This is a genomic window from Paractinoplanes brasiliensis (assembly GCF_004362215.1).
Classification (GTDB): domain Bacteria; phylum Actinomycetota; class Actinomycetes; order Mycobacteriales; family Micromonosporaceae; genus Actinoplanes; species Actinoplanes brasiliensis.
In genome coordinates, this window is sequence record NZ_SNWR01000001.1 from 3,501,282 (window position 1) to 3,558,952 (window position 57,671).

The window sequence follows — 57,671 nt, forward strand, 5'->3', positions numbered from 1 at the left end:
CACTCACCGCCACCGGATCGCCGACTACGTTCGTGCACCATCAGTACACGGCCGTCCCGGACGATCACGGCAGCGGCCCGTTTTCGTTCGCTCACGTGACGCAGGCTAACCGGCCCCGCACCCGTTCCGCATGACTACCCGAACGCCTGTGGCTAACGTCCGATTCGTTCCAGGGCAACGGATGCGGCACCGGACAGTGAGGACGGTCCGAAACAGATCAGACGGCGTAGTCACTCCGCGTAGGTTGCATGTCACTCGCTCCGTCACGGTGATCCTTCACGGCGAGCACCTGATTGATCCCGATGCGCGACTGTTCGAACGCCAGCGCCGAGGCCGCCATGTACAACCGCCACACGCGAGCGCGTCCGGGTGAGGTCAGCCGTACGGCCGTCGACCAGTCCGCCTCCAGGTTGGCGACCCAGGCCCGCAGCGTACGGGCGTAATGCTCCCGCAACGCGTGCACGTCGCGTACTTCGAAACCGGCTTGTTCGAGGAGGGTGATCGTCGTGCCGACCGGCGACAGCTCCCCGTCCGGGAACACGTACGCGTCGATGAAGCTGCGCGGCTGGTGCGGCTGTCTCGCCGGCAGGTGCACGCGTGAGATCTGGTGGTTGAGCAGCCGCCCGCCCGGCTTGAGCTGTGAATACAGGATGGCCGCGTACTCCGCGTACGGCTCGGCGCCGACGTGCTCGGCCATGCCCACGCTGGAGATCGCGTCGTACGGCCCGTCCTCGAGATCGCGATAGTCCTCGATCCGGATCTCCACCTGCCCGGTCAGCCCCGCCTCGGCGACCTGCTTGCGGGCGTACTCGGCCTGTTCGGCCGAGAGTGTGATCGCGACGACTTGCACCCCGTACTCGCGGGCGGCGTGGATGGCCAGGCTGCCCCAGCCACAACCCACATCGAGCAGGCGTTGCCCGGGGCGAAGGCCGAGCTTGCGGCAGATCAGGTCGAGTTTGTCGCGCTGCGCGTCGGCGAGCCCGTACCCGGGTGCGTCGGAGGTCCAGTACGCGCAGGAATACACCATGCTCGATCCGAGCACGAGCTGGTAGAAGCTGTTGCCGACGTCGTAGTGGTGGCTGACGGCCTCCCGGTCGCGGCGCTTGCTGTGCCGGGCGCCGGTGACGACCGCCTCTTCCGGCGGGGGCTTGGGCTGGGTGCCGAGCACACCGAGACGTACGAGGTCGCCGGCAATGGCTCTGATCGGGACGTCCTTGACGTCGGGCGGGCGCCAGACCAGCGCGGCCAGCCGGTTGAGCGCGTCGTACAGATCGCCTTCGACGTCGATCTCGCCGGCCACGTACGCGCGCGCGAGCCCGAGTTCGTTGGGCTGCCACATCAGCCGGCGCAACGCACGGCGGTGACGGATGACCAAGACGGGGGCTTCGGTGGGACCGGCCGTCGAACCGTCCCACGTCCGAAGCCGTACGGGCAGTGGGGTTTGCAGCATCGCCTCGAGGACATGCCGGACTTTTGCCGCAGTCGTAGTGGGGTGGGGGATCGTGGTTGCCATGGGAACCTCCCGGGCGCAGCTCGCGCGACCGAATCACGGAACCGATTCACTATCCGCCCGGCGCGACGAATTGCATAAGGACATTTTTTAGTTTTGTGATGGAGGGAACACGACGCGCACTCATGCGCGTCAGACCGCTCTCATGACCCGCTCGAGTCTCGCCAGGGGCAGGGGCCGGGCCTGGTCATGACGGCTTTCGGCCAGCGCGTCGAGCACAGCGCGACGTTCCCTTTCGGACAGTACGCCGGCAAATGGTGACGCGGCTCGCAACCGGACCGCGTATTGCGCCGGCGAGGTTAGCGCGTCCAGCACCGCGGCGGGTTCTCCGGCCAGCAGCACCTCCCACCGGTCGAGCCACTCCCACGCGCTGCCGCCGTGGTGCAGGCGGCGGAGGCGACGAATGTTGATCTCGGCCGTGGCCAGCACCGCGGCGGGGTGCGCGGTGAGTCGTGCGGCGATCGCCTGGTGCAGCCACAACTGTTCGAGTTCCTCGCGCGACAGCACCGGGTGGATCAGCGCCTCCACGTCGGCCCGCCGCACCCGCCGTTGCGAGCCGATGCTCACGTACGGGAGCAGTCCGCGCGCGCAAAGGTCCAGCACTCGCCGCCGCGAGAACCTCAGCAGGATCGCGGCCTCACCGATGGTGAGCAGATCGCCCGTGCGCATCGTCACACGTGGATGTTGGCGCGACCGCGGTGACCGTGCAACAACCGAACGGCTATTGACTCTTTCGCTGACCGGTCGGGACCTCGCTGAACAAGTACGTCCGTTCTTCCAACATCCCCAGATCAACCCGTACGCCGGTGATCCGCTCGGCCAGCGCGAGAGCCCCCGCCGCGGGGTCCCCACCGGCCCCGATCCCGGCCGCCGCGACAGCGCCCGCCAGCTCAGCAGCCCTTTTCCCGGTACGCCGTTCGGGCGCCCACGGGTCGAAGTCGAGTCCCGTTTGCTGGTCCTCCAGCACCAGAAACCGCCCGCCCTCACCGGCCGCTTTGTAAACGCAGACCACCGTCGTCCCCGCCGACAAGGCCCGCAGCAGTTCGCCGACGCGCCCCAACGTCCCGTTGTCCTCGATCACCAACGTCCAGGAGTCATCGAGCCGCGAAATCCCGACGTAGAGCTTCTCGACCACCCCGCGCTGCCCGTCCCCCGCCCCCACAAGCTGCCGCCACCCAATGCGCTCAAGCTCTTTCGCCCCCATCCGCTCAAGCACCTGAGCCGGCCGCACTTCCCGAACCCACACGAAGCTGAACCCTTTACGCAGATCGGCCAGCTCGGCGAACCAGGCGTAGTCGGCAGCCACGGCCTCCCTGGCCGCCGCCACTTCCGACGGCCACGCCGACGCCGAAGGCGACGCACCGCGAGACGGGGTGTCCCGAGACCCACACCCCGCCACCAGCCCACCAACCACCAACGTCAACATTCCCCGCCGTCGCACCGCGCCAGTAGATCAAACCCCGGCCACCCGCGCGCCCCCCGCCCGCTCACGAGCCTTTCCTGCGCGGCGGTCCCACCGCAGAAACACAAAAATCCCCCCGGCCACCCGGAGGGATTTCAACGCTTCGGTGGAGCCCAGGGGACTTGAACCCCTAACCCCCGCCTTGCAAAGGCGGTGCTCTGCCAGTTGAGCTAGGGCCCCCAACACCCCAACCGCTTACCGCAGGTCAGGCGCCGTGGTCGCCTCATGCCACAACGCCCGCTCATCACTGGACGCCTTGACCTTCTTGAAGATAAGCGCAGCGGCCCCCACTACACCAGCCACAATCAGGAGCTTCTTAATCATCAGACGCCTCCATGAAGTGGCCGCCAGGCCACGATTTACGGCCGTGAGAAGAGCCGAAAGAGTGGGCACCGTAACGTGGGGTTTCAGGGGGCTCGGCCCCCTGAGCCAGCATGACGAGCGTCCCCGGTCTGCGCTTTCCGCAGACAGGGGACGCCGACGCTCGTGGGGCTAGCTGGAATCGAACCAGCGACCTCAGAGTTATCAGCTCTGCGCTCTAACCGACTGAGCTATAGCCCCTCAAGTGCGACACCGAAGGTTACCGCACAGGGTTGGGAGCCACCAAAACGGGGTGGCTCCCTGACCCGTACGCGTTGCTCAGTCCCGCTCGGCCAGGGTCAGCTCGACCCCGCCCACCAGGTCGGCGCAAACGTTGTAGATGAACGCGCCCAGGGTGGCAAGCGCGGTGAACAGCACCACGTTGACCGCCCCGATCAGCATCGACGTGCCGATCACGCCCCACGCGGTGATCTGGAAGCCACCGCTGGAGGACGAGCCTTCGCTTCCGGTGGCCGTCACCAGTTCCTTGAGGCTCGTGTTGACCTCTGTCCAGACACCCATGGCGTCGAGGGCGAGGTAGAGCACCGACGTGGCCACGACCACGACGATGAACAGCACCACAGACACAGCGAACGAGAACTTCATCACGGACCAGGGGTCGATCCGCTTGAGGTTGAGCCGGGCCCGCCGGGGTCCGCGCGCGGCCGCCGACGTGACCGTGGACCGTGCCGACCGGACCGCCTCGGTGACCCGGGCCGCACCGACCGCGGCGGAGCCGGTGGCGCCGGCCGGACCGCCGGTGGTGGGACGCGCCGGCGGTTTGCCGGTGTCGCCGCCGGGCCGCTGCTGCGGGCCGGCGGGGGCGCCGGGTTTGTTCCCGGCCGGCGGCACACTGACCCGGCCCGACGTGCTGCCCGGGGCAGCACCTTTGCCTTTCGTGACGGTTGGCACACTGGCCGAGCCCTTCACGGCCCCACCGGGCCGCTTCGAGTCGGGACCGTCATGGTCGGCGGCCGGCTCACCCGGCGGCGGGGCCATGCCCGGCGCACGGGTGAACTTGGGCGTGGCCGGGGCATCGGCGGGGGCGGCCGCGCGACCTGCGGCGTCACGTCCGTTCGGGGCGGCGCCGTCCTTCTTGGCCGCCTCGTTCGGAGTCGCTGAGCCTCCCGTGGCCCCCGACTTCGCCTGTGTCTCCGGCATCAACTAGTCCTGTTCGTCAGGCTCGTCGGCATTGCGAGCAAGCGCCACGATGGTTACACCTTCTGGGAGGTCCATCAGCTTGACCCCCATTGTGTTCCGATCCCGCGTGCGCCGTACAGGCTTCACGGGAGTCCGGATGACACCACCATTGCTGGTGATGGCAAATAGTTCATCCTCCGGGTCGATCACGAGAGCCCCCACCAGTCCACCACGGCGTTCCGTGATCTTCGCGGTGAGGACGCCCTTGCCGCCCCGGCCCTGCACGGGATACTCCTCGATCGGCGTCCGTTTCGCATACCCACCATCGGTGGCGACCAACACATCCATGCCCTCGCGGACCACTTCCATGGCCAGGAGTTCGTCGCTTCCGCTGAAGCGCATGCCGATGACACCCGAGGTGGCCCTACCCATAGGACGCAGCGCCTCGTCGGTTGCGTTGAATCGGATCGCCTGGGCGTTCTTGGAGACGAGCAGAAGATCGTTCTCCGGTGCCGCCAGCGTCGCGCCCACCAACTCGTCGTCCTCCCGCAGGTTGATGGCGATGATGCCACCGCTGCGGTTGGAGTCAAATTCCTCGAGCCGGGTCTTCTTCACGAGCCCATTCTTGGTGGCGAGCACAAGGTACGGCTCCACCTGGTAATTCGGGATCTGGATGACCTGGGCGATGTGCTCGTCGGGCTGGAACGCGAGCAGGTTCGCGACGTGCTGCCCCTTGGCCACCCGGGCCGCCTCGGGCAGCTCGTACGCCTTGGCCCGATAGACCCGGCCCTTGTTGGTGAAGAACAGGATCCAGTCGTGGGTCGAGATCACGAAGAAGTGCGAGACGATGTCGTCCTGCCGCAGCGTGGCACCGCTGACACCCTTGCCGCCGCGCTTCTGCGAGCGGTACAGATCGACCTTCGTACGCTTGGCATATCCCGTACGTGTGATCGTCACCACAACGTCCTCGCGCGTGATGAGGTCCTCCATCGAGACCTCGCCATCGAACGGGATGATTTGAGTGCGTCGCTCGTCGCCGTACTTCTGGACGATCTCGCCGAGCTCCTCGGAGACGATCGCGCGCTGCCGCTCCGGCTTGGCCAGGATGTCCTTGAGGTCCGCGATCTCGATCTCGATCTTCGCCAGCTCGTCGATGATGCGCTGACGTTCGAGGGCGGCCAGCCGGCGCAGCTGCATGTCGAGGATCGCGGTGGCCTGCACCTCGTCGACGTCGAGCAGCTGCATCAGGCCCTGACGCGAGTCCTCGACCGTGGGCGAGCGCCGGATCAGGGCGATCACCTCGTCGAGCATGTCGAGCGCCTTGACCAGACCGCGCAGGATGTGGGCGCGCTCCTCGGCCTTGCGCAGGCGATAGGCCGTACGCCGGCGGATGACCTCGATCTGGTGGTCGACGTAGTAACGGATGAACTGCGCGAGGTTGAGCGTGCGCGGCACCCCGTCCACCAGCGCCAGCATGTTGGCGCCGAACGTCTCCTGCAGCTGGGTGTGCTTGTAGAGGTTGTTCAGCACCACCTTGGCGACCGCGTCCCGCTTGAGGACGAGGATCAGCCGCATTCCCGTACGCCCGGACGACTCGTCCCGGATGTCGGCGATGCCGGTGAGCTTGCCCTCCTTGACCAGCTCGGCCACTCGCTCGGCCAGGTTGTCCGGGTTGACCTGGTAGGGCAGCTCGGTGACGACCAGCTGCGGCCGGCCGCGCGGGTCCTCCTCCACCTCGACCACCGCGCGCATGCGGATGGAGCCGCGACCCGTCCGGTACGCGTCCTGGATCGCCTGCTTGCCCACGATGAGGCCGTAGGTCGGGAAGTCGGGGCCCTTGACGATGTCGAGCAGCGCCTCGAGCGTCTCGGGCTCGTCGGCCTCGGGGTGGTCGAGCACCCACTGCACGGCGGCGGCGATCTCGCGCAGGTTGTGCGGCGGGATCTTGGTGGCCATGCCGACGGCGATGCCCTCGGAGCCGTTGACCAGCAGGTTCGGGAAACGCGCGGGCAGGATCGTCGGCTCCTGCGTACGCCCGTCGTAGTTGTCCTGCATGTCGACGGTGTCCTCGTCGATGTCCCGCAGCATCTCCATGGCGAGCGGCGAGAGCTTCGACTCGGTGTACCGCATGGCGGCCGGCGGGTCGTTGCCCGGCGAGCCGAAGTTGCCGTTGCCGTCGATCAGGGGGTAGCGCAGCGACCACGGCTGGCCCATGCGCACCAGGGCGTCGTAGATCGACGAGTCGCCGTGGGGGTGGTAGTTGCCCATCACGTCGCCGACGACACGGGCGCACTTGACGTAGCCGCGGTCGGGCCGGAAGCCGGAGTCGTACATCGCGTAGAGAATCTTGCGGTGCACGGGCTTGAGACCGTCGCGGACGTCGGGCAGCGCGCGGCCCACGATCACGCTCATCGCGTAGTCGAGGTAGGAGCGCTGCATCTCGACCTCGAGGCCGACGGGCTCGACCCGCTGGGCCACGGCGCCGGTGTCCGGGGCCTCGTCGCCGTCGGGCGTCTCGGGAGTGTCAGTCACTGTTAACCCTTACTCAAGGTGAAACCAGACATGTACGGCGAAAACTACGCATCCTGCTGTGGATAACGTTGTGGAAAGCGCCGGGACGCTGTGGATACAGCGCCCCGGCAGCCATCTAGATATCGAGGAACCGCACGTCCTTGGCGTTGCGCTGGATGAACGAGCGCCGCGCCTCGACGTCCTCGCCCATCAGCACGCTGAAGAGCTCGTCAGCCACCGCGGCGTCGTCGAGCGTCACCTGGCGTAGCGTCCGGGTGGCCGGGTCCATCGTCGTGTCCCACAGCTCGTGGAAGTTCATCTCGCCCAGACCCTTGAACCGCTGGATGTCGTCGGGCTTGGCGTTCGGCTTCTTCTGCTGGCGCAGAGCGATCAGACCGTCACGCTCACGGTCGGAGTACGCGTACTGCGCGTCGTCGCCGCGCTTGTTCCACTTGATCTTGTAGAGAGGCGGGGCGGCCAGGTAGACGTGGCCCATCTCGACCAGCGGCCGCATGAAGCGGAACAGCAGGGTGAGCAGCAGCGTCTGGATGTGCTGGCCGTCGACGTCGGCGTCGGCCATCAGCACGATCTTGTGATAGCGCAGCTTGGCGACGTCGAAGTCCTCGTGGATGCCGGTGCCCAGCGCGGTGATCAGCGACTGGACCTCGTTGTTCTTGAGCACCCTGTCGATGCGGGCCTTCTCCACGTTCAGGATCTTGCCGCGGATCGGCAGGATGGCCTGAATGCGGCTGTTGCGGCCCTGCTTGGCCGAGCCACCGGCCGAGTCGCCCTCGACGATGAACAGCTCCGACTCGCGCGGGTCGGTCGACTGGCAGTCGGCCAGCTTGCCCGGCATCGAGCCCGACTCCAGCAGCGACTTGCGGCGGGCCAGCTTGCGGGCCTGCTGCGCGGCGATCCGGGCCCGGGCCGCCTGGTCGGCCTTCGTGATGATCGACTTCGCCTCGGCCGGATTGCGGTCGAACCAGTCGGCCAGCTGCTCGTTGGCGACCTTCTGCACGAAGCTCTTCATGTCGGTGTTGCCGAGCTTGGTCTTGGTCTGGCCCTCGAACTGCGGGTTGGCCAGGGTGACCGAGATGATCGCGGCAAGCCCCTCGCGGATGTCCTCACCGGAGAGGTTCTGATCGCCCTTGAGCAGCTTCTTGTCCTTGCCGTACCGGTTGACGACACCGGTCAGCGCGGCCCGGAAGCCTTCCTCATGGGTGCCACCCTCGTGGGTGTTGATGCGGTTGGCGAACGTGTAGACCGATTCGCCGTACGACTCGTTCCACTGCATCGCGATCTCGACCGCCATGCGGGCCTCGTTGTCCTCGGCCTGGAACTCGACGACGGTCTTGTGGATGGCGCTCTTGGTGGCGTTCAGGTGCCGTACGAAGTCGGCGATGCCGCCCGCGTACATGAAAGTGACCTTGCGCGGCTCGCCGTTGTCGTCGGCCGACTCGGCCCGCTCGTCGGTGAGGTTGATGGTCAGGCCCCGGTTGAGGAACGCCATCTCCTGCAGGCGGCGGTAGATCGTCTGCCAGTCGAACTCGACCGTCTCGAAGACCGTCGGGTCGGGCCAGAACTGCACCATCGAGCCGGTGGTGCTCGTGGTCTCGCCCTTCTCGAGCGGACCCGGCTTGGACGCCGTGTAGTGCTGGCGCCACACGTTGCCCGACTTGTGGATCTCCACGAACATCTTGCTGGAGAGCGCGTTCACGACCGACACGCCGACGCCGTGCAGACCGCCGGAGACCGCGTACGCCTTGCCGTCGAACTTGCCACCGGCGTGCAGCACGGTCAGCGCGACCTCGACGCCCGGCTTCTTGAGCTTGGGGTGCAGGTCGACCGGGAAGCCGCGGCCGTTGTCGGTGACCGAGACACCGCCGTCGGCCAGCAGAACCACGTCGATGGTGTCGCAGTAGCCGGCCAGCGCCTCGTCGACCGCGTTGTCGACGACCTCCCAGACCAGGTGGTGCAGACCGCGTTCGCCGGTGGAGCCGATGTACATGCCCGGACGCTTGCGTACCGCCTCCAGGCCCTCCAGCACGGTGATCGAATCAGCACCGTATTTCTCGTTCTCTGCCACCCTCGGCCACTTTCTCGTGAGAGGGCCCTGACGAGCCCCGCACGGGGTCGGCGGGCGCGCGGCGGGCGGCGGCAGGCAGGGTTAGCCACAGGCGACAACCCGCGGGGAGGAGCGAGCGGACCACCGGTGGAACCGTGCACGCCGGTCGCCGCGGCAGGCCCGCGGATCGTGATCGGCTGGAAAAACCGCGTAGCGTGACGGCACGAGTCCGTTTCGTCCTTGACGGGACCGAACCGTGACCGTCGCGCAGAGGTTTTCCCGGTCTTCGTCGATTCTACTCCGCCGAATCGAGTTCGCGAGGGTGCGGCACCCCTTCCGGGTGCCTGAGATTGCCACAGACGCGTTGAGGGCCGCTCCCAAGTCTCCCCCTACACGGAACGGGGGGCCCACGCAACGGCAAGTGATCCGGCGGTCGATCGCTGGGGCGCGCCTTCCGCGGGCCGCCGCCACGCACTGCGACACTGCCTCCCGGCGGCAGGGGTTCGTGTCGTAACCTCTGCCCGCGCGGGCCGGTGATGGCCGGAAGGTCGCGACGCAGGTCGAGGAGGGGTGGCCCCCACATGGCGCACGACAAGGGGCTGGACAACGTAGCGGTGCACTGGCCGCGAACGAATCAGTACTACGACCCGGTGGCTCCCGCCGAGTTCGTCGACTTCGGGGCGATCGCCGACGCGCCCGAGATCGCCGCGCCCACCGGAGCCTTGGCGCTGCACATCGCCAAGACCGGCACGGTGCGCGCCACGGCGTACACGGAACTGGTCGATCTCCTGCTCGGGCTCGACGGTGTGCTCTACGCCACCGACGCCGCCGCCGAGGACGAGGACCCGGTGATCGACCCGGACGGCTGCGCCTGGATCGCGGGCGGGCTGGAGCGCTTCGTCGAGGGCCACGAGAAGCACGGCGACCTGGTCACCTTCGACACGGTGGCCCAGGTCATGCGCGACGCGGTCGCCTCCGGCCGGCTCGCCGAGCAGCAGCTGCGGTGGCTCGACCAGCGCCTGTCCGCCCTGCGCGACGACGCCGGCAACGCTCCTCACTGGAGTTTCGCCCGCTCCGAGCTGGCGATCCTGGCCGGCTTCTACCGCCGCTGCGCCGAACGGGGCTACGCCGTTTTCGCGGACTACTGACGCGTCAGCCGTACGTGTCGCGGGGGCCGCGGCCCTGCACACGGCGGGGTCCCTTGCTCCACGAGGGGGCGGCCGGGCCGTGGATGTTGAGCTTGGTGACGACGTTGTGACCGACCTCGGTGGCGATGCTGCGCAGCAGTTTGGCGGCGAGCAGGCGCAGCTGTGTGGCCCAGGCGGTGGACTCGGCCTCGACGGTCAGCACGCCGGCGTCCAGCTTGATCGGGCGGCTGTGCTTGGCGATGTCCGGGCCGACGACCTTTTCCCAGGCGCCGAAGACCGTGGCCTCGGCCTTGGGGCGTTCCCAGCCGCGCGCCTTCATCAGCCGTTGCAGCACGTCGCCGAAGAGGGCCGGGTCACGCGGGTCCGGTCCGGGGCCGGAGTAGCCGCGCAGTCGTCTGCCCTGGCCCTCCCCCGTGGCGCCGGCGCGTCGCCGGGGGTTGCGCGCGGCCTCGCGGCGCTTGGCGAGGGCGGCGTCGAGGACGGCCCGAGCCAGCTGCGGCCCGGAAGCACCCTCAACGCCCTCCTGAGGCGCGGAACCACCCTCACCCTGCCCGTGACCTCGGTCCGGTGGGGCTGAGGGCGCTGCGGGCCTCTCATCGCGATCACGGGCGCCCTCGGCGGCGTACCAGCCGTCGTCGGTCGCGCCCAGCTCCTCTCGCGCCACGCCGTCGGGGTCAGCCTGTGGATAAAACCGTTCCGCTGTGGACGGGGCGTCCGGCCGGTCGCCGCGGGCCCGCGGCGGGCGTTGCTCGCGGGCCAGGTCGTCACGCAGGCCGCGGGACAGGTCGGCGCTGCGTTCGCGGGCCAGGCCCTGATGGCGCTCACGCACCAGCTCGTCGTGGCGCTCCCGGTCGTTGTCGCTAGGCACGGCTCACCGATCCCGTCGTCACGTCGAAGCGGGCGCCGCGCAGGGCCGCCGGCACGTCCTCGGGAACCGCGCAGGTCACCAGCAGCTGGGCGGCGTCCGAGACCAGCGCGGCCAGGCGTTCACGGCGGCCCCCGTCCAGCTCGGCGAACACGTCGTCGAGCACCAGCACCGGCTCGATGCCGTCCGAGCGCAGCAGATCGTAAGCGGCCAGCCGCAGGGCCAGCGCGAACGACCAGGACTCGCCGTGGCTGGCGTACCCCTTCGCCGGCAGGTCGCCCAGTTGCAGGGCCAGATCGTCGCGGTGCGGGCCGACCAGGGTGGTTCCCCGCTCGATCTCGGCCGGGCGCCGTTCCTGCAGCGAGGCCAGCAGGGACTGCTCGAGCGCCGGGCGGTCGGGAGTGAGCTTGTCGCCGAGCCGGGACGCGTACGCGATGGAAGCCGCTGCCCGACCGGCCGCGACCGCGTCGTACGCCTTGGTCAGGTGCGGCCCGAGGGCGGCGGCCAGCTCGATCCGGCCGGCCAGCAGCTCGGCACCGTGATACGCGAGGTGCTGATCCCAGACGGCGAGCGTGGAGAGATCCTGGCCACGGTTCCCGCCGACCTTGCGGGTCAGGTACGCCGTCCGGAGCAGGGCGTTGCGTTGCTTGACGACGCGGTCGTAGTCGGAGCGCACCCCGGCGAAGCGGGGCTGCCGGGCGACCAGCAGATCGTCGAGGTAACGACGACGTTCCGACGGGTCACCACGTACAAGCTCAAGATCCTCGGGCGCGAAGAGCACCATGCGCAGAGCGCCCAGCACCTCGCGGGGACGCCGCACCGGCGAGCGGTTGAGCCGGGCACGGTTCGCCTTGCCGGGCACGATCTCCAGCTCGACCAGGAGCTCACGTCCCTCATGGACGATCGCACACCGGATCACCGCCGAGGCCGCGCCCGCCCGTACGAGGGGAGCGTCGGTGGCCACGCGGTGACTGTCCAGAGTGGCCACGTAACCCAGAGCCTCGATCAGGTTGGTCTTGCCCCTGCCGTTCTGGCCGACCAGCACGGACACGCCGGGTTCGAGGTCGACCGCCACCCGCTCGTACGAACGGAAGTCGGTCAGCTCGACCCGGCGTACGTACACGTGGGCCTCAGCGCTTGACGGCGTGGCCGCCGAACTGCTGACGGAGCGCCGCCACAGCCTTCATCGCGGGCGAGTCGTCCTGACGCGACTCGAACCGGTTGAAGATCGAGGCCGCCAGGACGTGGGCGGGCACGGCGAGGCGGATGGCCTCGTCGACCGTCCAGCGGCCCTCGCCGGTGTCGTCGACGTAACCCTTGAGACCGGAGAGCGTCGGGTCCTCGTCGAGCGCCCGGTCGAGCAGGTCGAGCAGCCACGACTTGACGACGGAGCCCTCGCGCCAGCTCTTGATCACGGCGGGCACGTTGTGGACGAGCTCGGACGCGATGAGGATCTCGTAACCCTCGCCGTACGCCTGCATCATCCCGTACTCGATGCCGTTGTGGATCATCTTGGCGTAGTGGCCGGCGCCGTGCGTGCCGGCGTGCGCGAAGCCGAACTCGCCGGCCGGCTTGAGCGCGTCGAAGATCGGCTGGACCTTGGCCACGTCCTCCGCGTCGCCGCCGACCATCAGGGCGTACCCGTTGTCCCGGCCCCAGATGCCGCCGGAGACGCCGACGTCGAGGTACTTGATGCCCTTGGGCCTGAGGCGCTCGGCCCGCGGGGCGTCGTCGGTGAACTTGGAGTTGCCGCCGTCCACGATGATGTCGCCCGGCTCGAGCAGCCCGGCGAGCTCGGTGATGGCGTCCTCGGTGATCTTGCCGGCCGGGACCATGGTCCAGACGACTCGCGGAGCGGTGAGTTTCGAGACCAGCTCGGCCACGTTGGCCACGTCGCTGTTCTCCGGGTGATGGTCGTAGCCGACCACCTCGTGGCCCGCCGCACGGATCCGGTCGCGCATGTTCCCACCCATTCGGCCGAGACCGATGAGGCCGAGCTGCATGGTGTCCCCCTAGTAAGCGTTTGCTTCTGATCGTTCAGGGCGGTGGAGACCGAAGCGGGTGGGCTACGGCCGATCGCCGGTCAAGGTCGGCCCTGAACAACCTTCAGTATCAGCGGGTTACCCGGATCGGCATGATCAGATAGCGGTATCCGGGCACGATTTCGCCGTTTTCGGATGCGGGGGAGATCACAGCTGGCTTGAATGCGTCGACGAACGAGAAGAGCGCGTTCGGAGCACCCAGGTTCTGCAGACCGTCGATCAGGTACTGCGGGTTGAAGCCGATCGTGAGCGGCTCCCCGGTGAACGTGGCCTCCATGGCCTCACTGGCCCGCGCCTCCTCGGTCCCACCGGCCTCGACGACCAGACCGTCCTCGCTGAAGCTCAGCAGCACCGGCGTGGTGCGCTCGGCGACCAGCGCGACACGGCGAACGACCTCGACGAGCGCGGCCACACCGATCTGGGCCTGCGCGTTGCTGCTGGCCGGGAAGAGCGAGCGGACCGGCGGGTAGTTCGCGCCGTCGAGCAGGCGGCTGGTCGTACGGCGGGTGCCGCCGGCAAAACCGATCATGCCCTCGCCGGCGTTGCCCTGCGCGAGAGCGAGCACGACGGAGCCGCCGAGCGGGCCGAGCGTCTTCGCGGTGTCGTTCAGCGTCTTGGCCGGGACGAGCGCGTTGAGGCTGATCTCGGGGTCGTCCGGGTTCCACTCCATCTCGCGCATGGCGAGGCGGTATCGGTCGGTGGCCAGCATGGCCATGCTCGAACCGTTCAGCTCGATGCGCACACCGGTCATCATCGGCAGCGTCTCGTCACGACCGGCGGCGACGGCAACCTGGGCGACGGCCGCGGCGAAGGCGGCCGCGTCGACCGTGCCGGCGCTCGAGGGCATCTCGGGCAGGCTCGGATAATCCTCGACGGGCATCGTCGGCAGGGTGAAGCGCGCGCTGCCGCAGACCAGTTCGAGGTGCGCGCCGACGGCCGCGATGTCGACCGGCTTGGCCGGCAGAGCCTTGGTGATCTCGGCCAGCAGACGCCCGGAGACGAGCGCGGCGCCGTCCGCGTCGGCCTGCACGTCGACGGTGACCTGGCTGGAGACCTCGTAGTCGAAGCCGGAAACCTGAAGCCGGCTGTCGGTGACACGCAGCATGACACCGGCGAGGACCGGCACCGACGGCCGGCTGGGCAGGCTTTTCGCCGTCCACGCCACGGCGTCGGCGAGTGCGTCTCGCTCCACCCGGAACTTCATGCTGTCCTCCGCGTCGCTTCCTGTCGGGGCGTCGTCGACCCCTACGAACCTTATTCGCCGAGCCGATCAGGGCCTAATCAGTCTCGTCCACCATGGTGACCGCCTGCGACCCGCCCCGGTGGGTCCGGAGCGTGCCAGCCGTCGTGTCCGATGTTCCCGTACGCCGAGCGTGTCGCTCAGCGGGTGTTCCGCCGGTGCCGGCTCGGGTCTTCGTCCCTCGTTGTCTCTTCGTCCCTCATTGTCAACGAGCGCTCAACGACGAAGGCCGGCCGTCCCGCCATGCGGCTCTCCCGGCTCACTGCTCGTCCGGTGTGACTCGAGGTTCGCGTATCTGGCGTCCGAACTCTGTCCCGCGCCTGCCGTCACGTCTCCGCCGCGACGCTCGCCCACCCGCTGCCGTCCGTGTCTGCCGGGACGCCTGCCCACGTTCCCGCCGTCCGGCTCTTCGGTTCAACGGAACTTCGAGGGCCTCTGGTCCTCGGTGAGATCTTCGAGAGCCGGAGCACCGACAAGCCGTCAGGCAAGCAATCCACAACTTCCACAACGCCGTTGATTGCTTTTTGTTGTCCTAGAGAGATAACTAGTCGTCTTCATCGGTCCTGTGCAAAGTGTGGAAAACTCAAGTTTCCGCAGCTCATAGGGTTATCCACCGGTGGTTCGCATGTGGGAAACCAGGGTATAAACCCGGGTCTGGATCCACAGGCGACGCGTCCTCAGCAGGTTGTCCACCGCTGTCCACCGGTTATCCACGGGATATCCACGGGTTTTATACCCAGGTCTGTGGACAGCGTCGGTACGCCATCGACCCGTTGTCCCCAGAACCTTCAACAGGAAATCCACACGCTTCCACAGGCGGTGGAAATCTAGGTGACTCTCCGTGTCTGTCCACATCGATTTCCCCAGGAGTTGTCCACATCTGTGGGTAACGGTCGGCTCGGTTGTCCACCGCTGGGGATAAACCCCTGTGAACGCCTGTGGATTAGTGTGCATAACGTTGGCACGAACCCGTTCGGTCACAGCATTGACAAACTCGCCCTGGGGATGAGTTGCCGCTTGCGCTCTCTTACTCGGTGACCCCGGACTGTCGACGGCCACCCCTGTGGAGAACTACGTCCGCTGAGCGTCACGGCCGTCCACAACCTGTGGACAAATGCTGAGGAATACGGATAATTACGCCGTACGAGCGACAAGCAGCCTGTGGATAACTGCCGCTTTCTGGGGACAACGCTCGGCTCGTCCTCGGTCACGCGGAGCGAGACACCCAGCCCGAGGCCTTGATTCCCGAGTTGTCCACATCCCCGTCCGGCTACGGGCGCGAAGACGACAACGACCCGGCGCAGTCGGCCGTAGCCGCTTCCCGCCCATCCCGAGGCGCTGTGGACAACTCGGCCCAGCTGGACTTTCCCCCCGACCTGCTCGCCCCGGGCGACCAGCGCCTGGCCGTGATCTGCAACTGGCCGCCGGGGACGAGGGCGGCGCTCGCTGGCACGCAGCCCCGGGCCGTCGGGTGCCCTGTTCTGCCCAGATGCTCCAACGGCCTGTGCATAACCTCGTGGCCAGCGCAAAGTCGCTCTATCCACAGGCGTCGACACCTGCCCGAGAACATCGAGCGGTCAGGGTCGTCGGCCCTCACCCGGCTATCGTCCGCTCACCTGGCGCCGTGATCGGTCGGACTGGTCGGCCCGGCTGCGCCGTCGCGTACCCGTTCGTCGGCACCCACTGCCCGAGCGCTCGACACGCCACGACCTCATGTCTGCGGCGGCGGCCCCGTTCGACGCGCAGACGATCCCCGCGGTGGCCCAGGGCTTCACACCCCGCAGGTAGGTGAGCGGCGTGGTCGGCTGCCGCGGGCGACAAGCCCGCAGACGCCAGGCTTCACATCCCGCCGGGTCGACCGGGGTGGGCATTACCAGGCGGGCGACACAAGCCCTCGCTCCAGGCTGGGGCCGGCGCGGGTATGGGGCCGGGCCCCCGCCGGTAGCGGGCGACGGCCCGAAGCCCGACGGCCCGAAGCCCGACGGCCCGAAGCCCGACGGCCCGAAGCCCGACGGCCTGAAGCCCCACGGCGTGGGAGCCGCGTCTGCGTTTGTCAGCCTCGCACCCGCGTACTGGAAAAGGTTGGGGGTGTTCTGTTTGATGCGTGGATTCAGGTGTTCTGTTTGATGCGGTTGGTCAGCTCGGCGATCTGGTTGTAGAGGGAACGCCGCTCGGCCATGTGCTGGCGGATCTTGCGGTCGGCGTGCATGACCGTGGTGTGGTCGCGTCCGCCGAAGGCCTGGCCGATTCGTGGGAGGGAGAGTTCCGTCAGTTCGCGGCAGAGGTACATGGCGACCTGGCGTGCGTTCACCAGCACGCGGGAGCGGGAGTGACCGCGCAGGTCCTCCAGGCTGACGCCGAAGTAGTCGGCCGTGGAGACCATGATCTGATCGGCGGTGATCTCGGGGCCGGCGCCGTCGGGCATGAAATCGCGCAGCACCTCTTCGGCCAGCGAGAGCTGGACCGGCGAGCGGGTGAGGCTGGCGAAGGCGGTGACCCGGATGAGGGCGCCCTCGAGTTCGCGGATGGAGTTGGAGACGCGCGACGCGATGAACTCGAGAACATCGTCGGGCGCGTACATGCGCTCCTGCGCGGCCTTTTTCTGAAGGATCGCGATACGCGTCTCGAGGTCGGGCGGCTGGATGTCGGCCAGCAGGCCCCACTCGAACCGGGTGCGCATGCGGTCCTCGAGCGTCGCGAGCTGGCGCGGCGACCGGTCCGAGCTGATGACGATCTGCTTGTTCGCGTTGTGCAGCGTGTTGAAGGTGTGGAAGAACTCCTCCTGCGTGCGCTCGCGATTTTCCAGGAACTGGATGTCGTCGATCAGCAGGATGTCGACGTCGCGATAGCGCCGCTGGAACGCCTGGGTCTTGTCGTCGCGCAGGCTGTTGATGAAGTCGTTGGTGAATTCCTCGGTGGACACATAACGGACGCTGCGGGCGTGACCGAGGGTGGTCGCATAGTGTCCGATCGCGTGCAGCAGGTGGGTTTTGCCCAGACCGGAGCTGCCGTAGATGAACAGCGGGTTGTACGCCTTGGCGGGCGACTCGGCGACGGCGACGGCGGCCGCGTGCGCGAAACGGTTGGACGAGCCGATGACGAACGTCTCGAACATGTACTTCGGGTTGAGGCGGTTGCCGTCGTTGGTGCCGCGCGGGTTGCTCGACGGGCGGATGTCGTGCTGCGAGCGGCCGGGGCCGTTGTCGCCGCCGCGCATCTGCAACGTGTCGTCGCGCGGGTCGCTGCCGCCGCCGAACGAGGGTTGATGGTCGTCGGGCCGGCGCTGGCTGTCGCGCATCGGGGACGAATCGGACCCCATCCGGTGCCCGGTCGGGTTGTTCGATTCAGTCGATTCAGTGACATCCGCCACTGGGGGGCCGCCGCGTGTCGGCGGGGGCTGCAGCGGCATGGGGTCGCCGAAAAGGGCCTCCTGGCCACCGCGAGCGGCGGGAACCCCGCGGGGGTACTGGGGGCGCTGGGCCGAGCCGGGCGGGAACGAGTCGTAGTCCGAGGGCTCGGGCTGGCGGGGCGCCTCCGCGTAGTGCCGTGGTTGCGGCTCGCCGGCTTCCTCGGGAGCGGGCTCGACCGGCGTGCCGTACACCGTGCCGGGCAGACCGGTGCCGTCCTCCGGAGGCTTGACCGTGACCGCGACCTGTATCGGACGGTTCAGCCGGCGGCTCAGCGTCTCGGTGATCGCGGGCCGCAGCCGCGACTCGATGACATCGCGGGTGAAGGCGTCGGGCACGGCGAGCAGGGCCGTGTCCTCGACGATGGCGCGCAACTGGGTCAGCTGCAGGTAGGCGCGCTGCTGACGCGACGAGATCTCGTCGGCCAGTTCATCCAGCGTCGCCTTCCATACCCCGCCCAGGTCGACCTGATCGGCCACCGCCGCGCCACCCCCATCGCCACCGACCCCCGGTGGACCTTTGTCCGGCTCATCGCCTTGCCCGTCGTCGCCCTCCCGGCGTTCGACAGCTCCCCCAACTCAGCACCACATTTAACGTGCTGAAGACGCTCGGCGCCACCGGCTGTCCACAGGTTATCCACAACCTGTGCACCGCTGGGCAGACGCTCCCCGGCCGGATGGTCGGCAGACGGTTCCGGAGCCTGAAACGGCGCGGTTGAAACAGGCTCACCGCCTCCTCGGCCTCGTCACGGCCGCACGGGTGCGGACCCCACCGAGAAATCTTCCGAGGCTCCCCGAGGCGAACGATTTACCTGCTTGTCTGGTTTTGGCCGACTCGTCGTGGTATGCGTACAGCGCTGATGACCAGCAATCGGGCACGCTAACAGCGACCTCGTCGAAGCATCAACTCTGCAGCCGGCCCGCAAGCGCCCGACCGCAGGAAAAGATTCATTACCTGAGTAGAAGGACGACTCAACCAACCTCGTGATCGCCGTAACGGCGTGCCGCGACAGGATATGGTTGACCGGCGTGGCCGCCCTGCGTAGGGTCGAGCGGTTGCTCCGCCGCGCTCTGCTAAAGTGGCGTCTTGCAGCTTTGATGCCCCCTGGATGTTGTACGAAGACGGAGTTTTGACGTGAGCAAGCGCACCTACCAGCCGAACAACCGCCGGCGTGCCAAGACCCACGGCTTCCGGCTGCGCATGCGCACCCGCGCCGGCCGCGCCATCCTGGCGTCCCGCCGTTCCAAGGGCCGCGACAAGCTGTCGGCCTGAGCCGACCGCTGTCGGGCCGGAATGCCCAGGTAGTCGTGCTGCCCGCGGCACAGCGCGTGCGGCGTAGTGCTGACTTCGCCGCTGCGATTCGCGGTGGCCGCCGAGTTGGCCGAGGCACGGTTGTCGTTCATCTGCTTCTCGAGGAGCCGGCGCAAGCCTCCACGGCACGCGCCGGCTTCGTCGTATCCAAAGCCGTCGGCAACGCGGTGATCCGCAACGAGGTCAAGCGTCGTCTGCGGCATCTGGTGCGTCCGATGCTCGACGAGTTGCCGGGCGGCTCGATGCTGATCGTCCGCGCTCTCCCGGCCGCGGCCGGCGCCTCGTACGCCGCTCTCGGCACCGACCTGGCGGCCGCGGTGGCGGCAGCCCGTAAGCCACGGCGGCCCCGATGAGCCTGCTTGCCCGCGTGCTGACCGCGATGGTGGTCGCGTACCGTCGTTATGTGAGTCCGGTGCTGCCGGCCCGCTGTCGGTTCTATCCCTCGTGCAGCGCGTACGCCCAGGAGGCCCTGTCGCGTCATGGCGCTGTGAAGGGGACGGGGCTGACGGTCTGGCGGCTCCTGCGCTGCCACCCCTTCCACCCTGGCGGGTACGACCCGGTACCTGACGCGATCCGTCACCGTCCTGCCGATGTGACTGGAGCCTGAATTGAGTCTCGACTGGATCTACTACGCCATTTCGTGGATCCTCCTGCGCTGGCACGCCCTCTGGGATTTCATCGGTGTGCCCGAGGGCCGGTTCATCGGCTCGAACTGGTCCTGGATCCTGGCGATCGTCTTCCTCGTGGTGACGGTCCGGGTCATCCTGTTCCCCGTCTTCGTCAAGCAGATCAAGAGCCAGCGGGCCATGCAGGCGCTGCAGCCCAAGGTCAAGGAGCTGCAGGACAAGCACAAGGGTGACCGGGAGACGCTCCAGAAAGAAATGATGGAGCTGTACCGGACGGAGAAGGCGAACCCGCTCATGGGCTGCCTTCCGATGTTCCTGCAGATCCCCGTCTTCCTGGGCCTCTTCCACGTGCTCCGGCGCCTCAACCCCGACAACCAGGGCAAGACCCTGTACGGGTGGACCGTCGAGCAGTTCGAGAGCGCCACCCACGCGTCGCTGTTCACCGCGCCGCTCGCGGGCAAGTTCGGTTCCAGCGCCCAGGAGCTCAACGCGCTGCAGGCGAACGGCGGCACGGTCAAGGTCATCGCCGGCATCCTGGTGCTGATCATGATGGCGACCACGTACCTGACCAGCCGCCAGATGATCCTCAAGACCGGTTGGGCCGAGGACCCGCAGCAAAAGATGATCCAGCGCCTGATGCTCTACGGCATCCCGGCCTCGCTGCTCATCTCCGGTGCGCTCTTCCCCATCGGTGTGATCATCTACTGGGTCACGAACAACCTGTTCACCCTGGCCCAGCAGCAGTGGGTGCTTCGCAAGTTCCCGCCGCCGCCGATGGCCGGCAAGAGCGGCTCGTCGCCCGCTCGCCCCTCCGGCCCGCCGGCCAAGAAGCCCGCCGGTGGCAAGGCGCCGCAGAGTCCGGTGCAGCCCGGTCGCAGCGGTGGTCTGTTCGGCCGTAACAAGCCGGCCCCCGAGCCGGAGACGCCCGTGGTCGACACCAAGGCGCTCGCCCCCAAGCCCGGCGCCAAACCGGTGAATCCCAAGCGGGGCGGACGACCGGCCAGCAAACCCAAGGGATGATCGCGGCTCGGGCGTCTGTTTCCTTCGGCGCCCGAGCGCTCCCCTTCCGATACCTCCCCGCGGCCCGCCCACACCGCGAACGGCGCCGAGGGAAACAGCGGACCGAGCAGGTCCGGCCCGATTAGTACGGAGATGAGACCGTGACCGACACCAGTACGCCCGAATCGTCAGTCTCCGCCGAGGACACGTCCACGGCCTCGTCCGCGCCGTCCTCTGCTTCTGAAGAGACGAAGGCGTCCGAGAGCGTCGCATCCGACGGCGACCTGTTCCGCCAGAGCGAGATCGCCGCAGACTACGTCGAGGGCCTGCTCGACATCCTCGACTACGACGGCGACATCGACGAGCTCGTTTCGGCGGGTCGGCCCATGGTCGAGGTGGTCGGTGGCCGGCTGCAGCCGCTCGTCGGCCAGCGGGGCGCCACGCTGGAGGCTCTGCAGGAACTGACCCGCCTGGCGATCTTCCGGCAGACCGGGTCGCCGTCGCGTCTGCTCCTCGACATCGGCGGTTACCGGGCCTCGCGTCGCAAGGAGCTGGCGGCCGTCGCCCGCAACGCGGTCGAGAAGGTCAAGGAGCACGGCGACCCCGTACGCCTGGAGCCGATGTCGGCGTTCGAACGTAAGTGCGTGCACGACGTGGTCAACGCGATCTCGGGCGTGCAGAGCGAGTCCGAGGGCGTCGAGCCCAACCGTCGCATCGTGGTGCGCGCGGCGGACTGACATGAGCAACCCACGCTTCGGCGGGGAGCCTTCCGGCCCGGGTGAGGAATCGCCCGGGCCGCAGTCTTTCCCCAACCGTCGGCCCGTACGTCGTCCGATCGCGTTTCCCGGCAAAGCCCGCTCGAAGGGCACGCCGTCGTCATCTTCCGCGCGTATGCCGTCTTCTTCCGCAGCCGCCGCTTCCGTCACGCCGCCTACGTCTCCGGTGTCCCCTTCCGACTCCACCTCGCCGCCTTCCGGTTCCCGTACGGCGGCTCGCGCGGAGTCTGCACTTTCTGACCCCGGGGTTGCCTCAACGGCCGGCGGCCCTGCGGGGGACGCGGAACCGCCGGCGGAGATCGCGGAGGTGGCGGCTTCGGTGTTCGGCGATCGGTTCGGCCTCGCCGTCGACTACGCGCGGCTGCTGATCACCGACGGCGTGGTGCGGGGCCTGATCGGACCACGTGAGGCCCCGCGCATCTGGGAGCGCCACCTGGTGAATTGTGCCGTGGTGTCGCAGATGATCCCTATCGGCGCTTCTGTGGTTGACGTCGGGTCTGGCGCGGGTTTGCCCGGTATCGTGCTGGCAGTGGCTCGACCAGATCTACGTATCACCCTGGTCGAACCACTGGCACGACGCACCGCGTTCCTGTCGGAAGCGGTGACCGCCTTGGGTCTCGACACGACCGTCACGGTCGTCCGGGGCCGTGCCGAGGACGTTGTCGACGGACCCCCCGCCGGCGCCGACGTCGTCACGGCGCGCGCGGTCGCCCCGCTCGACCGGTTGGCCGGGTGGTGCCTCCCGCTGGCCCGTGTCGGCGGCAGGCTCCTGGCGCTCAAGGGCGCCTCGGCCGCCTCGGAAGCGGCGGAGCATCGCGAGGCGGTAGCTGCCCTGGGCGGCGCCGACCCGGTGGTCCGGCTGTGTGGCGAGGGCTTGATCGACCCGCCTACCACAGTGCTCGAGGTCGTCGTGCTGTCGAGGCCGAAGCCGTCCACCGGGGCGGCCGGCTCGGGGCGCGGCACGGCCGGACGGTCCGGCAAGCGCGCCTCCGAGCGAGGGAGATCGCGGAGGGGCTAGATGTCACGGCGGGGTGCGCGAAAGCGGAACGCAAAACAACGGCGTCCCGACCAGGGCACCCCCGACACTTCCCCTCGTACGGGGTCCACGTCCGCCACCCCGGCCGTCCCAGCTGATGCCGGCCGGGTCGGGTCGCCTCACCCTCAACCCACTGGCGAGGTCGGGTGGCCCGTACGGGAGGATTCGACTCCGGCGCTTGGACCACGGGGGTCGTCGCCGCCGTCCACCCGTGATCGGGCTAGCACGTCGCCCGGTCCCGGTTCGTCTGCGCGTATCTCGTCCGCTTCCCAGCCGGCAGCTCTTCCTTCCTCGTCGGCCGCTCCTATCCCGGCCGTTCCCGGACAGGCATCCCCCATGCCGGCGGCTCCGGGTCCGGCTCCCATGCCGGCGGCTCCGGGTCCGGCTCCCATGCCGGCGGCTCCGGGTCCGGCTCCCATGCCGGCGGCTCCGGGTCCGGCTCCCATGCCGGCGGCTCCGGGTCCGGCTCCCATGCCGGCGGCTCCGGGCCGGGCCGGCTCCATGCCGGCGGCTCCGGGTCCGATTCCCATGCCGGCGGCTCCCGGCCCGACTCCGACGCCAGCGGCTCCCGGCCCGGCTCCTACGCCGGCGGCTCCCGGCCAAACCGATTCCGGTTCGCCCACTCCTCAGGCGGCCGTTGCCGTGTCGGCTGTTCCCGTGCCGCCAGCTCCTGGGCGTTCCCATCCCGGTCGGGTCGTTGCCATCCCAGCCGTTTCTGCGCCCGCCGGTGCGGGGCGGAGCGCTCCGGCGTCGCCTGCTCCCGGGGCAGCTTCTCCTCGGCCGAGATCATCCCGGCCCACTTCTTCCGCGTCAGATACCCCGTGTCCGCCCTCTTTCGGGCCCACTCCTCTGGCGGCGACCTCTCCGTCGTCGGCCGCTCGCGGGCAGACCGGTCCCGAGCCAGTGTCTGAATCGTCAGCCTCTCCCCGCCCGGCTTCTCCTGAGTCGACCGCTGTCGCGTCGAGATCTCCAGTGCCGTCCCCTGTCGCGAGTTCTGTCGCGCCGTCTCCGGTCGGGCCGGCCGTGCCGTCTCCGTTCACTGGTATGCATCCCGCGCCGGCGCCCCCGCTGCCCGCTGCTGTCGCGCCGGTCTCTCCAGTGCTGACCGCTGTAGCGTCGACCTCTCCTGTGCCATCTCCCGTTGCGCCGACATGTCCCGAGGCGGCCGATGTCGCGCCGACTTCTCCGGCGGCGATGTCTTCCGCGTCATCCCCGGTCCCGCCGACCTTCCCCCGGCCGGCCGTCGTCGCGTCGACCCCTCCTGTGTCGTGCCCCGTCGTGGACACCTCTCGCGAACCGGCCGATGCCGCGGCAGCCTCCGCCGGGCTGGCCCCACTCGTGCCGACTTCTCTGGTGCCGTCCCCCGTCGCGCCGACTGCACCTGCGTCGGTCTCCAGCACTTCGAGTAGTCCGGTCAACCGACGGACGGATGCGCCGAAGCTTGCGGTTGCCCACCGGGAGGTGGCGAGTGAGCCGACCGAATCGTCTGGCTCGAGTTCGGATGTTGCGGGAGTTGGCTGCGTTTCGACTGCACGCGGCGCCGACGGTGCTGCAACTGGACGTACCAGTGCCAGTTCAGCCGACGTTGACGCCGCTCGTTGTGAAGGGGAGCGAGGTGCGGGGCGGGCCTCTGCGATTTCAGGCCAAGGCGCGAGGGCTGCGCTGCTGCGGTTGTCGCGGGCTTTTCGGCGTACGAGGAAGCGGGTTGTCTCTGAGGCGACGGACGGGTCGCATGGTCCCGCCGAGGCTGTGGAGGTTTGGTCGGATTGTCCCGGCGTAGTGACCGGAGACGGTGCGGCTGTCAACCCTGTGTCAGGGGACGTGTCGACCGGCGTGAAGATCGAGTCGTCTGGCGAGGAGGAAGTGTCTACGATGCACTCGCCTCATCAGGCGGTCGGCCATGGCGGGGCTCGCCCGACGGCCGTAGGCTGGCCGGGCGTCGATAGTGTGGACCGGACTTCTGCCGCCGGAACGCACGTGTCGCCGACCGACCCGTTCCTCACTAACAGGGATAAAACGGTGCATGAGTACGGTGTTTCACGTGAAACCAAGTCATCTCTTGACGGCGACCGCGCGTCAGGAGCCGGCGCGGGCGGTCATAGTGGCGCATTCAACACCGGAGAACAGGGCGTGCCCTCGCCTCGCATGAGCAGCTATCCCGGCGGTGGCCAGATCTACGGCTCCCCGACCCCACCAGGGCCGCCCATGGAGGAGCCGCGCCGCCCAGCGCCTGCCCCTCGCTCGGGTCCTCCCGCAGTCGGTTCGACATCTATACCGGTGTCCGCGGCTCCCGTCTCCGCTTCTCCGGTTTCTGGTACTCCCGCTCCCCCGGTCGAGCCTGCCCTGAGCCCGGACGAGCATGTTTCACGTGAAACGCCGGGCCGGGATGAAGACGATCCGCCCCTAGCCATGGAAGCGTTGCGAGCTGTGCAGATCCTCAACCCGAGCGGCGAGATCACGATGCCGCGTCCGGACCACCCGAGGGTGCTCTGCGTCGCGAACCAGAAGGGCGGCGTCGGCAAAACGACAACGACGGTGAACCTCGCCGTCGCGTTAGCGCTGCACGGCAACCGGGTTCTCGTCGTCGATCTTGACCCTCAGGGGAACGCGTCGACCGGGCTCAATGTGCCGCACCACGCCGGTGTTCCGGATGTGTATGACTGCCTGATCGACAACATTCCGCTCTCGGAGGTGGCGCAGCCGGTCGAAGGCATCCCGAACCTCTGGTGCGTCCCGGCAACGATCGATCTGGCTGGCGCTGAGATCGAGCTGGTCTCGGTCGTCGCTCGGGAATCCCGTCTGGCGCGCGCCATCTCGGCGCACCCGGAGCAATTCGACTACGTCTTCATCGACTGTCCGCCGTCGCTCGGCCTGCTGACTGTCAACGCGTTGTGCGCCGCGCAAGAGGTTCTCATTCCGATCCAGTGCGAGTACTACGCCCTGGAAGGCCTGAACCAACTCATCAACAACATCAATCTGGTACGCCAGCACCTCAATCCGACGCTGGATGTCTCCACAATCCTTCTGACCATGTACGACCGGCGTACGCGCCTGGCCGACGCGGTCGAGCAGGACGTGCGCAACCACTTCGGCAGCAAGGTTCTCAACGCCGTCATCCCCCGTAACGTGCGGGTGTCGGAGGCTCCGAGCTACGGGCAGTCCGTGATGACCTACGATCCGGGTTCACGAGGCGCGACCAGCTACTTCGAGGCCGCCCTGGAGATCGCGATGCGTGGCGTCAACACGGGAGGCACCGCATGAAAAACCGTCCACGGGGCGGCCTGGGCCGCGGCCTGGGCGCTCTGATCCCCACCGCGCCGGCCGCTCCTGGCGCTGGTGCGGGGGAAGCTTCGACTCCCTCGACGCCGTCACCGGCGACCGCCGAACCGGCTGCGCGCATTGTGGCTGCTCCTGTCGCCACTCCCGCAGGCCCGTCAGCAGCTGCTTCCGAGGGCTCATCCGTCGACGCGCCCGCAGTTTCGCCGGCCGCCGAGGAAACGGACGGTCTGGCGCCGGTTCCCGGTGCCCGGTTCGCCGAGATCCCGGTTACGTCGATCGAGCCCAATGCCAAGCAGCCCCGTCACGTCTTCGACGAAGAAGCGCTCGACGAACTCAAGACCTCGATCCGGGAGGTCGGCTTTCTGCAGCCGATCGTCGTCCGAGAGCTGGGCGACGGCAAGTACGAACTGGTCATGGGTGAGCGCCGGTGGCGGGCCGCCCAGGCGATCGGTCGTGAGTCGATCCCGGCGATCGTTCGGGAAACCCGCGACGACGCCATGCTGCGGGACGCGCTGCTCGAGAACATCCACCGGGCGAACCTCAACCCGCTGGAAGAGGCGGCCGCCTATCAGCAGTTGCTCGAGGAGTTCGGGGCCACGCACGAGGAACTGGCCAAGCGGATCGGTCGCAGCCGTCCGCAGATCTCCAACACGATCCGGCTGCTGAACCTGCCGGCCCCTGTCCAACGGCGGGTCGCCGCCGGTGTCCTGTCGGCCGGGCACGCGCGTGCACTGCTCGGTCTCGACGATGCCGAGGGCCAGGAGAAGCTCGCGCTTCGCATCGTGGCCGAGGGCCTTTCTGTACGGGCTACCGAGGAGCTGGTGTCGCTGGCGATCTCGGACGGCCCTGCCAAGAAGGCCGCCCCCAGCCGACGACCGAAGGTTCACGCCCCCGCCCTCAACGACCTCGCCGAGCGACTGTCCGATCGCTTCGACACCCGAGTCAAGGTCGATATAGGACGCAACAAAGGCAAGATCACCATTGAGTTCGCCACGGTCGACGACCTCGAACGCATAGTCGGCATGATCGGCGTCGACGAGGAGGGCACGAACGGCGAAGAGTGATTCGCCGCTCGACCTGGACCCGCGAACGGGGCTCGCGAATCATCGCGGGCCCCGTTCTCTTGTCCTTCAACCTTCGGCCATCAAACCCTTTCCCTCGTACGCCGTGGCGGAGGCACCGAGGCCACCGCCAGGCCCTCCCGTGGGTCTCGGCGCAGTGTCACTGGCTATGCGTCGTACCGTGGGGATCGTTGAGTAGGTAGCCAGCAATTACAAGCTGCCGACGTCGACGCCTTCGGCGGCGAGGCGGGCTGAGTGGAGCGGCGCCCATGTGGTTCGGTGGCCGAAATCCGGTTCTGTCAGAGCCATTCTCCTGGGATTTCGGGATCGGCCTGATCTTGCTCCGGGACGTTTCGAATTCCCGTTTTGCGAGGAATTCTCGCACGCCGTTCCGGAGGGGCGAACGCTGCACAAACAAAGAACATGGGGCCGCTCTTCGGGGAGCTCGACGTCGATGCATGACCCGGCAACCGTCGGTCAGCGCGGAGCACGAACATGTCTGCGTTGAGGCGTCGCCTGTGCAAGCCGAGGTTTACAGTTGCGTATTCGCGAACGGCTCGGGTGCCCGCGATGCCGGCTCCAGCGTCTCCGTGATGGATCGACTCTCCCAGGCGGGCGGCGCTCGCGGTAGTGCGGTCACCTTGCACTGCTGCGGGTGGGCCGACTTCCTTGGCGGTTGGATGCTTCCGCGGGCCCGATTTCCCTCGGCGGTTCGTTCCTTGTCGGGTGGGGTAGCCGTTGGGACTGGCCGTCCTCTTCGCGCGGGTCAATTCGCTTGGCCGTCCGTTCTCCCGGCGGCAGCCCTAGGGCAGTCCGTTTTTCCTAGCGTGGCTCGACTCGCTTGGGCGGACCGGTTCCCCCGAGGAATCGCTTTCGGGCAAGTCCTCCTCGCGTCGGTCGACTCGCTTGGGCGGTGGTCCGATTACCGGAGGGCGATCCACACGGGGGTCGACTCACTGACAGTCTCATGTCTCTATGGAGGCTTTCGGAAGAGACGGTTCCCCTCTGGCCTTGGGACGGGGGATAGACCGAGTCGGGTCATGGTGCGCGGCTCGTTGCTGCCAGCGCGCAAGTCGCGGCGGAGGCGTCGTCAGCGCACCTGCTCTGGGCCGAAGGACGGCAGCGTGTCGTCCACCCGATGCGGGTCGCCGGTCCCGAACTGGCCGGTCCAGTCCTGCACCCTCGACTCGGCGTTGACCAGGCGGGCGGTGCCGTTGTGGGCGGCGAGCGCGTACATCAGGTGGGTCAGGGCCGGGCGCTTCGCGTCTAGCCGGTCGACCGCAGGGCCGCTGTGCGGCGACGCCATCTCAGAGGGCTCGTCCAAGGTTGGTGCTGGGCGAAACGCCGCACGCCGTATCTCCCGTGGAGCGTCGTTTCACGTGAAACCAACGGTGCGCAGTCGCTGCAGCTCCACAGCCCCGCAGCCATTCGGACCGGGATGGTCGGTTTGCCGCCGCCGTCGAAGATTGGGCCCGCGATGAGATAGGTGAGGTTGAGGACCAGGTCTGCCGTGAATCGAACCGATGCAAGCCGGCCCCACCGCACATAGGAAGCGCCGAGTCGAGCCCGCAGCGGTCGGAATCCTGAGCCTGCTCAGGATTTCCCGCGCCTCAGGATGCTGAGGCGGTGAGGAGAGCTTGATGCCGAGGCGCGGGTCCGCGGATCCGACGGCCTCGTCCAGGTGTTCGTGCAGGAGTGCCACATGCTCAGACGGCTCACGGCGCAGGGGCGCGCCGGCAGTTCTCTTGAAATCGTGCTGATCATCCCGACCTTGGCTTTTCCTACGAGTGTGGAGTCTGGCCCGCTGCGGCCCGGTGTCGCGAACCAGCATGCAGAGCCTGCAGGGCGTTCCGGTTCCAGCCCCGCCAGCGTCTGTGCATGGCCGACGCCGTAATGATCCCCGGAAGCAGGCACGGCAGCGCCGCGGGCCTGGTCTCCCCCTTTGCGGCGACGACGGGCAGCACCGAGGAAGTCACCAGTAGGGTTGCCGGTCCACCCGATGATCCTGTGACCGCAAGGGCGTGACGACCACGGCGGTCGCCGCGATCGCCTGCCTCCGCACGAGCGTCTCCATGCCGCGTTGGCACCGGATTGCCGCTCCGGCCGTGTCGATGCGCCTGCCCGGATCCTGGCGAACAAAGTGGCCCTGTCTTGACTCTGCCGGCTCTGGGTGCTCCTCCTGCGTCAACGGCAGGGTTGTTGGGGCGCGTTCACGACTTGCGGAAGGTTGGACTTCTTCTGGGCTGGAGCCCTCTCGCGACTGTGCGCCAAGCGTCAAGGACGCCCGGAAACTGGCTCAGGCGGCGTCGACACCGATGGACTCCTTCCGGCCTGGCGAAGCCTGGGACCTCAAGAAGTCAGGGTCTTGTGGGGGATGAGTTCGGCCGTTCTAGGGGGACCCGCTCAGTCGAGCTCCACGTCCCGTGTGGCCGCTGGCCCTTACCGTTGCACATGGTTGCTCTGAGACATGTTGGCAAGGGCGCTCGTGGCACCTATGTAGGGAGTTCGTGATGCCGGCTGCCGTTCTGATTGAGGACGGCGAAGCTGAGAGCGAAGGTGGAGCTCCCATCAAGGCAGGGATCATCCTCACTCGGCACAGCACCGTTTCACGTGAAACGCGCCCCACGCATGTCCGTCCGGTTCAGTCGCTGAGCACCGAGATCAACGAAACGAGAGCAGGGCCGAGCGTCCGGAGCGCCGCCGCTGGACGTCGTCGTCGGGGCTTGAACACATGCGCGACCTCCGCCGGCGGCAGGGCCTTGAGCCGCTCAACACGACAATCACCCGGCGCGGTTCTACCGGGTCCTTAGGGGCTGGGTGATGCGCTGAAGTGGCTGGCCTCAAGGAGTCGACTGCGCCCACGCACAAACACTTCCGAGCCTCGGCCTATCCGGCGCCGCCTCCCCGTACAACGTCTCCATCCCCAGCGAGAACTGCTTCGTCCGCCCGCGAGAAGAGGAGCCTGTCCGAACATCCTCGAGAACCGGCGGATTACACGGCCAACCATCGAAGACGAGGCACCTCTGCATTAGCTCGTAGGAGTGCGACCGCCGAACGATCGCGACTCCGACCGTGCAGGTAGGGCAAGGCGGTTCTTTCATGGAGTCGGTTCAGTCCGGCGGAACTGGGCGACATCCCTGCGGTAGCGGCGCTCCCACTACGTGAACGAGGGCCGACATAGGAGCGGGGCCAAGCTGAAGGTGGCCGAGCAGCAGAGCCGCCGTGCTGCATAGCCGGCCGTTCCCTATCGGCCGTGCACGTCGACAACGAAGCCTGACTGCCGTTTCACGTGAAACGGCGATGCGCCCGTCCTTCTCGGTCTGGACCTGACGTCGACCTGCGCAGCCCGAAGGGCAAGCCGGCATAGCCGCAAGTAAACCCAAGCCCAGAAGAGAGTCCATCATTTCGCCGAGCCATGTGCTTGTCCACGCCGTTTCACGTGAAACGGCCATGCGCCCGTCCTTCCCGGTCCGGACCTGACGTCGACCCTCGCAGCCGGAAGAGCAAGCGGCACAGCCGCAAGTAGACCCAAGCTAGAACAGAGGCCATGATTCGCCGAGCCACGAGTTGGTCCGCGCTGTTTCACGTGAACCTTCTGCCGCAAAATCAACCCCGGCTTCCGGTCCTCCGGCTTCCGGTCCTCCGGCTTCCGGTCCGGTCCTCCGGCTTCCGGTCCTCCGGCTTCCGGTCCTCCGGCCTCCTGCCCCGGCCTCCTGCCCCGGCCTCCTGCCCCGGCCTCCTGCCCCCGGCCTCCAGCCCCCCCGACTTCCAGCCCGCAGCCCACGACCCGTTTCACGTGAAACGCTGCGGCAGTTGGTTGAGACCTCCGTCGTTGGTGCGGACCGGCTGCCGCGGTCGCATGGCCGCGTCCATCCCCGTCTTCGGCTGCGGCGCGAGGGGGGCTTGCAGGAGGCAGTGTTGAGCGCTGGCGGTTGACGCCGTAGTCCGTTGCGCCTCGCGAAGGGGGCGACATCTGTGTTCGCGTTTGAGAACTGGTGCGCGCGCGTAGACAAAGTAGTGCGCCGACCCGTAAACGAAGCGAGCCAGTTGGCAGGGCTTCCTACGTGTCTTGGAAGGGGCTGCAGAGAGCATGCGACGGCATCTGCTTCGGGCCGGATGTGACGCCTCGACTGAAGGTATTCCGGGGTCGTCCGTCTACGGCCTCGAGTCCTCGGCTTTGGCGGGTGCTCGTGATCCGTTGCTAAGCCCAGCCGTGGGCGCCTGTCTGCGTCTCGGACGCCACCTGTGGTTCGAGTTGTCGTCGCATCAGACGACGTTGTCGTCAGTGGCCGTTGCGCTGGCTTGCCGACAGCGGACTTACCGGCTTCCTTCGACCGCATCCTGCCGGAGTGCCTCGTGTGGCCCCGCGCAGCTACGTGAATGATCCAAGCAGTACCAGTCGCCCAACCTGCGCGGTCCGAGTAGCTCGTGCTCGGAGCATTGTCGGCTATCAGCGACCAGAGGCACGTCCTGCAAAAGGAACAGGCTTGCGTCGAAGAGTCGTTCACCCGATGCTTCCGCCTCGACGCTCGCTGGCCTCCAACTCTGGTGTGAAAGTGGTCCTACAAGTTCACGGCGCCCGATGCCTGCTCTCCGGTGGTGAGCTGATGCCGTCATTCCTCAACGGTTGGCCGGCGCAGGCAATCTGGCGGTGAGCTGGCGCGCCAGGCCCCTCGCCGTCTCTGCCGTCGGCGGATGGCTCGCGGGGTGCCTCAACGAGCGATGGCTAGCGGGTGCCTCAACGAGCGCACGACGGCGCGCAGATCCAGATCGCGCCCCGCTACTGGTGCCGTCGTGATGACCCGGTTGCCGGCCCGCGACATCCACAAGGAGCCTCAGGAGGCGGCTACCTCTGGCAGGAGCACCTACGAACAGCCCAACGGTCGGGTGGGGTCCACGTCGTACAGGGCGCGGCTCTGGGAGGGGCCAGGATCCTCTTGCCATGCTCCGCTGTGCCACGCCGTGTCGTCTGGCTGTGCGTGGTGAAGGTCTTGCCGGACCGGAGAGGGCCGCGTTACGAAGACGGCTGGTGCGTCTATTCGAGGGAGCCTTACACGTGGCAGATGTACGACGGGCTGCTGGTCGGCTGGGTCTCGAGCAGGGTCAAGTCGATCAGGGTGCCGACACCAGCGTCGTACCCATGGTGAGGGCCGCTATTGCCGTGGTGTGGTTCGCGCCGGGCAGACGCGCCGAATCGCAAGGCGCGACCGCGGCGGGAGTCGCATAGGTGGTGTGAAACCAGTGCGCAATGTGTGCAACCTCCTGCCTCGCGGGCTGTCGAGAACGCCAGCGGCAAGGTCCCGTTCTTGGGGGGTCAAGCCGGTCACTGGTCAGCGCCCATACCCCGTCCGTGGCACAAGGAAAGGCGGCTGTCCGAGTGAGGAGGACTCGTGGAGTTGGAATCCGGGAGGCCGTGGCGTGAGCGCGCGGCAACTCATGCGGATCCTGCGGTGTGAACAGTCGGCCCTGTCCGGTTGGTAGGGAAGCCGGTTCAACCAGTCGGTCAGTGTTGACCGCTGTGGCCGGCCGGCTCTCGTTTGCCCAGGACCAATGGCTGGCCTGATAGGCCGCGTTGCGACCAGGAACAGCTACCCGGTTCGCCACGATGCTGGGGACGAGACACAGCGCGGGCGCCACGAACTCGACCGAGTCACCGGGGGTCCAATCGGGTGCCGCGCAGGTTCGTCTGCCTCTGCGGCCGGCGAGGTTCCGCGCTCCGGTCAGCATGCTCAGTAGGGCGGTGTCCACGAACGTTTGCCGGGTTGGGTCCGGTGTGGTTGTGGATCCGCGGTCACGATCGTGACCGAGTGACTCCCCGCCAACGGGGGGTGGTGCGGGCCTTCACCGGCCAAGGGACCCCGACACCGTCGGTGGTCTGCGGCGTGGGTCACGCCGTGCTGGTCGGGCAGTGGGGAGGTGTCGTCCGGCTCGACGGTGCGTGACCACCCCCGAGGACGCGGGAGGGTTCGGGGTGATGGTGGCGCCGCCCGGGGTGCGGGTGGCAGTGGTGGACGTCGCGGCACCATCGCAATGTCCGGCGAACGGACAGTGCGGGCAGACCATCCGCCTGCCCCGCGGTTTGACGATCCTGGCCTGGCAGGCGGGGCAGGTCGACGAGTTGTCACGTTCGTCGAGCAGCTGCGCCCAGATCCCGGCCAGAGTGGCCTGTCCTGCAGCAGGGCCAGGGTGCGGCCGATCTGCCATTGCCGTAGCCGTAGGTTGTGCGGCCGACCTGCCGGTATCTCGAGCACCCCGCGCGGGTCCCCGACGGTCCACGTGCCGATCCGTTTCTTGACTGCCTACCCGATCAGCATCGTGGTGGCTTCCTGCAGGGTTTGGCGGGTCCGGCGGCGGCGCCGGGCCTCGACCAGGCAGACCCGGCGCCGCATCTTGCGCCATCGTCGTGACCCGCGTTGGCGGGGCGGGGCCGGGGCGTGGCCGGCGGCGGTGTCGGGTGTCGGCCAGGTGCAGGCGGTGTTCGGCCCGGATCGCCCGCCCGGAGACCAGCAGCGCGCTGCCGTCGGCGGGGTCGGCGGCGGAATAGGGGTCGCCGCCCCGGAAGCTGGTTCAGGCGGCGTCGACACCCAAGGACTCCTTCCGGCCTGGCGAAGCCTGGGACCTCAAGAAGTCAGGGCCTCATGGGGGATGAGTTCGGCCGTTATTTAGTGATCCGCCAGTCGAGGTCTGCGTCCCGGGTGACCGCTGCCCCTCTCTGTTGCGCATGGTTGCTCTGAGACACGTTGGCAAGGGCGCTCATAGGTGCTTACGTAGTGAGTTCGGGATGCCGGCTGCCGTTCCGATTGAGGACGGCGATTCCGCGAGCGAAGGTGGAGCTCCCATCGGACGGCGATCATCCTCACTCTGCACAGCACCGTTTCACGTGAAACGCACCCACGAAGCGAGAACGAGCCAAGCGTCCGGAGCGCGGTCCGCGCCGCCGCCAAGACGTACTCGTCGGGACTTGAGCATGTGCGCGATGTCCGCCGCCGACTGGGCCCTGAGTCGACAGCAACACACAATCACCCGGCGCAGTTCTGACCGGATCCTTAGCGGCTGGGTGATGCGCTGAAGTCGCTGGCCTTCCGGCATCGACAGCGCCCACGTCCGGTGGATGGTCCCCAGATCGACCCCGGCCACCCGGGCTGGGTCCGGCCGGCCCGGCACCGGACGGGTACGCGGTTTCGGGGAGTTCGGCGGTGATGTCGATCCAGAGTCGGTCGGCGTCGAACTGCAACGTCACTGACCGCACTGTCTCGGGTGGGTAGGGAACCAGCCGATCCAGGCGTACCAGCCGCGGGCGGTGGGCAGGCGGAGGTGGTGGCCGGTGAGGGGTGAAGGTGCCGCGGTTCCAGCGGGTCGGCATCAACGCGCGCCGCCGGCGGGGGTAGCGCGGTGTGGCCGGCTTCGCGGCGGGCGGCGGCCGCGGACCAGGCGTCGGAGTAGCGTCGCAGCGCCGACCGGGTTCCAGGGGTGATCGACCCTGGCCACTCGGGCCGGTCCGGCCCGCGCGCGGCGGGTAGGTGGCCACGGGCTGTCCGGCGGGCGGTGATGTCGGATCCAGGGTCGGTCGGCGTCGAACAGCAACGTCACCGATCGCACTGTCTCGGGTGGGTAGGGAACCAGCCGATCCAGGCGTACCAGCCGCGGGTGGCTTTGTCGGTGACACCGAGAGCCACCTGTCGCTGACCGCCAGCGCCGGCCAACGACGACCCGGCATGGTGTTCCTGGGTTTCCGGCCACCCGCATCGTCGCAGGCCACCTGACTGCCGCCGATCTGCGGTGGCGCTCGAACTCAGCGACATTGATCTTGCCGGGTGGCGCCCACCGTGGCCGACATTCGGCGCTCGTTGTCGCCTACGTAACCACGCGGGCGGTGGGTAGGCGGAGGTGGTGGCCGGTGAGGGGTGAAGGTGCCGCGGTTCCAGCGGGTCGGCATCAACGCGCGCCGGCGGGGGCAGCGCACCTCGGTGTGGCCGGCGGGCGGCGGGCGGCGGCCGAGGACCGGACGTCGGAGTAGCGTCGCAGCGCCGACCGGGTTCCGGTGGTGATCTACCCTGGCCACTCGGGCCGGTCCGGCCCGCGCCCGGCGGGTAGGCGGCCACGGGCTGTCCGGCGGGCGGTGATGTCGATCCAGAGTCGGTCGGCGTCGTACAGCAACGTCACCGGCCGCACCGTCTCGGGCGGTAGGGAACCAGCCGATCCAGGCGCTTCGCCGAACGTGCCAGGCCCCGACGCGGCCAGCAACCGGCACACCCGCGACCGGTTTGTCACAGCGTCGCCGGTGCAGGTGTTGACCTCGAGCACGCAGGCCCACACGTCACCGGCTGAGCGCAGCGAGCCCGTAGCAGCGGCGCTGCTGGCGGATCAGGCGCAGGCCGATCCGGGCGGTGCGGTGCACGACGGGCCGGCGCGACGTCATAACGTCGAGGCATGTGACTGCCATGTCACATGACCACTGAACATACGACTAGCAAAAGCCGGAACCCGGGGTACGGCAACCGGCCGGCAAACCTGCGACGCCTACCCCGCCACGGTCTGACCCGGGACATCGCCGCACTGCCACCGCCAACCCGGTAATCGTCGGTGGCCACCTCACTAGCATCCAGCGGAGTTCCGCCGGCGCGGTGAGCATGGCGGTTGCCCTCCGCGCCGGGTCAGCCGTTGCTCGGATGTCGGGTCGCTCTTCGGTCAACACGCTCACGGGCGTACGGCCTTCTTTCCTGCTGTTGGGACACCGTCAACGACCGCTTGCCGCCGCGACGTTTCGCCGCTGAGAACGTCGTTGGCGTGAATACCCACTTCGGGCTACGGGGTTCCTCGTCGGCAGTGTCAGGCTCGGGTAATCCCGTCGGGAACCGTGAGCGCACGTATCTCCGACGGCGAATCCAGGGTGATGTACGCCAGTTCGTCGAGGAACGACGCGAGGGGCTCGACGAGCGCAGGTGGGCACGTGAGATCTCTTCACCTATCTGCTGTGGATCTGCCGACCGGCAGGAATCCGGCGACTACAGCCAACATGGCTCGACCGGACCGGTCAGCACGACAAGGCCCTAAGCGGTGAAGGAAAGTTCCAGAGTCAGCGAGGATCGCGATTTCGAGATGACGAGTGGGTGCTGGTGTCGCATGCGGGTCGGCTGATCGGGCGTTCCGTTGGGGCCAACGCCGTGCACGAGCCATCCGCTCTTCGTAGCTCTGCTGATCTGGAACGAGGCCGAGTGAGCGCCGTTGACCACCCGCTTGCGGGCGCGCTCGGGTAGTCGCGGCTGGCTCGCGGGGAGTTATCCACAGGCTGTGGGTAACTCCTGTTGAGAAAGGGGTGCGGACCGTTTCACGTGAAACGGCGTAGATGTGGTGGCCGATCTCCACCGCAGTATCCACAGGGCGAGCAAGCCTGCGACGTCGTGTTTCACGTGAAACCGGCCAGCCTGTGGATAACTTCTGTGGATAACTTTCGGCGTGCGGTTATGCCCACAGACGGTGACGATGATCTACGTAGAACGAGTGGACGGGGCTATGGCGGACTCTGGGTGCGCGGAGCAGACACGTATCGCAAAATTGACCCGGGACAGCGGCTCTGGCCTCGGCTAAGGTCACGTCGTGCCTGAGAACATCGCCCCGCTGCCGGACTTCACCCGCTGGCCCTCGTTCCCCTTCGAGGGCAACATGCGGGTCAAGCCACTCGCCGCGCCGGTCGAGGTGGAGCCGCCGCGCAGTGGGGAGGATGCCGCCGACTGCGTCGCCTGCAACACCCCCGACGAGGCGTACATCTGGGTCAGTGAGCGCTGGCGCGTCCGGGCGATGGATCGGCCAACGGGCCTGCCGGTGGTCCTCATCCTGGAGTGCCGCTCGCACCTCGACATCGGCGACCTTCCCAACCTGCTCGCCGCGGAGCTCGGCGTGATGACCGTCCGCCTCGAGCGCGCCATCCGCTCGCTCGACGGGGTGGCCCGAGTCCACGTGAATCGCTGGGGTGACGGCTCCGCTCACCTTCACATGTGGTTCCTGGCTCGTCCGTACGGCCGGCTTCAACTCCGCGGTACGTTCCTCACGCTGTGGGACGACATCCTGCCGGCAATTCCCGAGCAGCAGTGGCGCCAAAACCTGGCGCACGTCGCCGCGTGGCTGGCTGAGTTCGGCGGTACAGCCCTCGCCGAGCCGCCGCACATCCAGTGGGAGTCCCCCTCCACGATCGACTACTCCGAAGACAAGCCGGCCGATCAGCCGAGCGCTCCCCCGGCCGCCGATGCTCCCCGGCCGAACACACTCAACGATGTGGACGCGCGGCAGTCACCAGCCGATCCTGCCGTCAGCGAGTCCATCCCCACGCAGCGCACCCCAGCCGAGACTTCCGGCGCTGCCCTAACGGCGCCGCACCCCTACACCGGCCAGACCGACACACCAGGCCACTCCTGACTTCCCCGTACGCGTGAACAGCCTCGCGCCAATCAACTCCGGCCCGGACAAGCCGGAAGCCGACGACGTGGGCCGATTCCCATGTGCCCCCACCGCTGGTGTGACCAGCGCGGCCAGGCCCAGCCAACATGTGCGATCGTCGGCGATGCCAATTAGGGCCCGCCCGAGAACAGGTCGTCGCAAAGCGGTCCGGAGCTTGGGCAGCCAGGCCGGATCGTCCGCGGTCGGGTTTGTGGGAGTCGGCGTTGTCTAGGGCTGGGTCGCCCGGGCCGGACGGATCCGCAGTCGGTGGTCCGGGTCGCTGGTCTGCGGCGGGGTGAACTGGGGCCCGGGTGGTCAAGGCCGGGCCGGGGTGGTCCAGGACGGACCGTCTGGGGCTGGTGGGTCCGCCGGGGTCAACCGCTTTCTGGGCGGGGAACTGGCCCGCGGACGCGTGGGGCGTCGGTGAGCACCCAGTTCGCTTATGGCCGAGTCGTCTGGGTGAATGGTCCGGGCCGGTCGTCCGGTAACGGGTCGGGACGTGCTTGGGTGACCCACGTCGCCGGCCGACGGGATGACGGCCAGCGCGATGATCAAACGCTGACCAGCTGCCGATAAGCATGGCAGCATCGACCACTTCCGCCTTTCCGTGGACGTGAGACCAGACGGCCGTTTTCGTAGCGACGGCGGCGCGGCGTCGAAACGTCATTCTGGAGATTTTGGACTGCGGTTGGTGCTAGATCATGTGGGCCAGAAATCCTGAGAGAATGGCTCTGACAGAACCGGTTTGGCTGACTCTTGTGCCGGGGTTCGGGTCTGATTCGGTGGTGGCTGGATGACATCGGCCACCTCAAGCGTCCGTGCAGCAAGCGGTCACGACGGCCTCGACGATCGAGGCAGGCGGCTGGGCGGCGTTGCCGATTGGCCGGGCGTCGCTGGTGACAGCGGGGCACAGGCAACGAAGACTCGCCGACCGGTCCGGCTGCTCGATTGTGGTGTTGGTCAGCCATTTTCGGCGACCTGATCGTCCGGGGCTGGCAGTCTCCGGACACGCCCTGGATCGGCTACACGTGCTCCCGATCCACTCGACCTGAGGCCGGGTCTGTCCGGAGGGTCGGTGAGGGCTTCGGTTAGTGATGCCTGGAGTGCCGGGCAGCCGGGTCGCCGACTTCCTCGTCACACGTTCGGGCGCCAGGAGGAGCGACGGGTTCGAGCGCTGGGATAACGGGTCGCCGGGTGAGGGCGTACCGGTCAGGATCGGGCGATGGGTATCGCGCGGGTTGTCGAGCGCTTCGGGTTGGGGCGGTTGGTGGATGACCCCGTACGGGTGCCGGGTGGATTGTCGAACGAGCTGTAGCGGGTGCGGACCGTGGCTGGGGACTTCGCCGTGAAGCGGATGGTTGTCAACGCTCACCGGCCGGAGTTCGCCGACAATGTCGAAGCAGCGTTCGGTGTGAAGTGGCGCGCCTGGAACAGCGGGGTGCCGATGCCCGAACCGATAGCGGTGGACGGGCGGGTCCTGCTTCGGGACGGTGGCGACCTCTATCGCGCCAATCGGTGGGTCGACGGGCAGCCGGGACAGGCCACCGTACGGCAGGCGGCCGAGTTGCTGGCCGGCATTCACGCCGCTGGACGTCCCCGGCTGCAGGGCACGCCTGATACCTGCTGGAACGGTGATCGGTGGGGTGACGCGCTCGGTCGACTGGCTCGGCGTGTCGCCGGGCACCCGAGCCGAACCCTGGTGGTGGACAGCCACCGCGACCTCGACCGTAAGAACACGTTGCGGAGCTGGGACGGCCGGCTGATGGCCGTCGACTGGGACGCAGCCGGCCCGATCAGCGCGATCCATGAGGCGGTGGGGCTGGCGCTCGACTGGGCCGACCGGGACCCGGATGCGTTCCGAGCAGCGATCGTGACCTACGAGCTGCACAGTCGCCTGACCGTCCCGGCGGAACCGTGGATTTTCGGTGGCTGGGTGGTGGCCCAAGGCGGCTGGCTCGACTACAACGCCGACGACAGCCGGGCCGACAACAGCCGGGCCGACAACAGCCGGGCCGACAACAGCCGCGCCGACAACAGCCGCGATGACTTCAGCGCCGAAGCCAACTGCGGTGGGGACGAATACAACACCGGTCATTCGCGAGACCACAGGAACGGCGTCAACGCCAACGAGCACTGCCGGGCCGGCCGAGACGCGGACGAGCACTGCCGGGCCGGCGGAGACGCGGACGAGCACTGCCGGGCCGGCGGAGACGCGGACGAGCACTGCCGGGCCGGCGGAGACGCGGACGAGCACTGCCGGGCCGGCGGAGACGCGGACGAGCACTGCCGGGCCGGCGACACTGCGGATGAGAATGGCTCGGAGGGGCAGGTCGCCGCTACGAGGGCTCGACTCGATCAGCTCGCCGAAACTCTGGACGACCTGCTCATCCGGCTCGCGCGACGGCCCGCTCGACCAGCGTCTTGAGGATGTGGCCCAGATCGTCCCCGGCGGCCTGCACAGCGAGCGGCAATAGCGAGGTCTCGGTCATCCCCGGCGACACGTTGATGCCCAGCACGTGCGGCGACCCGTCCTCCCCCACGATCAGGTCGACCCGGGACAGGTCACGCAACCCCAGCGCCTTGTGAGCGGCCAGCGCCGTCTCGGAGACCTGAGCGGCGACCGACGGCGACAAGCGGGCCGGCGTGTGCCACGTGGTCAGCCCGGCCGTGTAGCGCGCGGCGTAGTCGTACACACCGTCGCGCGGGACGATCTCGACGGCCGGGAGGGCTTGCGGGCCCGAACCCAGGTCGACGATCGAGACGGCCACGTCCATGCCGGGCACGAACTTCTCGACCAGCGCCGTGGAGTCGTACGCGAAACAACCGACCATCGCCGGCGGCAGAGCTGACTCCTCGCGCACGACCGCGGCGCCCAGACCCGAGCCGCCTTGGGCCGGCTTGACCATCAGCGGCAGCCCCAGCCGGTTGACGATGCGGTCGAGCACCGCGACGGCGCCCAGCTCGGAGAACCGGTCGTGCGGCAGCGCCACCCAGTCGGGCGTCGGGATGCCGGCCTCGCGCAGCATCGATTTCGCCGACGGTTTGTCCCAGGCCAGGCGGGCGGCCCGCGCGTCACAGCCGACGTAGGGCACGCCGCACAGGTCGAGCACGCCGCGCAGCGAGCCGTCCTCCCCCGTGGCGCCGTGCAGGGCGATCACCACGGCGTCGGGCGGGTCTTCCTGCAGCGAGGGCAGCAGCGACACGTCGGCGTCGCGCATCTCGGCGGTGAGGCCGGCCGCTCGCAAAGCGTCGAGCACCCGGCGGCCGGAGCGCAGCGAGACGTCCCGTTCGTAGGAGAGGCCACCGGCCAGAACCATCACGCGCACATCGTCACCCGCAACCATGGAAGAGATCATGCCAAGTCGGGACCGGGCGCATCCGCGGCGGCCGTGCCCCGACGGCGCGTGGACGCGAAGCCCGACCCGAAGACCGCGCGCATCGCCAGTTCCTGTTCCATCACGCCGGACAGCCGCCGGATGCCTTCGCGGATCCGTTCGGGTGAGGAGAACGAGAAGTTGAGCCGCATGTTGGACGTGCCGGTGCCGTCGGCGTAGAAACCTGTTCCCGGTACATAGGCCACGCGCGCGGCGATGGCCCGCGGCATCATGGCTTTCGAGTCGAGTCCCTCGGGCAGGGTCGCCCACACGAACAGCCCACCGGTCGGGTGGGTCCACGTCGTGCCGGGCGGCATCAGGTCACGCAGTGAGGTGAGCATGGCGTCGCGGCGCTCGCGGTAGATCTCGCGATAGACCTTGATCTGCTCCTGCCACGGCATCGTCGACAGGTATTGCGTCACCGCACCCTGCGCGAACGCGCTCGGACAGAGCACGTTCGCCTCGCTCATCATCACCAGCTTTTCCCGTACGGCGTGGGGTGCGAGGATCCACCCGACGCGTAGCCCGGGCGCGAACGTCTTGGAGAACGTGCTTACGTAGAACACGCCTTCGCGGCGACGGGCCCGCAGCGGCCGCGGCGCCTCACCTTCGAACGACAACATCCCGTACGGGTCGTCCTCCACCACCAGCAAGCCGGCGCGCTCGCAGATGTCGAGCACCTGTTCGCGCCGCTCGTCGGTCAGCGTGACACCGGCCGGGTTTTGGAACGTCGGGATCGTGTAGAGGAACTTGGCCTTGCGACCGGACCGTTCGACGGCGGCGATCGCTTCCTCGAGGGCGGCCGGGATGAGCCCGTCGTCGTCCATCGGCACATGCTTGACCTGGGCCTGAGCGGCCTGGAAGACGCCCAGCGCGCCGACGTAGCTCGGGCCCTCGGCCAACACCACGTCGCCCGGGTCGAGGAAGAGACGGGCGAGCAGGTCGAGCGCCTGCTGGCCGCCGACGGTGACCACCACGTCGTCGGGGGACGCGCCACTGATGCCGGAGAGCGCCATCACCTCGCAGATGCGCTCGCGCAGGTCGACCGTGCCCTGGCCGATGCCGTACTGCAGGCTGTGGGCGCCCTGCTCGGCGGCGAGCTGGTTGAGCATTTCGCCCACCGCGTCGAGGGGCAGGGCGGCGATGTAGGGCGAGCCGCCGGCCAGCGACACCACCTCGGGACGGCTTGCCACTGCGAACAGTGCGCGGATCTCGGAGGTGGTCATGCCACGTACCCGCCGCGCGTACCGATCGGTGTAGTCGTCCTGGGTTGTGCCGCTCATCCGGGCTTCACCTCACAAGAAAGAAAGGGACGAGCCTGATGCTAGCCGGGTGCTACGACAGAAGCCCTCCGTTAACCGGTCACTGTGCCCGAGCTGGTCCCGTTCAGGAGTATTGCGGCGTAGGATCCGACCGGGAGCGGGCAGGGAAACACTCTAGGGGGCTGCAGTGTCGCGACGCCTGGTCAACTTGACGCTGGACACGCTCGGTGACCTCCCGAGGCCTTGCAGCCAGTGCGTCTATTGGGAACTCGACCCGGTCGCGGCCGAACGCGCCTGTGCCTCGGGCGACCCCGGCCTGGAAAAAGAGGCGTGGGTTTCGCAGACCCTGCTCGAGTGGGGTTCGTGCGGCAAGCTGATCTACGTCGACGGCATGCCGGCGGGTTTTGTGATGTACGCCCCTCCGGCCTACGTCCCCCGTTCCATGGCCTTCCCGACCTCGCCGGTGAGCGCCGATGCCGCCCTGCTGATGACGGCACACGTGGTGGCGTCGTTCGCCGGTGGCGGGCTCGGCCGCATGCTCGTGCAGGGTGTGGCCCGCGATCTCACCAAACGCGGGGTCAAGGCGATCGAGGCGTTCGGCGACGCGAAGTTCGGCGAGGCCGACGACGAGAAGCAGCCGGGCTGTGTCGCGCCGGTCGACTTCTTCCTCTCCGTCGGCTTCAAGACCGTACGCCCGCACCCGCGCTTCCCGCGGCTACGGCTCGAACTGCGTACGGCTTTGTCATGGAAGTCCGACGTCGAGTACGCGCTCGAGAAGCTGCTCGGTTCGATGAGCCCCGAGACGCTGCTGCGACCGGTGCGCCCGGCCACAGCAACGCGCAACGTCGAGACCTAGGCGCGGTTCGACAGCGCCATCCGCAGCTGCCGCACGTCGATCGAGCCGGTGGGCACGTCGGCCTCGACCGGGTAGTACATGCGCTGCACGGCGGCCAGGATCGCCTCGACGATCTGCTCGCGGAACAGCGGGTTGACCAGCCGGTCACGGTCGACGGGCGAGGTGAGATAACCCAGATCCACCCGTACGGCGGGCATGCGGGTCAGGCGCAGCAGCTCCCACGTCTTGGCGTGGATGCGGCAGTCGCGCATGCCGGTGCGTACGGCGATCTCGCGTTGCACCAGGTTGGCCAGCCGCTCCCCCACTGTCGAGCTGAGGCCGCTGCCCGTGCCGTAGTGGTAGGTCGCCACGCCGTCGGCCGCCTCGTTGTCGTGACCGTCGAGGTGCAGCGAGATCAGCAGGTCGGCGCCGAGGCTGTTGGCCAGCGCGGCCCGTTCGGCGCCGCTCATCGGCTCGGCCGGCTTGGGGCCCCGGGTCAGGTGAACGCGCATGCCGGCCGCGGCCAGGCGGCCCTCGAGCCGGTTGGCCAGGTCGTAGACCAGGTCGGCCTCGCTCCAGCGCAGCGGCCCCTCGGGCACCACCACGCCGTGGTCGTCGCCCCCGCCGTGCCCCGGGTCGATCACGATCGTCTTGCCGACCAGGTTGGTGCCGGCCTGCCGGAACGCCTCGGCCTCGCGCAGCCACTGCGGACGCCCGCCGACCACCTTGCGGCCGAGGCGGCGCAGCGCCTTCATCGTCTGGGGGCCGCAGGAGCCGTCGGACGTGAGACCGACCTCACGCTGGAACTGGGCAACCGCGCGCGCCGTTCGGGGACCGTAGATCGAGTCGGCGCGACCGGTGTCGTAACCCATCTCGAGCAGGCGTTCCTGCAACGTGCGTACGTCCTCGCCGACCAGCGCGTCGGGCACGGAGTGGAACAGCGTGCGCGCGCCGAGCCGCCAGCGGGACGCGTCGAGCGCACCCCACGTCTCGTCGCCGACCAGGCCGTCGATGCCGAGCCCGCGGCTCTGCTGGAAGGCCCGCACGGCGGTGTCCACGGCGTCGTCGAAGACATCCCCGGCGGCATCCAGCAGTTCCAGACCGACCAGGATCGATCGGATCTCGGCAACGGCCGGGCCGCTGTCTCCACGTCGGATGGAACGCACGCGCGACTCCCTAGAACAAAAGGCGGACTCCGGGCAGCGTACTCCGGGCCCACCAAAAACGCCCCGCACCCATCGGGGCGCGGGGCGTTGCCGGGAACCGCTCAGAGAGCCGATTCGATGAAGTTGACGAGCGCGCTCTTGGGCTTGGCGCCGGTCACCGAGTTGACCGCCTCGCCGCCCTTGAAGATGGTCAGCGTCGGCACCGACATCACCCGGTAGGCGCGCGTGGTCTCCGGGTTCTCGTCGATGTTGACCTGCACGATCTCGATCTGGTCGCCCATCTCCTTGCCGATCTCGGCGAGCAGAGGGTCGACCTTTTTGCAGGGCGCGCACCACTCGGCCCAGAAGTCCACCAGCACCGGCTTGTCCGACTGCAGCACGTCGCTCACGAATGTGGCGTCGGTGACCGCCTTACCTGCTACTCCCACTACGACACTCCTGATCTTTTAGAGCTCGACGAATGAGGCGATGAAGCGCTCGGCGTCCAGGGCCGCGGCGCATCCGGTGCCGGAGGCGGTGATCGCCTGGCGGTAGGTGTGGTCGACGAGGTCGCCGGCGGCGAACACGCCCGGGACGTTGGTGCGGGTCGACGGGTGGTCGACCTTCACGTAGCCTTCGTCGTCCAGCTCGACCTGGCCCTTGAAGAGCTCGCTGCGCGGGTCGTGACCGATCGCCACGAACACGCCGGTGACGTCGAGGACCTTTTCCTCGCCGGTCTGCGTGTTCTTCAGACGTACGCCCGAGACCTTGCCGTCGTGACCGAGGATCTCCTCGACCACCGAGTTCCACTCGACCTTGATCTTGTCGTTGCTGAGCGCGCGCAGCTGCATGACCTTGCTGGCCCGGAACGAGTCGCGCCGGTGCACGATCGTCACCGACTCGGCGAAGCGGGTGAGGAAGGTCGCCTCCTCCATCGCGGAGTCGCCGCCGCCGACCACCACGATGTGATGGTTGCGGAAGAAGAAGCCGTCACAGGTGGCACAGGACGAGACGCCGTGGCCGAGCAGTTCCTGCTCGCCGGGCACGCCCAGCGGCCGCCACGCGGAACCGGTGGAGAGGATGACCGCGCGGGCGAAGTACTGCTTGTCGCCCACCCAGACGGTCTTGAGACCCTCGGTGCCGGCCTCGGTGGGCTTGTCGCCCAGCTCGACGCGGGTCACGTCGTCGGTGATGAACTCGGCGCCGAACCGCTCGGCCTGGGCGCGCATGTTGTCCATGAGCTCGGGGCCCATGATGCCCTCACGGAAGCCGGGGAAGTTTTCCACCTCGGTGGTGGTCATCAGGGCGCCGCCGGACTGGACGCCCTCGATCACGAGCGGCTTGAGGTTGGCCCGGGCGGCGTACAACGCGGCCGTGTATCCGGACGGTCCCGAACCGATGATGATCAGATTGCGGACCTCGTCCACTGCCGACTCCTCAGTCTGCTCTTCGCCGGGAAATCCTCTCGGCGACACTGCACGCTAGAACGCCACGCTGGGCGCCCACCATTCCCGGACGTGCAGCCGTGGCGGACCTCACGCGGAACGGATTGGGGTGTCGTTCAGCGTACCGGCACTTTCTCGATCGTGTCGGCGTCGCCCGGTGGCGTGCCGCACTCGGCCCCGACCGCCCATGCCTGGGCGCCGTTGCTCGCGGTGAACCGGACGATCAGGGCCGGAACGCCGTCGAACCGGGCGAAGTCGACGGTCTGCACGTCGAGCGGGCCGCCCGCGTTCTCCTGCTGGACCGCGGCCAGGCACTCGTCGAGCGCCGCCTGGTCGGTCAGGCGGGCCAGCGCGGACTCGGTGGACAGGCGCGTCCGCCCCTCGTCGGCCCCCGACTGGCCGCTGAACGCCTCGCTCTCGGGCGCGTTCATCGGCGTGACCGGCGGAACGGCGAGGGTGACCCGGGTGTAGTCGGTTCCGCTGGCGGTGAGCGCCGGAGTGCCGCCGGCGTCGGAGAGCGCGGCCGAGTCGGCAGCAGAGCCGGCCCCGCCGGAGTCACTCATGTCGCGACCAGCCAGATAGTCAGCGCCAAAACCGACAAAAGCAATGAACCCCGCGGCGATGGCGATCGGGGTGGCCCAGCGCATCCGGCGACGAGCCTTGCTTCCCCGTACGCCCTCAGGGGCGCCACCCGCCACGACGGTGAGCTGCGGGACGGGGGCGAACATGCCGTCGAGCTTGGCGGCCAGCTCGGCCGGCATGGGTTCCGGCTCGAACCGGCCCAGCTCGGCCCGCACGACGGCGATCCCGCCGCCCAGCTCGTCGTACGCCTCCCGCCAGGCCGGATCCTCGGCGATCAACGTGGCCACCGCGGACTCGTCGGGCGTGCCCTCCAGGGCGCCCCCGATGTAATCCGCCAGCAGGTCGATGTCGACCCCGCTGAACTCGGCCCCGCTCACCTCTGATCCCTCCGATCGTGCCCGCCGGGCGGCGGCAGCGCCCCACCCTGTCCGGATGGGACGGTTTGCGACCTGCCCTGGTTCCCACCCGGGGCGTGATCGGCGTCTCGGCCCCGCAACTCGCGCAGGGCCAGCGCCATCCGGGCCCGGCCGCGGGCGCACCGGCTCTTGATCGTGCCGACCGCCACGTCGAGCATTTCGGCGGCCTCGGCGACCGGGTAACCCTGCACGTCGACCAGCACGATCGCGGCCCGCTGATCGGCCGGCAGATCGGCCAGCGCCTGCCGCACCAGCAGCGCGGTTTCGTGGTCGTGAGCGGGCGCGGCCGGTTCCACACCGGACGGACGGTCGTCGGACCGGCTGCCGTCGGGCAGCGGCACGGTCGGGTGGGCCTGCCGCTTGCGGATCCGGTCGAGGCAGGCGTTGACCACGATGCGGTGCAGCCAGGTCGTGACGGCCGAGTCCCCACGGAACCGGGCGGCGTTGCGGTGGGCCGAGAGCAGCGCGTCCTGCACCGCGTCGGCGGCTTCCTCACGGTCGCCGATCGTGCGCAGCGCCACGGCCCACAGGCGGTCACGGTGGCGGCGTACGAGTTCGCCGAAGGCCTGCTTGTCGCCCGCGACGTGGGCACGCAGCAGCTCGGCGTCGCTGGGCGCGACACCCTGCGCGGCGTCCCCGGAAGTCACGCCAGCAATCTAACCGGACGAGCCGGGCACGCGTAGCCCCGCCGCTCAGTAACCGGAGACCGAGATCTCCTGAACCTCGACCGAGTAGCGGCCCTCGCCGTCGGAGGGCAGCTTGGTCATGAAGACCAGGACGTACCGGTAGGTCTGGTCGGGGTTGAACACCGAGAACACCTTGCGGTTGCCGGTGGTCACCGTCTCGGAGTCACCCAGCCGCTTGTAGGTGTCCATGATCTTTTGGTCGCCGGCCGAGGTGTCGCCGGCGTCCTCGGTGCCGGTACGGATGTCCATGGTGACGCCGGGCTGCGACATCAGCACCTCGACCTCGGACAGCTTGCGCGGGGTGCCCAGGTCGATCAGCACGCCCATGCCGGGCTTGCGGTTGCCGAAGTTGGGCTGGTTGAACCGCTGCAGCTTCCAGGCGGACTCGTCGTCGCCGTCGACGGTGAACTTGGCCTCGCCGGTGTCGTCGCGGTCGCCGTCGGGCGGGTCGACGATGCGCACCATGTCGGCAGTCAACGGGATCTTTTTCGGCTGGGGCGCGGGGGCCTGCGTGTCGGTGGCGCCGTCGGGGTCGGCGCCCGCCTGGTTGGTGACGGTCGGTTTCGGATCACCCGAGCTGTTGATGGCCTGGATGCCGAAGACCAGGCCGACGACCGCGATGACGACCAGCGCGGCGACCCCGATGACGATTTTCGACGTGCTTCGGGTGGGCTCGGTCGACGTGTTCTGCGCGAACCGCAGGGGGCCCGCGTCCTCGTAGTCCTCCTCGGCCGAGGCATCGAGTCGAGCCAGCTCGGCGGTGAGGGAATCGGCCTCGGGCGTGGCCACGCGGGAGTCGAGCAGGTCCATCGTCAGGTCGTCGAGGTAGGCCGGGACACCGGCGCGGATCTGCCGGGGCGCGGCCGGGCTGCCGGTGCCGTCCCGGTTCGCGTCGGGCAGCGTGGAGCTGCCGACCTCGTTGTGCGGCCAGTGACCGGTGAGCGCGAAGTAGAGGATGCCGCCGACCGCGCGGATGTCGGACTCGACGTTGTCGGCCGAGTCGGCGCGCGCGTCGGCCAGCACGACCCGGCCGTCGTCGGCGATCAGCGTGGTGCCGGGGTGAACGTTGCCGTGCACCATGCCCGTGGCGTGGACGGCGGTCAGCGCGTCGGCGATCGAGTGTGCGATGGCGGTGGCGCGGGCCGGGTCGAGCGGTCCCTCCGAGCTGACCAGCTCGCGCAGCGACTCGCCCTCGACCCACTCGCGTACGACGTAGGCCCTGGCGCTCTCGTCGATCGCGTCGTAGACCCCCACGAGGTTGGGGTGGATCACGCGGCTCGCGTCGACGGCGGCCTGAAGCATCTCGGCGGCGGAGTCGCCGCCGGGGTAACGCAGCACGACCGCGACCGGGCGCCGGAGGATGACGTCGATGCCCCGCCAGACCTGCCGCCCGGCGCTGTCGTCGTTGACGTGCTCCTCGAGCTGATAGCGCTCGGCCAGGATCTCACCGACGGTGGGCGCACCGAAAGTCATGACCGGTCCGTCCGCATCGGCCGCGGTCTCGTGGCCTTCGCCGACCTGGGTCACCAGTCCTCCTCGGTGCTCCACGCACGGGTTCGCCGTGCTCGGTGCAAATGACGATGCGCGAAGAGCACATGCCGACACCGACCATACCCGCCCGGGGCCATCGCGCGGCAGGTCGTCCCCCCGGCGCGGCAACCACGAGCGGGCCCGGCCACGCGGCGCCGGCGAGCGTCGTTATGGGGGAGATCGCAGCTCAGCGTCCGATTTTACGGCGGACCATCCCGATCACCTGGGTCACCTCTGACACTCGCAGCACAAGGGCCGCGGCCAGGTAGACCACCAGGATCACGGCGCCGCCGGCCAGCAGCTGCAAAATGGCCTCGCCGCGGCCGCTGGGCGCCCCCGCGCCGGGCAGGAAATGCACCACCAGGAGGCCGAGCGCAGCGGCGATCGCGGCCGCGATGAACACCTTGATCAGCGAGACGGCGACGCCGCCCAGGTTGAGCCGGCCGATCCTGCGGCGCAGCACAGCCAGCGAGATGAGGGCCGAGACAAGATAGGAGAGCGCGTTGGCGGCCGTCATGCCGACCGCGGACAGCGACGCCCCCAGCACACCGGCGAGAACGAAGTAGCCCGCGATGCGCACGCCCACGACCGGCAGATTGATCAGCGCGGCGGTCTTGTTGGCCTGCAGAGAATAAAAGGCATAGGTGCAGAGGTAGCTGACCGAGAGCGGGATGACGGCGAAGGCGGCCACCACCAGCACCGCGCCGGTGTCGAGCGCGGCGTCGTGGCTGAACGCTCCACCCTCGAACAAGGTGACGGCGATCGGCGCCCCGAGCACGCCGTAGACGACGGCGATCGGGGCCAGCGCCGCGACGGTCAGTTTGATGCCCCTGTTCAGGTCGGCGCTGACCTCGGCGAACCGGCCCTCGGCGGCGGCCGCGCTCATCTTGGGCAGCAGCGCTGTCATCACCGACACGCCGATGATGCCGTGCGCCATCATGGTCAGCAGGAAGACGTTGTTGAAGGCCAGCACGCTGGCGCTGTCCTTGCCGGCGACCCCGTTGAGGATGCGGACGACGACGAAGATCGCGATCTGGTTGGCGCCGACGTAGAGCAGCATCCAACCGGCCAGGCCGCCGATCTCGCGCAGGCCCAGCGAGCGCGGGCCCCACCGCCACTTCCAGGTGAAGCCGACCTTGCGCAGCGCCGGCAGCAGGCCGATCGCCTGCACGACCATGCCGAGCAGCGTGCCCAGGCCGAGCAGCAGGATGCGGCCGTTGGTCATGTCCTCGGGCCGGAAGCCGTCGGTCGGGCCGAAGGTGACGATGAAGACGCCGCAGACCGCGATGACGACGAGGTTGTTGAGGATCGGCGCCCACATCGGGGCCGCGAAGTGCCCGCGGACGTTGAGCACCGCGCCGATCAGGGCCGAGAGCCCGGTGAAGAAGATGATCGGCAGGATCAGGTACGCGAATTGGGTGACCAGCTCGCGGTAGGCCGGCGAGGTCTTGTCGTCGGACTGGATCGCCGTGATGGCCGGCGCCGCGATCACCACGAGCACGGTGGCCACGCCGAGCGACACCATCGCGAAGGTGAGCAGCTTGCGGGTGAAGTCGAGGCCCCCGTCGGGGTCGGCCTTGCGCCGGCGCACCAGCAGCGGGATCAGGACGCTGGACAGGATGCCGCCGAGCAGCAGCTCGTAGATCTGACCGGGCAGGAACTGGGCGCTGGTGTACGCGTCGCCGATGCCGTAGCCGAGGGTCATGCCGATCAGCGCGTTGCGGACGAAACCGATGATCCGGCTGACCAGGCTGCCGATCGCCATGATCGCGCTGTTGCCGGTGGTGCCCCCGTCGCCCGAAGGCACGTTTTCCGGCGGGAGCGCCTGGTCTTCCGCAGGGCCCGTGTTGCCCAGCTGGGAGTCGACCGAGATCACCGTGACGCCGTCCTCGCGCCGCGGCGGCTGACCGCCGGGCGTGGCGTGCGCGCTGCGGTACAGACCGCCGTTCACCGATCCTCCCGAGCCACTAGCAGAACTGCAGTCACCATACGGGTCCGGTCACAGTCGGTGCCGAAGGAGCGTGCCCGGCTCGGCCCCGGCCAGCGTCTCGACCATCCAGCAGGCCTCGGCGGGCACCAGCGGCTCACTCAGCGCATCGAGCACCGTGGGGTGGTCGCAGCCGGCCTCGGTCAGCGCGCCGAGCAGTTCGGGGACGGGCCGCAGATCACCGGAGTCGAGGATGTGCCGGGCGAGTGGTCGCGTGTCCGTGTACCACTGTTGTTCCGGCACTGCCCGCAGCAGAGCGGCCGCCCGGCGTACGAGATCGGCCAGCTCCTCGGCGGGGAAGCGCTTGTTGCTGCGTACGTCGTGAACTGCTCTTTCCGGACGGGTCAGCTCGGCGATCGAAGCCTCGTCCAGCACCTGCGGCGATGGGACCGGCGGAACGGGCCACCAGTCGTCGCCGGTGAACAGCGGAAGGGGCGCCTGCTCGGGACCGGAGGGCGCGGCGGGCGGCACGTCACGGCGCAACGACCTGTACGCCGCCTCCCGCATCGCCGCGATCTCGGGCACGTCGTCCTCGGCGGTGGCCGGCGCGAACGGCGACAAAAGGGCGACGACCAGGCCCGGATGGGGCAGCGTGGGATCACCCCAGGCGATCACCCGGCCGCACAGGTCGAGCTCCCACCAGCGCAGGGCGGCCGGGCAGGGCTCGCCGGGCAGCACGTGGGCGAGCTGGACCGGCTCGCTGGACGCGGGCACGCGCAGGCCGAGCGTCCGCTCCCCGGAGGAGAGGTCGAGATCGAGCACGAGCGCGTAACCACCGGTGACGGGGAAGCTCGTGCGCAGCTCGCGCGGCTCGTCGTCACTGGTCACACGGCTTTCGCCGGCCCAGAAACTCCGATCTTCGGCCAAGCGGAGCAGCGTGTCGGTTACGGGCACCTGCTTATCCTGCCCGGTGTTCGGGGAGACTGCCACGCCTACGCCCGCCACCACCCGATACCCTGGTCATCCCATGTCTGTGTTGAATGCCGCCCAAGAGAACGCGGTCGCCGAGCTGTTGCGGGTCTCCCCTCTCGCCGACGAGCTGGGGCGTCGCTTCGGCGCCGCCGGTCACGAGTTGCACCTGGTCGGCGGCTCGGTGCGCGACGCGCTGCTGGAGCGCCTCGGCGACGATCTCGACTTCTGCACCGATGCCCGCCCCGAGCAGACCCTCGAGGTGGTGCAGGGCTGGGCCGACGCGATCTGGGAGACCGGCCGCGAGTTCGGCACGATCGGCGTCCAGAAGAACGGCTTGCGCCTCGAGATCACGACGTTCCGGGCCGAGGCGTACGACGGGGTCACGCGCAACCCCGTGGTCGAGTACGGCGATTCCCTGCTGGACGACCTCGAGCGCCGCGACTTCACGATCAACGCGATGGCTGTCTCGCTTCCCGGGCACACCTTCACCGACCCGTACGGGGGTCTGGGTGATCTTGCAGCCCAGGTGATCCGCACCCCGGCCGCCCCGTCGCAGTCGTTCGGCGATGATCCACTTCGGATGCTGCGGGCGGCCCGGTTCGCCGCCAAGCTCCGGTTCACTGTGGATCCCAAGGTCGTGGCGGCGATGCGGGACATGGCCGCCGATCTCGACCGGATCACCGCGGAACGGATCCGGGACGAGTTCACCAAGCTGCTGTGCGGCGCCGACCCGATCGCCGGCCTGCGCCTGCTGGTCGACACGGGGCTGGCCGACCGTTTCATCCCCGAGATCAGCGGGCTCAAACTCGAGATCGACGAGCACGCCCAGCACAAGGACGTCTACGAGCACACGCTGATCGTCGTGCAGAACGCGATACGGCTCGAGGGCGACGAAGGCCCCGACTTCACGCTGCGTATGGCCGCCCTCATGCACGACATCGGCAAGCCGGCGACCAAGGCGGTCGGGCGCGACGGCCGGGTCAGCTTCCACCACCACGAGGTGGTCGGCGCGCGCATGACCAAGCAGCGCATGAAGGCCATGAAATACCCCAAGGACGTCATCTCGGACGTCGTCGAGCTGGTCCATCTGCACCTGAGGTTCTACGGGTACGGCCGTGGCGAGTGGACCGATTCGGCCGTACGCCGGTACGTGACCGACGCCGGCCCGCTGCTCCCCCGCCTGCACAAGCTGACCCGTTCGGACGTGACGACCCGCAACAAGCGCAAGGCGGCCAACCTGGCGGCCGACTACGACGCGCTCGAGGAACGGATCGCCCGGCTCGCCGAGGAGGAGGACCTGGCGCGGGTCCGCCCCGACCTCGACGGCAACGCGATCATGGAGCTGCTCCAGGTGCCGCCCGGCCCGGTCGTGGGCCAGGCCTGGCGCTTCCTCAAGGAGCTGCGCCTCGACCGCGGGCCGCTGACCCGTGACGAGGCCGAGGCGGAGCTCTACAAGTGGGCCCGCGACAACGGCCACTTACCCGGTTAGGGCGAGCCGACTTTTTCGAAGTTGTCGTACCCGGGGAGCACAATCGGGGCCATGTTCGTCGTGGACTCGCCCATCGGGCCGCTCGGTGTCGCCGTCGAGGGGGACACCGTCGTCGGGGTGCATTTCGCCGCCCGTCCGGGGCCGCCCGGCTCGCATCCGGTCGTCGCCCAGCTCGAGGCGTATTTTGCCGGCGAGCTGACCGACTTCTCGGTGCCGTTCGAGATGCGCGGCGGCTCGGAGTTCGAGCGCGCGGTGTGGGGCGAGATCGCCCGGATCCCGTACGGGGAAATGATCACCTATGGCGCGATCGCGACCGCGCTCGGTGACCCGGGGGCCGCGCGTGCCGTCGGCACGGCCTGCAACCACAATCCGATCCCGGTGATCGTGCCCTGCCATCGGGTGGTCGGCGCCGGCGGCAAGATGGTCGGCTTCGGCGGCGGCCTCGACCGCAAACGCAAACTCCTGGAGCTCGAGGCCCGGATAGCCCTGGCCCGCGCCTGGTCATAGGAAAGGCCGGGCCACGCGGGCCCGGCCTTTCCTTGCTTACTGCTTCAGCGCTCGATGTCGCCGCGGATGAACGCCTCGACGCTCTCCTTGGCGTCGTGGTCGTTGTACTGCACCGGCGGGGACTTCATGAAGTACGACGAGGCCGACAGGATCGGGCCGCCGACGCCGCGGTCCTTGGCGATCTTCGCCGCGCGGACGGCGTCGATGATCACACCGGCCGAGTTCGGCGAGTCCCACACCTCGAGCTTGAGCTCGGCGTTCAGCGGGGTGTCGCCGAACGAGCGGCCCTCCAGCCGGATGTAGGCCCACTTGCGGTCGTCGAGCCACGGCACGTGGTCCGACGGGCCGATGTGCACGTCGCTCTTGACCATCTCGTGCGGGATCTGGGAGGTCACCGACTGGGTCTTCGAGATCTTCTTGGAGACCAGGCGGTTGCGCTCCAGCATGTTCATGAAGTCCATGTTGCCGCCGAAGTTGAGCTGGTACGTGCGCAGCAGCTCGACGCCGCGGTCCTCGAACAGCTTGGCCAGCGCGCGGTGCACGATCGTCGCACCGACCTGGCTCTTGATGTCGTCGCCGACGATCGGCAGGCCGGCGTCGGTGAACTTCTGCGCCCACACCGGGTCAGAGGCGATGAAGACCGGCAGGGCGTTGACGAAGGCGCAGCCGGCGTCGATCGCGGCCTGGGCGTAGAACTTGTCGGCCTGCTCGGAGCCCACCGGAAGGTAGGAGACGACGACGTCGACCTCGGCGTCGCGCAGAGCCTGCACGACGTCGACGGCCTCGGCCGAGGACTCCTCGATGATCTCGCGGTAGTACGTGCCCAGACCGTCGAAGGTCGGTCCACGCTGGACCGTGACACCGGTCGGGGGCACGTCGGTCAGCTTGATGGTGTTGTTCTCGCTGGCGACGATCGCCTCCGCGAGGTCCATGCCGACCTTCTTGGCGTCCACATCGAACGCCGCGACGAACTTCACGTCGGATACGTGGTAGTCGCCGAAGGTCACGTGCATGAGACCCGGGACGCGGTCGTTGGGGTCGGCGTTCTTGTAGTACTCCACGCCCTGCACGAGGGACGAGGCGCAGTTACCCACACCGACGATGGCGACGCGGACGGAGCCCATCGCGTTTGCCTCCTTGTTCATCACGGCCGGTCCTGGTGAGGACGCGGGGGTTCAGGGGATGCATCCCCGGCCGTCCGCTCTTGGCGCGGCTCGGCGGACGGGACGTCGAACTCCCCGGCGGATCCTGCCGGGGCTCGGCCGGAGCGCTCGTTGGTGATGAGCTCCTCCAGCCAGCGGACCTCGCGCTCGGCGGCGTCGAGTCCGTGGCGTTGCAGTTCAAGCGTGTAGGCGTCGAGGCGACCGGCGGCGCGGGACAACACGTCGCGCAGGCCCTCCCGGCGTTCCTCGACGCGCCGGCGGCGACCCTCCAGGATGCGCAGCCGGGTGGCGCGGTCGGTCCGGGAGAAGAACGCGAAGTGCACGCCGAAACCGGCGTCGTCGTACGTCTCGGGACCGGCCTGGGCCAGGAGATCGGCGAACCGCTCCTTGCCCTCGGCCGTGATCTTGTAGACAACCCGGCCCCGCTTGCTGGTCATCGGGGGGATCATCGTCGGGTCCGACGCGGACTCGGTGATCCAGCCGGCCGCCTGAAGCCGCTTGAGCGTCGGGTACAGGGTGCCGTAGCTGATCGCGGCACGGATGGTGCCCAGCTTGGTGGCGAGCTCCTTGCGAAGCTCATACCCGTGCATCGGGGTCTCCTGAAGGAGGCCGAGAATTGCCAGCTCCAACATCAGCCGCCTCCTCTCGTGTACCCCGATGTATCGGCCCGATACATCGCAACCGTAGATCCGTCGGCACAAGTACGCAAGCCGTTCATGATTGAGCTACGTACGCGCCACGCTGTGTGATGACTGTCGCCGCTCGCCGCCGGACCGCGTACGCTTTCCGCCATGCGTACGCAGCGGCAGCTTGTCGACTACTCGCTACAGAAGCGGGCAGTGTTGCGTGACGTGCACAATGGCAAGATCGGCACGCTCGAGGTCTGTGATGCCTCGCCGTACCTCAAAAGCGCAGCTCGATTCCATGGCGAGCCGACCGAGGAGCGCTGCCCGATCTGCCGCCGCGACAACCTGACCCTCGTGCACTACATCTACGGCGACGAGCTCAAGCAGACCGCCGGGCAGGCCCGCAAGCTCTCCGAGCTGCCTGTCCTGGCGATGACGCTGCGTGAGTTCCAGGTCTTCGTCGTCGAGGTGTGCCAGTCCTGCGCGTGGAATCACCTGACCCAGCAGTTCCTGCTCGGCCGGGACGCGCTCACCGCCGACGAACTCGATCGGGTCGAGGCGGTTGCCGCCTCGTCCGCCGCGGGCCGCCACCGCGAAATCGGGTCATCGTCACACAGTTGGGACGGCCGCGGATGATGCGGATCGATCTCGCTACCGTTGACGTGACCTCGACCGGCTCGCGCATCCAGCGCTCCAGCCGATCATTTCCGACATCAGTCAGGGCGGCTGCCGGTATGCAGCCCGAATCGTCCGCCTGTGGCGTCACTGGGAAGGGCCCCTCCAGGGCTGTTCCCGCGTGCGCTCTCGCGACCGAGGTGTAGACCGCATGAACCCGTACGGCGAACCGCAGTCTTCGCGTGCCCGGGCTCGAGTGCCCGGATCCGCGAGCTCAACGCCTGACGACCAACCCCGTACCTACTCGGCCTCGGCGCGGCCCACCGGCTCCGCCCGTCCGGCCCCCGATGCCTATCGCCGTGGGGCCGGCGGCCGTGCCGCGGTGGGCGGCGCCACGCCCGGCCGGGCGTCCGTCGGCAGCGCGTCGGTGGGGTCGGCTCGGGTCGGGCCGCCTCCCGCCGCGCCTCCGGGCCGTGCTCCGGTCGCCCGTGCGGCCGTGCGCCCCACCGGCCCGGCCGGTCCCCCGCTGCCGCCTGACGACGAGGGCAGCCTCGGCGGGGGCCGCTCGGGCCGGGGCAAGGACAAGTCGAAGGCGGCCAAGCGCCGCCGCCGCACGAACATCCTCACCGCCGCCGCGGCCGTGGTCGTGATCCTGCTCGGCGCGGGCGTGGTCGGCGGCACGTACTTCTTCGACGACGTCGACCTGCCGCCGCCGGTGAACGAGGACCAGTCGAACGTGATCCTCGACTCCAAGGGCGCCGTGCTGGCGAAGCTGGGCGATCAGAACCGCACGGTCGTGCCCGAGCCAAAGATCAACAAGGTCGTCGAGTACGCGGTCGCCGCCGCCGAGGACAAGAACTTCTACAAGCACCACGGCATCGACATGAAGGGCATCGTCCGCGCCGCGTGGAACAACTTCACCGGTGGCGCCACCCAGGGCGCGTCGACGATCACTCAGCAGTACGCGCGGCACGCGGCCGAGCTGAAGGAGATCAGCATCAACCGCAAGCTGCGCGAGGCGGTCATCGCCCGCAAGCTGGAATCGAAGTACGACAAAGACCAGATCATGGGGATGTACCTCAACTACATCTACCTGGGTGAGGGCCGGTACGGCATCGAGGCGGCGGCGCAGGGCTACTTCGGCAAGTCGGTGCTCACGCCGGCCGGGCAGAAGAACGCCGTGACCCCGTACGAGGCTGCTGTTCTTGCCTCGATCATCAAGCAGCCGGAGCCCACCGACACGCACAAGGGCTACGACCCGAACTACAACCCGACGGACGCCAAGGACCGCTGGGAATACACCATGGCCAACATGCTCGAGATGGGCTGGATCTCGCAGGAGGTCTACGACAAGCGGGTCTATCCCAAGGTCAAGCCGATCAGCAAGAGCTCGGCCGCCAAGAGCACCGCGGGCAAGCCGGTCGGCATGGTGATGCGGCACGTGCGGGCCGAGCTCGCCGAGATGGGCATCAGCCCGGCCGAGTTCGACAAGGGCGGCCTGACCGTCACCACGACGATCGACCCCGACGTGCAGAAGGCGGCCGAGGAGGCCGGGTCGCGCAAGAGCGAGAGCTCGCCGATGAACGGCAAGCCGGCCACCTATCAGGCGGCCGTGATCGGCATCGACCCCAAGAACGGCCGGGTGCTCGGCTACTACGCCGGCGACGACCCGGACGGCCTGGACTACGGCGGCTACCTCTCCGGCGACGGCTCGAAGATCATCGGTGGTCAGTCCCCCGGCTCGACCTTCAAGATCTATACGCTCGCCGCGGCGCTGAAGGAGGACATCTCCTTCAAGACGACCTGGGACGGCACGAAGCTCCGG

General features: G+C 68.5%; 44 protein-coding genes and 2 tRNA genes (2 of these 46 cut by a window edge). 17 read left to right on the top strand and 29 right to left on the bottom strand.

Translation table 11 applies throughout. The annotated features are described in order from the left end of the window. From C8E87_RS15670 to gyrB, 10 genes are all read right to left on the bottom strand, one after another. Positions 1–95: the start of an NUDIX domain-containing protein gene (locus C8E87_RS15670; protein WP_133873785.1), read on the bottom strand. 298 nt of this gene lie to the left of the window's left edge; the window shows 95 of its 393 coding nt (coding positions 1–95); it begins with the start codon at positions 93–95; its stop codon lies off the left edge, out of view. A 122-nt stretch (positions 96–217) separates the two neighbouring features. Then, positions 218–1,513, bottom strand: a complete 1,296-nt coding sequence (locus C8E87_RS15675) for a class I SAM-dependent methyltransferase (protein WP_133873786.1) — start codon at positions 1,511–1,513, stop codon at positions 218–220. A gap of 129 nt (positions 1,514–1,642) precedes the next feature. Then, positions 1,643–2,179 carry a helix-turn-helix domain-containing protein gene (locus C8E87_RS15680; RefSeq protein ID WP_133876848.1) on the bottom strand — a complete coding sequence of 179 codons (537 nt, stop codon included), beginning with the start codon at positions 2,177–2,179 and terminating at the stop codon, positions 1,643–1,645. Between the two features lie 52 nt (positions 2,180–2,231). Further along, complete coding sequence (locus C8E87_RS15685) at positions 2,232–2,816, bottom strand: DUF6461 domain-containing protein (protein WP_133873787.1); 585 nt, start codon at positions 2,814–2,816, stop codon at positions 2,232–2,234. A gap of 263 nt (positions 2,817–3,079) precedes the next feature. Beyond that, positions 3,080–3,152: transfer RNA gene (locus C8E87_RS15690), tRNA-Ala, on the bottom strand. A gap of 15 nt (positions 3,153–3,167) precedes the next feature. Then, positions 3,168–3,296: a DLW-39 family protein gene (locus C8E87_RS45550; RefSeq protein WP_239080660.1), complete on the bottom strand. Its 129-nt coding sequence runs from the start codon at positions 3,294–3,296 to the stop codon at positions 3,168–3,170. Between the two features lie 163 nt (positions 3,297–3,459). Beyond that, a tRNA-Ile gene (locus C8E87_RS15695) sits at positions 3,460–3,533 on the bottom strand. A 78-nt stretch (positions 3,534–3,611) separates the two neighbouring features. Continuing rightward, positions 3,612–4,493 (bottom strand): DUF3566 domain-containing protein, encoded by an 882-nt coding sequence (locus C8E87_RS15700; protein ID WP_133873788.1) that lies wholly within the window; start codon positions 4,491–4,493, stop codon positions 3,612–3,614. Between the two features lie 3 nt (positions 4,494–4,496). Beyond that, complete coding sequence (gyrA, locus tag C8E87_RS15705; protein ID WP_133873789.1) at positions 4,497–7,004, bottom strand: DNA gyrase subunit A; 2,508 nt, start codon at positions 7,002–7,004, stop codon at positions 4,497–4,499. A 115-nt stretch (positions 7,005–7,119) separates the two neighbouring features. Continuing rightward, positions 7,120–9,069 carry a DNA topoisomerase (ATP-hydrolyzing) subunit B gene (gene gyrB / locus C8E87_RS15710; protein ID WP_133873790.1) on the bottom strand — a complete coding sequence of 650 codons (1,950 nt, stop codon included), beginning with the start codon at positions 9,067–9,069 and terminating at the stop codon, positions 7,120–7,122. Positions 9,070–9,629: 560 nt separating this feature from the next. Here gyrB and C8E87_RS15715 point away from each other — a divergent pair. Further along, positions 9,630–10,196: a hypothetical protein gene (locus C8E87_RS15715; protein ID WP_133873791.1), complete on the top strand. Its 567-nt coding sequence runs from the start codon at positions 9,630–9,632 to the stop codon at positions 10,194–10,196. A 4-nt stretch (positions 10,197–10,200) separates the two neighbouring features. Here C8E87_RS15715 and C8E87_RS15720 read toward each other — a convergent pair whose 3' ends face one another. The 5 genes from C8E87_RS15720 to dnaA all read right to left on the bottom strand — a co-directional run bounded on the left by C8E87_RS15720 (position 10,201) and on the right by dnaA (position 18,229). Continuing rightward, positions 10,201–10,689 (bottom strand): DciA family protein, encoded by a 489-nt coding sequence (locus C8E87_RS15720; RefSeq protein ID WP_239080662.1) that lies wholly within the window; start codon positions 10,687–10,689, stop codon positions 10,201–10,203. Between the two features lie 367 nt (positions 10,690–11,056). After that, positions 11,057–12,184 (bottom strand): DNA replication/repair protein RecF, encoded by a 1,128-nt coding sequence (gene recF, locus C8E87_RS15725; RefSeq protein ID WP_133873792.1) that lies wholly within the window; start codon positions 12,182–12,184, stop codon positions 11,057–11,059. A 7-nt stretch (positions 12,185–12,191) separates the two neighbouring features. Then, a complete protein-coding gene (gnd, locus tag C8E87_RS15730) occupies positions 12,192–13,064 on the bottom strand; it encodes a phosphogluconate dehydrogenase (NAD(+)-dependent, decarboxylating) (RefSeq protein WP_133873793.1) in 873 nt (290 codons plus the stop codon). Between the two features lie 109 nt (positions 13,065–13,173). Further along, on the bottom strand, positions 13,174–14,307 hold the full coding sequence (gene dnaN / locus C8E87_RS15735; RefSeq protein ID WP_133873794.1) for a DNA polymerase III subunit beta: 1,134 nt from the start codon (positions 14,305–14,307) through the stop codon (positions 13,174–13,176). Positions 14,308–16,453: 2,146 nt separating this feature from the next. Then, positions 16,454–18,229, bottom strand: a complete 1,776-nt coding sequence (gene dnaA, locus C8E87_RS15745; RefSeq protein WP_133873796.1) for a chromosomal replication initiator protein DnaA — start codon at positions 18,227–18,229, stop codon at positions 16,454–16,456. A 655-nt stretch (positions 18,230–18,884) separates the two neighbouring features. On the opposite strand from dnaA, the gene rpmH reads away from it, so the two are divergent. From rpmH to C8E87_RS15790, 8 genes are all read left to right on the top strand, one after another. Next, positions 18,885–19,022 carry a 50S ribosomal protein L34 gene (rpmH, locus tag C8E87_RS15750; protein ID WP_133873797.1) on the top strand — a complete coding sequence of 46 codons (138 nt, stop codon included), beginning with the start codon at positions 18,885–18,887 and terminating at the stop codon, positions 19,020–19,022. Between the two features lie 35 nt (positions 19,023–19,057). Further along, complete coding sequence (rnpA, locus tag C8E87_RS15755; protein WP_133873798.1) at positions 19,058–19,414, top strand: ribonuclease P protein component; 357 nt, start codon at positions 19,058–19,060, stop codon at positions 19,412–19,414. Then, complete coding sequence (gene yidD / locus C8E87_RS15760; RefSeq protein ID WP_203720979.1) at positions 19,411–19,668, top strand: membrane protein insertion efficiency factor YidD; 258 nt, start codon at positions 19,411–19,413, stop codon at positions 19,666–19,668. The genes rnpA and yidD overlap by 4 nt, the downstream gene beginning before the upstream one ends. A 1-nt stretch (position 19,669) precedes the next feature. Further along, positions 19,670–20,707: a membrane protein insertase YidC gene (yidC, locus tag C8E87_RS15765; RefSeq protein ID WP_133873799.1), complete on the top strand. Its 1,038-nt coding sequence runs from the start codon at positions 19,670–19,672 to the stop codon at positions 20,705–20,707. A gap of 140 nt (positions 20,708–20,847) precedes the next feature. Beyond that, positions 20,848–21,423 carry a Jag family protein gene (locus C8E87_RS15770; protein ID WP_133873800.1) on the top strand — a complete coding sequence of 192 codons (576 nt, stop codon included), beginning with the start codon at positions 20,848–20,850 and terminating at the stop codon, positions 21,421–21,423. 358 nt (positions 21,424–21,781) lie between these two features. Then, positions 21,782–22,480, top strand: a complete 699-nt coding sequence (rsmG, locus tag C8E87_RS15775; RefSeq protein ID WP_438866065.1) for a 16S rRNA (guanine(527)-N(7))-methyltransferase RsmG — start codon at positions 21,782–21,784, stop codon at positions 22,478–22,480. A 2,163-nt stretch (positions 22,481–24,643) separates the two neighbouring features. Continuing rightward, positions 24,644–25,759, top strand: coding sequence for a ParA family protein (locus C8E87_RS15785; RefSeq protein ID WP_438866176.1), 1,116 nt, complete (start codon positions 24,644–24,646; stop codon positions 25,757–25,759). Then, the gene (locus C8E87_RS15790; protein ID WP_133873803.1) at positions 25,756–26,841 is read left to right on the top strand and encodes a ParB/RepB/Spo0J family partition protein; all 1,086 of its coding nucleotides are present in this window, start codon (positions 25,756–25,758) and stop codon (positions 26,839–26,841) included. The genes C8E87_RS15785 and C8E87_RS15790 overlap by 4 nt, the downstream gene beginning before the upstream one ends. 1,087 nt (positions 26,842–27,928) lie before the next feature. Here the strand turns inward: C8E87_RS15790 and C8E87_RS15795 are convergent. Then, positions 27,929–28,162, bottom strand: coding sequence for a hypothetical protein (locus C8E87_RS15795; protein ID WP_133873804.1), 234 nt, complete (start codon positions 28,160–28,162; stop codon positions 27,929–27,931). 4,483 nt (positions 28,163–32,645) lie between these two features. On the opposite strand from C8E87_RS15795, the gene C8E87_RS46350 reads away from it, so the two are divergent. Then, positions 32,646–32,780 carry a hypothetical protein gene (locus C8E87_RS46350; RefSeq protein ID WP_275409185.1) on the top strand — a complete coding sequence of 45 codons (135 nt, stop codon included), beginning with the start codon at positions 32,646–32,648 and terminating at the stop codon, positions 32,778–32,780. A 2,375-nt stretch (positions 32,781–35,155) separates the two neighbouring features. Here C8E87_RS46350 and C8E87_RS46355 read toward each other — a convergent pair. Beyond that, positions 35,156–35,281, bottom strand: coding sequence for a hypothetical protein (locus C8E87_RS46355; protein WP_275409186.1), 126 nt, complete (start codon positions 35,279–35,281; stop codon positions 35,156–35,158). A gap of 1,175 nt (positions 35,282–36,456) precedes the next feature. Here C8E87_RS46355 and C8E87_RS15805 point away from each other — a divergent pair. After that, entirely contained in the window at positions 36,457–37,251 is a 795-nt protein-coding gene (locus tag C8E87_RS15805; protein ID WP_239080760.1) for a hypothetical protein, read from the top strand. Positions 37,252–38,599: 1,348 nt separating this feature from the next. Then, positions 38,600–39,697, top strand: coding sequence for an aminoglycoside phosphotransferase family protein (locus tag C8E87_RS15810; protein ID WP_133873806.1), 1,098 nt, complete (start codon positions 38,600–38,602; stop codon positions 39,695–39,697). Here the strand turns inward: C8E87_RS15810 and C8E87_RS15815 are convergent. Together C8E87_RS15815 and C8E87_RS15820 are read right to left on the bottom strand one after the other, a co-directional pair. After that, positions 39,657–40,616 (bottom strand): D-alanine--D-alanine ligase family protein, encoded by a 960-nt coding sequence (locus C8E87_RS15815; RefSeq protein WP_239080233.1) that lies wholly within the window; start codon positions 40,614–40,616, stop codon positions 39,657–39,659. The two genes, C8E87_RS15810 and C8E87_RS15815, sit on opposite strands and share 41 nt — an antisense overlap. A gap of 8 nt (positions 40,617–40,624) precedes the next feature. Beyond that, positions 40,625–41,929, bottom strand: a complete 1,305-nt coding sequence (locus C8E87_RS15820; RefSeq protein WP_133873808.1) for an aminotransferase-like domain-containing protein — start codon at positions 41,927–41,929, stop codon at positions 40,625–40,627. Positions 41,930–42,095: 166 nt separating this feature from the next. On the opposite strand from C8E87_RS15820, the gene C8E87_RS15825 reads away from it, so the two are divergent. After that, complete coding sequence (locus C8E87_RS15825) at positions 42,096–42,764, top strand: GNAT family N-acetyltransferase (RefSeq protein WP_133873809.1); 669 nt, start codon at positions 42,096–42,098, stop codon at positions 42,762–42,764. Here the strand turns inward: C8E87_RS15825 and C8E87_RS15830 are convergent. The 8 genes from C8E87_RS15830 to C8E87_RS15865 all read right to left on the bottom strand — a co-directional run bounded on the left by C8E87_RS15830 (position 42,761) and on the right by C8E87_RS15865 (position 51,482). After that, entirely contained in the window at positions 42,761–43,909 is a 1,149-nt protein-coding gene (locus C8E87_RS15830; RefSeq protein ID WP_133873810.1) for an N-acetylmuramoyl-L-alanine amidase, read from the bottom strand. The genes C8E87_RS15825 and C8E87_RS15830 overlap by 4 nt on opposite strands. Positions 43,910–44,010: 101 nt before the next feature. Beyond that, positions 44,011–44,337, bottom strand: a complete 327-nt coding sequence (gene trxA / locus C8E87_RS15835) for a thioredoxin (RefSeq protein ID WP_133873811.1) — start codon at positions 44,335–44,337, stop codon at positions 44,011–44,013. A gap of 18 nt (positions 44,338–44,355) precedes the next feature. Continuing rightward, positions 44,356–45,315 carry a thioredoxin-disulfide reductase gene (gene trxB, locus C8E87_RS15840; RefSeq protein WP_133873812.1) on the bottom strand — a complete coding sequence of 320 codons (960 nt, stop codon included), beginning with the start codon at positions 45,313–45,315 and terminating at the stop codon, positions 44,356–44,358. Positions 45,316–45,449: 134 nt separating this feature from the next. Continuing rightward, positions 45,450–46,292, bottom strand: a complete 843-nt coding sequence (locus C8E87_RS15845; protein WP_133873813.1) for an RsmA family anti-sigma factor — start codon at positions 46,290–46,292, stop codon at positions 45,450–45,452. Further along, a complete protein-coding gene (sigM, locus tag C8E87_RS15850) occupies positions 46,289–46,978 on the bottom strand; it encodes an RNA polymerase sigma factor SigM (RefSeq protein WP_133873814.1) in 690 nt (229 codons plus the stop codon). The genes C8E87_RS15845 and sigM overlap by 4 nt, the downstream gene beginning before the upstream one ends. Positions 46,979–47,023: 45 nt before the next feature. Next, the gene (locus tag C8E87_RS15855) at positions 47,024–48,544 is read right to left on the bottom strand and encodes a protein kinase family protein (RefSeq protein WP_133873815.1); all 1,521 of its coding nucleotides are present in this window, start codon (positions 48,542–48,544) and stop codon (positions 47,024–47,026) included. Positions 48,545–48,734: 190 nt separating this feature from the next. Continuing rightward, on the bottom strand, positions 48,735–50,498 hold the full coding sequence (gene murJ / locus C8E87_RS15860; protein WP_133873816.1) for a murein biosynthesis integral membrane protein MurJ: 1,764 nt from the start codon (positions 50,496–50,498) through the stop codon (positions 48,735–48,737). A gap of 48 nt (positions 50,499–50,546) precedes the next feature. After that, positions 50,547–51,482, bottom strand: coding sequence for a hypothetical protein (locus tag C8E87_RS15865; RefSeq protein WP_498371092.1), 936 nt, complete (start codon positions 51,480–51,482; stop codon positions 50,547–50,549). Between the two features lie 19 nt (positions 51,483–51,501). Here C8E87_RS15865 and C8E87_RS15870 point away from each other — a divergent pair, with 19 nt between their 5' ends. Together C8E87_RS15870 and C8E87_RS15875 are read left to right on the top strand one after the other, a co-directional pair. Further along, positions 51,502–52,935 (top strand): CCA tRNA nucleotidyltransferase, encoded by a 1,434-nt coding sequence (locus C8E87_RS15870; RefSeq protein WP_133873818.1) that lies wholly within the window; start codon positions 51,502–51,504, stop codon positions 52,933–52,935. A 51-nt stretch (positions 52,936–52,986) separates the two neighbouring features. Further along, complete coding sequence (locus C8E87_RS15875) at positions 52,987–53,442, top strand: methylated-DNA--[protein]-cysteine S-methyltransferase (protein ID WP_133873819.1); 456 nt, start codon at positions 52,987–52,989, stop codon at positions 53,440–53,442. A gap of 44 nt (positions 53,443–53,486) precedes the next feature. Here C8E87_RS15875 and C8E87_RS15880 read toward each other — a convergent pair whose 3' ends face one another. Then, a complete protein-coding gene (locus C8E87_RS15880) occupies positions 53,487–54,566 on the bottom strand; it encodes an inositol-3-phosphate synthase (RefSeq protein ID WP_133876851.1) in 1,080 nt (359 codons plus the stop codon). 20 nt (positions 54,567–54,586) lie between these two features. Beyond that, the gene (locus tag C8E87_RS15885; protein WP_133873820.1) at positions 54,587–55,237 is read right to left on the bottom strand and encodes a PadR family transcriptional regulator; all 651 of its coding nucleotides are present in this window, start codon (positions 55,235–55,237) and stop codon (positions 54,587–54,589) included. A gap of 159 nt (positions 55,238–55,396) precedes the next feature. On the opposite strand from C8E87_RS15885, the gene C8E87_RS15890 reads away from it, so the two are divergent. Together C8E87_RS15890 and C8E87_RS15895 are read left to right on the top strand one after the other, a co-directional pair. Further along, a complete protein-coding gene (locus tag C8E87_RS15890) occupies positions 55,397–55,867 on the top strand; it encodes a DUF5318 domain-containing protein (RefSeq protein ID WP_133873821.1) in 471 nt (156 codons plus the stop codon). Between the two features lie 475 nt (positions 55,868–56,342). Beyond that, positions 56,343–57,671: the 5' portion of a transglycosylase domain-containing protein gene (locus tag C8E87_RS15895; RefSeq protein ID WP_239080231.1), read on the top strand. It continues 1,092 nt past the right edge of the window; the window shows 1,329 of its 2,421 coding nt (coding positions 1–1,329); its start codon is at positions 56,343–56,345; its stop codon lies off the right edge, out of view.

Coding starts and splice junctions, on each gene's coding strand:
- C8E87_RS15675 (WP_133873786.1), bottom strand. CDS start 1,513: ATGGCAACCACGATCCCCCACCCCACTACGACTGCGGCAAAAGTCCGG.
- C8E87_RS15680 (WP_133876848.1), bottom strand. CDS start 2,179: ATGCGCACGGGCGATCTGCTCACCATCGGTGAGGCCGCGATCCTGCTG.
- C8E87_RS45550 (WP_239080660.1), bottom strand. CDS start 3,296: ATGATTAAGAAGCTCCTGATTGTGGCTGGTGTAGTGGGGGCCGCTGCG.
- C8E87_RS15700 (WP_133873788.1), bottom strand. CDS start 4,493: ATGCCGGAGACACAGGCGAAGTCGGGGGCCACGGGAGGCTCAGCGACT.
- C8E87_RS15715 (WP_133873791.1), top strand. CDS start 9,630: ATGGCGCACGACAAGGGGCTGGACAACGTAGCGGTGCACTGGCCGCGA.
- gnd (WP_133873793.1), bottom strand. CDS start 13,064: ATGCAGCTCGGCCTCATCGGTCTCGGCCGAATGGGTGGGAACATGCGC.
- dnaN (WP_133873794.1), bottom strand. CDS start 14,307: ATGAAGTTCCGGGTGGAGCGAGACGCACTCGCCGACGCCGTGGCGTGG.
- yidD (WP_203720979.1), top strand. CDS start 19,411: ATGAGCCTGCTTGCCCGCGTGCTGACCGCGATGGTGGTCGCGTACCGT.
- C8E87_RS15785 (WP_438866176.1), top strand. CDS start 24,644: ATGAGCAGCTATCCCGGCGGTGGCCAGATCTACGGCTCCCCGACCCCA.
- C8E87_RS15790 (WP_133873803.1), top strand. CDS start 25,756: ATGAAAAACCGTCCACGGGGCGGCCTGGGCCGCGGCCTGGGCGCTCTG.
- C8E87_RS46355 (WP_275409186.1), bottom strand. CDS start 35,281: ATGGCAGTCACATGCCTCGACGTTATGACGTCGCGCCGGCCCGTCGTG.
- C8E87_RS15815 (WP_239080233.1), bottom strand. CDS start 40,616: ATGGTTGCGGGTGACGATGTGCGCGTGATGGTTCTGGCCGGTGGCCTC.
- C8E87_RS15820 (WP_133873808.1), bottom strand. CDS start 41,929: ATGAGCGGCACAACCCAGGACGACTACACCGATCGGTACGCGCGGCGG.
- C8E87_RS15870 (WP_133873818.1), top strand. CDS start 51,502: ATGTCTGTGTTGAATGCCGCCCAAGAGAACGCGGTCGCCGAGCTGTTG.
- C8E87_RS15875 (WP_133873819.1), top strand. CDS start 52,987: ATGTTCGTCGTGGACTCGCCCATCGGGCCGCTCGGTGTCGCCGTCGAG.
- C8E87_RS15880 (WP_133876851.1), bottom strand. CDS start 54,566: ATGGGCTCCGTCCGCGTCGCCATCGTCGGTGTGGGTAACTGCGCCTCG.
- C8E87_RS15885 (WP_133873820.1), bottom strand. CDS start 55,237: ATGTTGGAGCTGGCAATTCTCGGCCTCCTTCAGGAGACCCCGATGCAC.
- C8E87_RS15890 (WP_133873821.1), top strand. CDS start 55,397: ATGCGTACGCAGCGGCAGCTTGTCGACTACTCGCTACAGAAGCGGGCA.